We start from the raw sequence: 57,018 nt of genomic DNA on the forward strand, positions 1-57,018 counted from the left end.
CTGAAGCCATTGTTAGCGGGCCCGGTGGCGGGCTCCAAGGGGTCGGAAGCGGCCGGCCTACGACGCGGTGTCGTAGGAGCGTCGCCCGTCGGGGTTGCTGGGGCGCGTCTTCTTACCCGCCGCGGTGGAGCTGAAACCTGGCCTTCGGGCCCTCTTCCGCAGTTCGTGATCACGGCTCTGAGCTGGACTGATGCGGTACCGGCCGGTCGGTGGTGGCCCGGGAGGTCCGGGGGCGGCCGTGGTGGCGGGCAGATGGCCGCGGGCCCGGTGGGGGTGGGGCACTATGCGGGGTAGTGGACCGTCGGCCGCATGTGGCCACCGTCACGGGCAACTTAAACCTATTTGCCCGATTTCCCCCTTTTGGGGTGGCTTTAAGGCCCCGAAAGCCTCCGCCGGAATGTGGCCCGGACCACAGGAAAAGGAGCGACCCGGGCCACGGAACGCGCCCGGATCACCGAAAGCAATGCGGCCCAGACCACAGGCCGAAGTGCACCGAGGACCGCGAATACCTGCCTGTCGCAGGCCGCGAGCGGAACCGGGTGGAGCGGCGCGCCAGCGCGGCCCGGGGTTCGCGCTCAACAGCACCGCCGGCGAGATCGGCAGCACCATCCGCATCGCCGTCGTCTCCAGCGTTGCAACGACCCGGTTCCTCGCCCATCTGCCACGGCTGTCGCAGGCAGCATCGTGATCGCCACAGAACAGTCCGTGGTCGAGGTGAACGCCCACCCACCTAACTAGCTAGGACCCGTCCGTCGGATCTTGGCCGACTGTCGCCAGCAGGTTCGTCACCAAGGGGTTCTGGTCGTTCTTGCGCCAGGCGACGGCGACTCGCGTGCGGGCGGTGCCGGGCTCGATCCTGCGGAAGGCGACGCCTTTGAGGCGGATGCGCCGGATGCTCGCCGGGGCCAGGGATACGCCCAGGCCGGTCTCCACGAGCGCGCACACGGTCTGCCACTCCACCGCGTGCTGGGCTATCTGTGGCGTGAAGCCTGCTGTGGTGCACAGGCCGGTGATCTGGTCGTGCAGCTGCGGGCCGACCGAACGGGGCAGCAGCACGAAGGGTGAGTCCGCCAACTGCGCGAGCTGGACGGTCCGTTGGCCAGCCAGAGGGTGGGTGGTCGGCAGTACGGCCACAAAGGGTTCACTGAGCAGCGTCCTGAAGCCGAGCTCCGTCTCGGCGACGGGAGGTTCGCGCAGCAGGCCGATGTCGATGGTCCTGTCGTGCAGGGCGGAGATCTGCGGCGCGGTGGTCATCTCGCGGATGTCCAGGTGCACGCCGGGGAACCGCTGCCGGAAGGTGCGCAGCAGACCGGGCAGGACGGTCAGGGCGAGGGAGGCGGCGAACCCGATCCGTAGCCGGCCGGCCTGGCCGCTGCCGACGGCCCGGGCTGCGGCCAGGCCGTCCGCAAGGTCGGTGAGGGCTCGCCGCGCGGCGGGCAGCAGTTCGCGGCCGGCCGGGGTGAGCGCGACGCGTCCTGGTTCGCGGCTGAACAGCACGTGGCCGACGTTGTCTTCCAAGCGCCGGATCTGCTGGCTCAGCGGCGGCTGGGCGATGCCCAGACGGACGGCCGCGTGGCCGAAGTGGAGTTCCTCGGCGAGCACGACGAAGGCGTGCAGCTGTGGAAGGGGGATTCCGGGGCGCTCCATACGCCTAGAGATATCAGGTCATGCTTGTGGCTGTATTAGACGTATCCGTGCTGGCCACTTAGCGTTTGGCGCATGACAGAGCGACGTGCGATCCTCAGCGGCTCGACCTTCGAGGAGCAGATCGGCTATGCCCGTGCCGTGGTGGACGGCGACTGGGTGCATGTGTCCGGGACGACCGGGTTCGACTACACCACCATGACGATCTCCGACGACGTGGTGGAGCAGGCCGAGCAGTGCCTGCGCAACATCGAGGCCGCGCTGGCCGAGGCGGAGTGCACCTTCGCCGACGTGGTGCGGGTGCGCTACTTGCTGCCCGAGCGCGAGGACTTCGAGCCCTGCTGGCCGGTCCTGCGCCGCTACTTCGGCGACGTCCGGCCGGCCGCCACGATGCTCATGTGCGGTCTCGCCGACCCCCGAATGAAGATCGAGATAGAGGTGTGCGCACGGCGGGCCACCGCGTAACAGCCCGATCTGTTCCGGGGAACGGGGCTGTGTGCCCAACACGTGCCCGACGGCGGGCGGGGCGATCCGACACACCACGAGTGGACTCGGCTGGAGCCGCTGCTGCCCGGCGGCCGGGCGGGCGGACGGCGGAGCGACCACCGTGTCGGGGTTCCCGATCGGCTGGCCGCATCGTCCTGGACGGGCTCGGCGCCCAGCGGCAGCTGGACTGGTCGCGGTGCGCGATCGACTCGGCTTCCTATCGCAGTTCCAGGCCGAGTTCCCGCTCCAGCTGGGCACTCTGCTCCGGCGTGGCGAGAACGAAGTAGCTGTCGTAGGTGCTGTCCCTCAGACGCACGAACCGGACAAGGTAGAAGCGGCGGGTGTCGTCACCGGGGTCGGGGTCGACATGCCCGATGAACTCCGTGATCGCCAAGTGGTCGAGGTACCTGTCCGACTGATGCTCGACCCACTGCGTCACCAACGCGCCGTTGCGGACGAACTCCAGGACCTCGTCACCCTCCTCGTCCTGTACCAGCCGGGCGCCGGTGATGGTGACCGCGCCGCCGGTAAGTGCCGCCGCCCGCTCCAGGATGCCCGCGTAGCTCTCCTCCAAGTCGTCGACATCATCCCCGTGGGCCGAGATCGCCACGCCGAATTCTTCGAGAGCGCTGGGCACTTCATGGGGCGGCAGTTCATTGTGCGCGAGGTCGGCGTAATCGGCGAGGACACTGTCGACCTTCTCCTGGGACACCATGCCCATGCGCTGGAGCAGCGCCCCCACGTGTGCGTACGACGAGCCCCTGAACCACGGCAACACGTCCACGAGCCTGTCCGCCGGCCGCCCCGCCTCCGCGACGAGCAAGTCGCGCAGGCACACCAGTGGAACAGCCGCAGCCCCGACCCGCTTGTCCGGCTGATCGACGAACGGGACATCGGTCCACCCGTTCTCCCGTGATCCGACCTCCCCGGGCTCGGCCTCGGGATCGAACGGGATGTACTGCCACACCGCCCCCTTGACCTGCCGGATCACCTCGCCCAGGTACCAGCAGGCGCCCTGCACGAACGGCTCGTCCCGCGCGGCGTCGAACTCCTCCACGGTGGTGAACCGCCGCCTCAGGACTGCTTCCAGCCAGTTCAGCGTGTCCGGGTGGAAGTTCCACCGCCACGCTCCCTCGAACGCGTCCTCGGCCCAGGCGGAGAGCGCCTCTCTCCGGTCCTCCAGCCATTCCGTCAGAGCCGGATCCTCCGCCAGTGGCGCGCTGGGGTCCACGTACGGCGTGTGCTCCTTGACCGGCTCCCACCCCGGAACGTCCTGTCGCCGCGCCGTCACGGCATGCCGGAGCCGCTCGACCTCTTCGGCGAACGCGGTCCCCGTACGCGCTCGCAGAGCGTGGGAGATCAGCAGCATCGGTGCGACTGGAGACAGTTCCAGCGCCAGGTCCGGCCAGACGACAGGCTGTCCCGGAAGACCGTCGACCTGCCGGGTGTTCCAGGCCCAGGCACCGCCGGCGACGCCGAGCAGGACTTCGCCGAGATAGGCCATCGCACTCTCCGTGAACTCCCGCCGCTTCCCGGTGTCCTGGACACGGTCGTGGTGCTCCAGCAGGACCGTCTCCAGAGCGTCCAGCGACGCCGGGGAGTAGTCGAAGCGGAAATCCGCGGGGAGGAGCACCTTCTCCAGGAGCCGCAGCTGGTAAGGCAGGTCGCCGATCCACTTCCGAAGCAGATGCTGTGGGGAGAATTCTGACTGTGCCTCAAGAACCACCATGCGGCCACTGTAGAGGCGGGCAACGACAACGCCGGTGCGTCGACTACTGAGAGCACTCGTCGTCCAGCACGAGGAAGACCCGGGCGGCCCGGGCCATCTCGCCGCCCCGGGAGCTCTCGGCGTACGTCAACTGGGCGCTGAACATGACGAGCTTTTCACCCTGCACCGGGGGCGAGCCACCGTCTTCGTACCCTGCAACGACCCCATCCGGCGGTTCTGCCGACGGCGCAGCGGTTGGCGCGGTGCCCGTTCTTCGGACCCGGTCGCCGCCCTGGCCCCGGCCCGGAGGGTTCGGGTAAACCGGCTGGGCAGGCCGGGCGGGCGCAGATGTTCCGGTACCCGCGTCGGACGCGGTCGGGGTCGGTGTCCCGGACCGGTCCGGTTCCCCCGGGGCCTGCGCTGTGAGCGGCGAGTGGCTCGGAGGGCGGAGCCGGGTGTGTCGTGTGTCCCGGAGCCGTGGGAGCCCGGTAGTATCCGATGCCAGGGAGCCGGAGTCGGCCCCGGAGAACGCAGCCACGGACGCCCCGCCCGGCGAGAGCCAGGCGGGGGCGTCCGTGAGGCGGAGGAGCGCCGACCGCGGCGTGGTCCGGTTCTCGGCGATGTTCCGGTGCCGGTCAGGCCACCGTATCGCGATCCCGGACCACGCTATCGCCGGTCACGGAGAAGGTCTTGACCGAGCACGTTCCCGATCCGTCGAGGCGTCCACGGCCCCTCGACCGCCCTTTTCGCGATCGTCAAGACCATCATCGCTCAGACCTTACAGGGAAGGCCTGATCAGTCCCGGTCGCCCCCGCCTTCGCCACCCTCGCCACCGTGGCCGCCACCGTGGTGGTGGTGGTGGATGACCCGGAAGCTGGCCAGCACACCGTCCTTGACGAAGACGCCGTGGACGCGGTGCACGTTCACACCATCGGCCTGGCTGTGAGGCCCGACCGTGGCGATCGGAGCGCCGTTGTCGCACACCGCCCCGCGGAAGACCTCGACAGTCTTGTGGCTGTCGTTGCGAATGTTCAGGGTCTTCGCGCCCAGGCCACTGATCACGGTGATGCAGCCGTCCGTGTGGGCGGAGTAGGTCCGCTCATTGATCTGGATCCGGCCCTCATGGTGACGCTTGTGGTGCCGGTGCTCGCGGTGCTCGTGGCCCTCGTTGCCCTTGCGTCCGTTGTTGTTCTCCTTCCCGTCGTTACCGGTGGGCACCTGCTCGGGAACGGCCACCTGCTGAACGGCCGGGGCAGCCTGGCTCGCCGGCTGCGAGGCGGCCGAGGCGTAGGTGAGGCCGGTCGCGGCCAGAGCCGCGGCGGCGCCGACGGCCGCGGTGATAGCAGTGGCACGGGTGATCTGCATGGAACTTCTCCTGTTTCCTGAGCGGTCGGCTAGGCCGCCGACCCGTGATCTGAACGTAACGACGGCACTCGGATCGGGCATCTCGAAAGCCACCGCCAGGGAGCCGAATGAGGTACCAGGACAAGGCGTCGCTCTCTCCAAGAAACGTCAAATCGGCTGGAAGACAGGAGAATTGAAATGCGCTTAGCCCTTCGGGTTGAACCTGACACCAGCTCACACCATCGGCGGCCGGAGCGTCAGGAACCGCCGGTGCGATGAGATAAGCCGCCGTCAGAGAAACAGGCGGCACAGGAACAGCACCCCGCCCGCCGACGCCCGCGCCCACACGTCCCGCCCCTCCGGCCCGTACACCGGCCCGCCCGGCCCGTACGACCCAGGACGCGATCCACACGAACGCCCAGAGGCCGGCCGGCCACGCAGGCGGCGGTCCCCTTTTCCCCGACGATCTGGACCCAGCAGCCGCAGGCGGCATCCCGGGCGACACCGATGACCCAGCCGCAGGCGGCCACCACAGCGACCACCTCAGCCCCCGATAGGCACCGCAGCCGCCACGAGCGCCCCCGGACGACAGGCCCGGTCCTCGTCTGAGACGGGTCAGCTCTGGCTGCCAGACAGAGCGGCGCGGCCGATGGCACACCAGGTCGAGCGGGACCGGCACGGGCCGCCCCGACCAGGCGGCCTGGTCCGCCTCGTCCTTCCCGAGGGCGTCCCCAGCCTGACGCCCGAGTGACTACCCACCACGCCCCTGGCTGTCCGACGGCCTCCGCGCGGCCCACCGGGGAGACGGCCGGTGTCCGGGATCGCCCCGATGCCCCGGATGACGTCGGTGGCTCTACGGTCGCCGCTCGCCCGGGCAGACCGCGGCGGCGAAGTCGTCCGCGAGCATCGCGATCTGGGCCCGGCCCTCGATCTGTTCCAGCCACTGCTGCGGCAGCAGCCCGTCGCCGTGGCGGGCGCCGAGGAGATTGCCGCAGATCGCGCCGGTGGAGTCGCTGTCACCGGAATGGTTGACCGACAGCAGCAGCGCGGACTCGACCGGGGTGTGATCCTTCCAGAACGTGGTGCGGGCAAGCGCCGCGTACACGGCGATGGCCAGCGCCTCCTCCGCGATCCAGCCGCCCCCGAGGCTCTCCACCATCACCGGGGTCGCCGGGCCGGCTGCGGCAAGCTCAACAGCCCTGCGCAGCGCGGAGGTTGTCTCCTCGTGTCCCGGGTAGCGGGCCAGCAGACCCATGCTGAGCCGGACCGCGTCCTCCAGGGACGCGCCGGTCACCAGGTGGCTGATCATGACGGCGAAGGCCCCGGAGGCGTAGTAGCCGGTCGGGTGGCCGTGTGTCATCTGCGCGCAGGGGCGGCGAGTTCGAACGCGTACTGGGCGCTGGCGTCGGTGAGGCCGAACGGTGCGGAGCGCATCACCGAGCCGCATCCCTTCGCGTCGGGGTTGACCGCGCCCGGGGTGCCGTCGATGGCGCCGCGGGCGTCGGGGATGTGGTTCTTCGGGATGCCGTGACCTGCGGCGCCGAAGGCCTGCGCCCGGGCCGGCCGAGCGGCGCGCGGTGCGGGGACGTACCGAGTCCGGGTCCTGCGTGCCACCTGAAGCCGGCTCTGCCCGTCGAGAGAAATTCCAAGACCTTTGGATCAAGTGTTCTAGACTCTCGAGATGGTCGACGAGTTTCTTCGCCTCACGGTTCTGGGGTGCGCGACACCGTTTCCGAGCGTGGACAATCCGTGTTCCGGCTACTTGGTCTCCAGTGGGAACACGCGTGTATGGGTGGACGCGGGCAGCGGAACGCTGGGCCCGCTGCAACGTCACGCCCGGCTGGATGAGCTGGACGCGGTCTGGATCTCGCACCTGCACGCCGATCACAGCGCGGACCTGCTCACTGCTTACTACGGCGCTCTGTACGCAGATGTCCGCCTCGCCGCGCCGATCCCCCTCTACGGCCCGCCCGGTATCGCCGACCGACTGGCGGACTTCCTCACCAACACGTCGGTCCGCAGCCCGATCGAATCCGCCTTCGCCGTCACCGAGTTGCACGATGGGCACCAGGTGAACGTTGGTCCGCTGAGCCTGACCAGCCGGGCTGTGGCGCATGGCATCCCGGCCTTCGCGCTGCGCGTCGAGGTCGCGGGCCGGTCGCTGGTCTACTCGGGGGACACGGCACCGTGCGCCAGCCTGACGAGTCTGGCCGACGGATGCGACGTGCTGCTGTGTGAGGCCGAGAGCGCGGAGGTGCCCACCGAGGGCGACCAGGTGCATCACACCCCTGAGGACGCTGGCGAGACCGCCGGCGCTGCTCGGGCAGGCCGGTTGATCGTCACGCACGTCGGTCGGTTCCTCACGCCCCAGCAGGCGGTGGCGCGCGCCTCGGCGCGCTTCAACGGCCCCACCGACTACGCCGCGCCCGGTGCCACCTTCGAAATCGCTCCCGAGCGGCGTCCACCGTTTCGATGAACCGCCGTGTGAAGCCGGCGACGTACTCCGACTCTTCCGGTCAGCTCAGCCCGCTCCTCGCGGTCGATCGCGTCGAGGACCCGACGGCGGCCACCCGCGGACGGCTCGCCCGATAAGGTGAACTGATCATTCCGGAAGAAAGGCCACGGCGCTCACGGTGACCGAGTCCCGCCCTCACACCCTGTTTTCCTTCGGCACACTGATGGACGAACGAGTCCAGACCACACTCTTCGGCCGAGCCGTGCCGAGTTCCGCGGCATCGCTGGCCGGCTACACCACCAGGCCCCTGCCGATCACCGACCAGTCCGTGATCGCCACCAGCGGCCTTGACGTCCACCTGGCGCTGAAGTCCAGGCTCGGCGCCGTGGTCGATGGCGCCGTCCTGCGCCTCACCGACCAGGAGCTCGCCGCAGCCGACGCCTACGAGGTGGACGACTACGTCCGCCGACGGGTACTCCTCTCCTCCGGGGAGGGCGCCTGGGCCTACCTGGATGCCAAACCACTGCGCCCAGCAGCACGCATAGTGATCGTGGGCGACAGCATCGCCTACGGACGCTGCGATCCGCACGGAGGGTGGGCAGCCCGCCTGACGGCCACCCACATCGCCGGGAACGAGGCCGACCACCGGGTCTTCAACCTGGCCATCCCCGGAAGCACCCTGCTCGATGTGGCCGAGCAGACCCCCGCCCTCCTGCCTCCCCGCCGACCCGACACCATCCTTGTCGCCGCCGGCATCAACGACTCCGCCATGTCGACCGCCACTGCGCAGGCTCACCACAACGTGCCGGCGCACACCGCGGACAGCCTCGCCTCACTGGCTGACACCGCCCTGAGCCACAACGCGCGACTCGTCGTCGCGGGACCGACGTGGATCGACGAATCACGCACCGGCGACTACGAGGGCCTGCGATTCACCCAGGCCCGGGCGCTGGCCCTGCGCGAGTTCCTGAAGACCTGGTGCGCCGAGAACCACATCGACTACCTCGACATGTGGGAACCGCTGCGCCACAGGCCCGAAATGCTCACGGACGGCCTGCACCCCACCCCCGAAGGGCACCAGGTGCTCTACCAGCACATCCACATCTCCGGCTGCTGATCCACCCGGCAGCCGCCAGGTCGGAACGGACAGCCGACCCCGGCCCCTGCCGCCCGCCTCGCACCAAACCGTGCGGACCACCGCAACCACCGGACGGTCGCGCGTCAGGAGCCGCTCGGATTCGGTGCGGTCCCCGGGGCTCGACCACCGTCTTCCGCCGGTGGTCCTTCGCCTGGTGAGGCAGGGCCGCCGGTGCACCGCTCTCCGGTACACACCGAGCTCCCCGGTTGCCATGTGGCCCGTCAGGTGACCAGCGGCCGATGGCCTGGACAGGAGCAGCGCGCCGGGAGCGAGCGACTGGTGAAGCCCTGGGCGACCAACGCCCGCCCAGGGCACGCGAACAGGACCAAGCATCGATCCGAGCAGACAGCACGCCCCCCGCGACGGTGGGGGCTCCGCGGTCTCGCACGCGAGAAACGACAGAGGTGGACCAGCTCGTCGAGCAGCACCCGCCACCTCGTCAGCAGGGCGTCGAGCGCGAATCCGTACACGGAAACCAGGCCGTGGCCGGCCTCCTGGAGCAGCCACATCCGCAGGCCGAGCACCGGGACGCCGATCGCGAGGAGCCGCTCCTTGGTGATCCGAGTGCGCGTCAGAAGGACGATGGCCAGCCGTCGACGGTGTCCGGATCACCCGGGAGCTGCTGGACGGCGCCGCCTTCCTCTGCGGCGCCGCGCCCGAACCACGTACCTGACCGAACGCCAACGGCGCCCGCGGGCGCCCCGCCCCGGGTCCCGCCGGACGGCCGTCCGGCGTGACCCGGGCGAAGGAGGGCGGTCAGCTCCAGCGGTAGCGGCGACGCAGGCTGTCCACCACCAGGCTGAAACGGGCCCGGTCCAGCGCGCAGGCCTCACGGCGCATCCCGCCGTCCCACACCCGCATCACCCGGTCCAGCGCCACCCAGGAGTCCCGGCCGGACTTGTCCCACGGACCGGAGCCGATCGGCACCCAGTCCCGGTCCTCGTCGTGCCCCTTGCTCGAGAGCATCACGGCCAGCAGACTGCCGGCCTCCTCGCGCGCCACCACCAGCACCGGCCGGTCCTTGCCACGGCCGTCCCGCTCCTCGTACGGCACCCACGTCCACACGATCTCGCCCGGGTCCGGGTCGCCGTCGTGCCGCGGTGAATACTCGGTACGAACCGCACCCACCTCGTACGGTTCCACCTCGACCGTGGCCTCCGGACCGAAACGACCGGGTATGTCCTCGTTGATCAGCTCTGCCATGCGCGAAGACTAGCGCCCGGACCGCCCATTGGGTGATCCCGAGTGCCAACCGCCCGCAGCGCCACAGGTAGCCATCTCCCCGAGGTGCCGTCGTCGGCCCCCGTGACGAAGAGGCGGGCCGGGGCCTCGTCGGTGTAACTGTCCGCGCCGAGGGTACGGACGGCGGCGGACTCACTGCGGATATCGCTCGCGGTCCGAGCCGCGACGTACCGCGTTCCGGACCGGACTGGAGGACGCCACCTGCCGCGCATGTTCGGCGGCCGGGATGCCTCGCCGGGAAGCGGTGCTCACACCTGGTGCACCTCGGCGCCGTCAACCGGCGCCCGAGGTCCTGGCAGGCTACGAGCTTGCCCCTTCGGGACTGGGATTCAGCGGAGTGGGGCACAACGCGGCCGGGTGGTGGTGCTACCGGCTTGGCAGCACCACCACCGGGAGTCAGGTCCGGGTGGTCGTACCGCATTTGCCGGTGCCGTCCGGCAGCGGCTTACTCCGGTCGTACGGGTCCGTCGTGCTTCCGTCACGCGGCTCGGTGCTGTCCGATGAGACGACGGGGAAATCCGGCTCGAGCCAGCCGTCGTGAACTTCGCAGAGATTGTTGCCGAAGTAGCTGTTCGTGTGGCTGAAGTTGAGTTTTCCCGTTTCGACGTCGTACTTGGCGGGATCGTAGAAGCGGAAGTCGATCACGCGGCGTACGATCTCGCGGGTCACCTCCGTGCTGCCGCTGACCGCTCCCGTCCAGGCGGCCGGCTCTGCGCCCGGGGTGGCACCGGCTGCGAGGCCACTGGGCGCGGGGTCCTGTGAGGGAGACGGCGCCAGCTTTCCGGCGTCGGGCCCGGGGAGCACGGCGTAGACGAAGGTGTAGTCCGTGTGGACCACCATCCCTTCCTCACCGTCCGCCTCGAAACTCATCCGCCCCTGCAACTTGACCACATCACCCGCGGGGATCGCGGTGCGCGGGTTGAAGCGGCTGGCCCAGTAACTGGGGTCGCTCGTACCGCCCGGGTGGGCGAGCCCGTCCTCCGCCTTCTCCCGGCTCTTCCCGCCCAAGAGGTCCAGAGCGGCCTGCGGGGTTCCGCCGGCGACCGTCCTGGGGTCGAGGTTCGCCGCGACCAGGAAGTCCTTGACGGTCTTCAACTGCGCTGCGACCTCGTCCTGGTCGAAGACCCCGACTGCCTGTGCCTGGGGCAGCACGATCGCGTCGGCTCCGGACGGCCACACCGCGGCCGGTGAACCGGCCCACGGGTGATCCACCGTCGGGGTGTCCGGAGGCAGGGTCGGCGGGGCCGCGGTCGGCGCCGCGGTCTCCGGAGCCTGGGTCGGGCCGTCGGCGGCGTGGCCCGCGTACCAGCCGTGCAGCCGGTCGACGTTCAGCCCGGCCACCACCAGCGCGCCCGCCAGCACGACGAACAGCGGGGTCTGCCAGTCGCGGCCGCGACGTCGCTCGACGCCCCGGGGCGAGGTGGTGTTCCTCTTCCAGCCGAACCGGCGTCGCCACCGGTGTCGCCGGAGCGAGGTCGGCGGCCGCCACGGCTGCGACTCCGGGGGCGGCTGGCGCTTCCAGCGCGCGGCCAGCACGCGGGAGCGCCCGGACCGCTCCTTGATGGTGGCGGCCTTGACGAACTCCTCGTCGAGGACGAGTCGGGCGAACGGGTCGTCTGTTCCCGAGCCACGCGGCGAATCAGACGTCGGGCGAGGTTCGGGGTCTTCAGCTATCGGCACCGCGACAGTATGCAGACGCCCGTCACCGACCATTTCACCGGGGTGCCGATTCGTGCGAAGGGCCGGTGACCTGCGGCGGAGGTGTTCCAACCGTCCAATCACAGCTGCTTGGACGGGCGGGAGGTGGTGCTGGTACACACATGGTGTTGACCGCGCCGACCTCGCTGCGGTCGACAACGGCCTCGATGCTGTAGTGGTGGCCGGCCACAGCCGCCTCGAACAACCAGGAGTCCCTGGTGCCGCAGTCTGGTGAGCGGCCTCAGTCTGCGAAGTACCCGGTGAGGTAAGGGAATCGACCTTGGGTCGTGAGGCTGGGTGTGAATGCTCGAGCTCTGCGTCTCGTGTGGATGCGGAACCCCGGCCACTCAGCTGAAGGGTCCGTCGTCCGCGAAGGCGTGGGCGGCGAAGCGCTTGCCCATCCGGCGGTACGCGGCGGCGGTGGGGTGAAGGCCGTCGGCCAGGTCGTCCGCCTCGTCCGGTCCGAGCAGCTCGCGTCCGTCGAGGTAGTGCAGGTGGGGGTCGCGCGCCTGCCGCGCCGCCACGATCCGGGCCAGCTCGGCACGGACCACCTTCAGCGACAGCGCCCCACCGGCCAGGTCGGCCGGGTCGCCGAGGGCTGCGATCCTCCCGTCCAGGCCGAGCACGGTCGGCCCGGGAGTCTCCTCGAGTGCCGGACAGCCCACCGGGGACACCAGCAGCAGCGGGGTGTCCGGGTGACCGTCGCGGATCGTGTCCAGGAATCCGTGGACCGCCGGGCCGAACGTCCGCTTGCGGAAGGCGGCCATGCCCACGATGTTGATGCCGACCTTGAGGCTGATCAGGTCGGCGGGCATGTCGCGGATCGTCCGGGCGACATAAGGATCCAGCAGTGCGTTGCCCGCCTGGCTGAGGTTGATCACCTCCACTCCCCCGAGCGCGGCCGCCACCACCGGCCAGGTGCCGGTCGGGCCGTCGGCATCGATGCAGTGGCTGATGGAACTGCCGTGGTGCACCCAGCGGCGCCGTCCGTCCGGCAGCGGTGCCAGCACATCGCCGTCGGCGCGCAGTGCCACCAGTTCCGTGGGGGTCTGCTGGGGCAGCCACAGCTCGACGTTCTTCATGCCGCCCGGCAGCCCGGCGAACCGTACCGTCCCCGGCTCGCCCGGGGTCAGTCGCTGCACGGCCCCGTGGGCCGACATCCGCAGGACGTTGCCCACCGGCGCTTGTCGACGCCCGGCCGGCACACCGTCCACCAGCAGTTCCAGCATCCCGGTCGGCCGGGGTTCGGGGTCGGTGTCGAGCTGTCCTGTGGAGGTGAGAACCTCGAACTCCAGCTCGCGCGCATCGGTGCGGAACACCAGCCGCACCCCCGAGGGCATCACGGTCACCCCGTACACCGACGGGTCCTGATACTGCTCCTTGGTCCATGCGGGCAACCGGCGCGGCATCACCCCCGCCTGCGTGATCTCCAGATCCAGTGCGCCCCGTAACTCCACCGGCCCGCCCACCAGCGGAACCGCCCGCATCGCCACCGTCACCGCCCCTGTCGTCTCACGGGCCTGACAGGCCGTAATGCCTGACAGCACCCTGCACCGAGCACGCAAGCGGGAGCTCGAGCACTCTCACCCACCGCCCCGGAGCAGCCTAGCCGGTCCGTACGCACTGCGAAGCGGTTCGTGCAGGAAATGGAATCCGCATCCGGGTGGACGATCACCGGTGTCTCACCCGCGCGCCGACTCCCGGGGTCCGGGGGCACCCGCCGGACGGTTGATCCGCCTCGTCGAGATCATCGACAGCCTCCACCGACCCCGGCCCATGTGCCATTGCCTGCGGCCCTGCCGGACCACTCCATCGCCTGACCTGCGCCGGAACGCTCCCCAGCCCGCCCCGGGGCGCCGCGGGACGACATGCGGCTCGCCGCCGATCCTCTTAGTCTCGCGGCATGGAGATCGACCGCCGCCAGTTATTACGTCGCGTTGCGCAGGGAGCCGCGGCGGGCGCGGCGGTCACCTTGACCGCCGCGAGGAGTCCGCGGCGTCGACCGGGACCGGCTGCCCCTACGCCCCCCGCGCCGGCGCACGCCGACCCTGCGGCGGCCTCGATCCAGCTGGTGTTGTCACGGGGTCCGGTGTCCGCCGCCGTCCCGGACTTCTGGAAGCCGCCGCCACCCTCGATCGTGCCGCGGTCGCTGTGGCAGCCCGGCCAGGCGCCGAGCCCGCCCGAGCCGCAGCACAACCACACGGTCCGGGCATTGTTCATCCATCACACCGCCAGCGGTGACTCGTACGATCCCGAGGACGTACCCGAGATCGTCCGGTCGATCTACCAGGACCACCGCACGCGCCGGGGCTGGGACGACATCGGCTACCACTTCCTGGTCGACCGCTACGGCGTGATCTACGAGGGACGTCCGAGCGGCGTCGACCAGGCGGTAACCGGAGCTCATACGCAGGGCTTCAACCATGAGACGGTCGGCGTCGCGGCGATCGGCACCTTCCCGGCCGGCGTCCACGTGCCCCCGGCGGCGCTGGAGGCCATCGCCCATCTGGCCGCGTGGCAGCTGGGTGCGTACGGCGTCGATCCGCGCACCCGCGTCGAACTGACGTCCACGAACAGCGAGAGCCGCTTCTCCGCGGGCACGCGCCATCCGTTCAACGCCATCTCCGGCCACCGCGACGCCTGCTTCACCCAGTGCCCGGGCGCCACCCTCTACGCCCTGCTACCCCAGATCATCGAACACACCGCCGATCTCCTCCGCGGCGGGACCCCGCCTCGTACCGGCCTGACGATGGGCTCCCTGAGCACCCCCGGCCCTGCCGCTCGCGGGTGACCGCTGCGCCCGCCCCCGCCGCTCGAGGTACGGCGGGCGATCCCGGCGGCCTCGGATCCGTCCGAACCGCGGTGGCCGACTCCAGGCGCCCGCCAGACCCGGATCCCGCCCGACTCCGCGCCTCGGAAAATACTTCCGTCCGGCTGTCACATCCGTCCACCCCGCCGGGTCAGAGCAGTGAAAGCAACGCAAGAGACCCGGAAGGAACACCCACCATGGATGCCCAGCACACCAGCACCCCGACCACGGCCCGCAACGCGACCGGTTCGAGGATGCCCAACCCGCTGGGGCTCGTCCCCGAGATGGGAGCCGTGGCCGGCGCCCTCTTCAAGGCCGTCGGCAACGGCTCCGTACCCCGGACCACCATCGACCTCGTCCAGCTGCGCGCCGGCCAGATCGTCGGCAACACCTACCTGACCGTCATGCACACCAACAGCCTGCGCAACGCCGGACAGTCCGAGGAACGCATCACCGCGGTCGCCTCCTGGCAGGACGCCCCCTACTTCACCGCTGCCGAGACCGCCGCCCTGGCTCTCGCCGAGGCCGTACTCCAGCCCGCCGCCCATGGCGAAAGGGTCCCCGACGAGCTCTACGCCCGCGCCGCCGAGCACTACGACGACAAGGCCCTCGCAACCCTCGCCATCGCCATCGGCCAGGTCAACTTCTTCATCCCCCTCGCCCTCATCGGCAAGCCGCTGCCCGGCGTCAAGCCCTCCGAGCAGTGGACCTGACACCGGAGCGGGACACCGGGCCTTACGGCGAGGCCGTGCCGCAGCGCAGCGGGGCCACGACCGACGGCTGACCCGTACGGGGCCGGCCAGCGCTTCCAACGGCGCCCCGCGCGTCCCGGTCAAGCCGTCCCCGCTCGCTGTCGTGCAAACTCCTCCCCTTCTGACTGACAGTCAATTCACCGAATCCTGAGCGGGATTGAAGGGTGATCACCCTCGGCCATCCGCTCGCGACCGAGTCCCCCGGCCCGGTCGCGGGCGGGTCCGTCGGGGGACTTCCCGCGGCTGCCGGTGACTTGGACGAGGAGTGACAGGCACCGAACAGCGGTAGCTCGCGGCCCGGCGCACGGCGGAGGCCGGCCGGGCGGCCCGGCGACGCGCGACCGGCATCGGGGCGGACTCCTCAGCGCGGCACGACGGTAAGGTGCGCACGGTGGTCACCGACCCGGTGCACGAGTTCCGGCCCCCGGTTGCGCTCGTGACCGCGGCGTTTCTCTTCCTCCGCCCCGCGATCTGACGGTGGTGCGTCCGCCCTCGACCACACCGAGGCGTGTGTCGTGGACGTACTCGTCCTCACCGTTCCACTACCGGGCCTCCGATTCGGGCTCCGTCACCAGGCCACCGCACTGCGCACCGGAGGCATTGGCGACATGCCGTCACTGATACGCAGACGGTTCCGGAGTTGCCCACTGCGCCCTATCGGTCATCGCGCACCGCCGCTATGCTCTGCCCCTGCCAAGCCGGACGGACAACGTGTGCATCCGGGGGCACGTGGGGACACCGATGGGTACACACGGATACAAACGGCGCACTTGTGTACTCGCGAACAATTCCATCGCAGGGGGTTACATGACAATCAGCCATGCCCAGCGGCGTGTTGGAGTGAGCGTGGCGGCAACCTTGTCGCTGCTCGCCGGCGCACTCGTCATCGGCATGCCGTCCGCTCAGGCCGAGTCCGTTCCGAGCGGGCGGGCCGCGTTGGAAGGCACCAAACCCGCCTGGGCCACCGGTGCCGCCGACCAGGGCGCCGCCCCGGACTCCGCTCAGATCAACGCCCGCGTCTACCTGGCCGGGCGGGACCCGAAGGGCCTGGACGCGTACGCCACGGCCGTGTCCGACCCGCAGTCTTCCTCGTACGGCAAGTACCTGACGCCGCAGCAGGCGCAGGAGCGCTTCGGCGCGACCCAGGCACAGATCGAGGCGGTCACCAAGTGGCTGCGGTCGTCGGGTCTGACCGTCACCGGCACCAACCGGCACTTCATATCCGTCTCCGGTGACGCCGCCGCCGCGCGGACGGCCTTCGCCACCTCGCTGCACGACTACCGGAAGGAGGGCCGGACTTACCGGGCGCCCCAGCAGGCCGCCTCCGCTCCCGGCGCGCTGGCCGACGCGGTTCTCACGGTGACCGGCCTGGACAACGCGCCGCACCGGGCGACACCACGGGACACCCTGCCCGGCCCCGGCGCCGGCTTCCGCAACTCGGGCCCTTACTCGACCTACTACGGCTCGAACGTCGCCGGCACGCTGCCGGACGCGTACGACACGAAGCTCCCGTACGCGATTCACGGATACACCGGCAAGCAGTTGCGGGCGGCCTACGGCGCGGGCAACTACACCGGCAAGGGCGTGACCGTCGCGATCACCGATGCGTACGCCTCGCCGACCATGGCGAACGACGCGGCCGAGTACGCCAAGCGCAACGGCGACCGGGCCTACCGCAAGGGCCAGTACACCGAGGTGCTTCCGGCCTCCTACACCAGCGTGAACGACTGCGGCGCGTCCGGCTGGTACGGCGAGGAGTCCCTGGACGTCGAGGCCGTGCACGCCCTCGCACCGGACGCGAACATCGTGTACGTCGGCGGCGCCTCGTGCAACGACCCCGACCTGCTCGACGCCCTCAACAAGGTCGTCGACAACCGTCTCGCCGACATCGTCTCCAACTCCTGGGCCGACCTCGAGGGCAGTGAGACACCGGACGGCGCGGCCGCCTACGACCAGACGTTCAAGCTCGGCGCCATCGAGGGCATCGGCTTCTACTTCTCCTCCGGCGACGACGGCGACGAGGTCGCCAGCTCCGGCAAGAAGCAGATCGAGAGCCCGGCCAACTCGGCCTGGGTGACCGCGGTCGGCGGCACCTCGCTGGCCGTCGGCAAGGGCGACAAGTACCAGTTCGAAACCGGTTGGGGCACCCAGAAGGCACTCCTTGCGGCGGACGGCAAGAGCTGGGCGAACCTCCCCGGTGCGTTCAACGGCGGTGCGGGCGGCGGCACCAGCTCCACCGTGAAGCAGCCGTTCTACCAGCGCGGCATCGTGCCCGACGCACTGGCGAAGGCCAACGGTCCCACCCGGATGCGCACCGTACCGGACATCGCGGCCGTCGCGGACCCCAACACCGGCTTCCTGGTCGGTCAGACCCAGTCCTGGCCCGACGGCTCGGTCAAGTACGACGAGTACCGCATCGGCGGCACCTCGCTGGCCGCACCGGTGATCGCGGGCGTCCAGGCACTGGCGCAGCAGGCCCGCCACTTCCCGATCGGCTTCGCCAACCCGTCGATCTACGCCCGCTACAACTCGCCGCTCTACCACGACGTGACGGACCAACCGCTGGGGGCGGGCCGTGACCTCGCGGTGGCGCGAGTCGACTTCGCCAACGGCGTCGACGCCTCCGGCGGCCTGACGACCTCCGTACGCAGCCTCGGCAAGGACAGCTCTCTGCACGCGGTCCGCGGTTACGACGACGTGACCGGCGTGGGCACGCCCGCCCCGGGCTACGTCGCCTCCTACGGCTTCCCGTTCCGCCGCTAGCCAGCCCCTGCCGGAACGCCGGCCCCCGGACCCTCGCGGCCCGGGGGCCTCTGCTGTCGCCGGCGCAACACCAACGCCTGCCACCACGAGGTCCGCGCAGGCCGGCGCAAGAGGCGACCCGTACACGCATCGAAAGGCGCAATGTTCCCGTGCTGTGACCGAGGGCGTTCACCGGGCGGGCCATCGTCGCAGTGCGCGTGCCGCCCGGCGCGGCGTCCTGGGCGGATCCCGCGCGTCCGGTGATGATCGTTCAGCAGGAGTACGGAGAACGGGACGACGGGAGGCGGGACGGGCATGCCCACCGCGCGGACCATTTCGGCGCTCGCCCTCATGCTGCTGCTCGCCGCCGGCCCGGCCTGCACGACCCACCGGCCGGCCGCGCCGCGGCTCGCCACCGGTGTGCCCGGCAGCGCTCGGCTCCCGACCGGCACCAGGACTCCCGTCACGCTCCGGGCCGGGGACTGGCCGACGTACCAGCACGACGCCGCGCGCAGCGGTGTGGCGCCCGAGGCTGCGGCGCTGGGCCAGCCGGTGCACGCCTGGACGGCCGCACTGGACGGCGCGGTGTACGGACAACCGCTCGTCGTCGGCGACCGGGTGCTCGCGGCGACCGAACACAACACCGTGTACGCGCTGGACGCCGCCACCGGCGCCGTGCTGTGGAGCCGCAAGGTCGGCACCCCGGCGCAGAGTTCGGAGCTGCCCTGCGGGAACATCGCGCCGTTGGGCATCACCGGGACACCGGTCTACGATCCGGCGACCGGGCTCGTCTTCGCCGTCGCCGAGCTGTCCGGCGGCCGGCACCAGCTGGTCGGGCTCGATGCCGCGACCGGCGCGCCGCTGGTCAGCCGAGAGGTCGAGCCGCCGCGCGGGCAGCGCATTGCGCACCAGCAGCGCGGCGCGCTCGCACTCTGGCAGGGCCGGGTGCTGATCGCGTACGGCGGGCTGTACGGCGACTGCTCGGACTACGTCGGCACGGTGCTGTCGGTACCGGCCACCGGCGACGGGCCCACGCTCGCGTACACCGTGCCCACCTCGCGCGGCGGCGGCGTCTGGTCACCGGGCGGGGCGGTGATCGGCGGTGACCGGGCCTTCGTCTCGGTCGGCAACGGCGCCGCCACCGAGGGTGCGCCGGGCAGCTACGACGGTTCGGACTCGGTGCTCGCGCTCACCGCCGACCTGCGTCGGGCCGACTTCTTCGCCCCGGCGGACTGGGCGCAGGACAACACTCAGGACCTCGATCTCGGCTCGCTCGCCCCGGCGCTGGTCGGACGGCATGTCTTCATCGCCGGCAAGAGCGGCATCGCCTACACCCTGGTCGCGGACCACCTGGGCGGGGTCGGCGGCCAGGTGGCGCAGGCGCAGGCCTGCCGGGGCTTCGGCGCGGCGGCGGTCGACGGCGATACCGTCTACCTGCCGTGCGCGGACGCTCTGGCCCGGTTCTCGGTGGCCGGCGACGGCTCGATCCAGGCCGGCTGGCGGGTGCCGCTGCACGGGGCCGGTTCGCCGGTGGTCGGCGGCGGCGCGGTCTGGGTCGTCGACCACGGGCACGGGCAGCTGAATGCGCTCGACCCGGCAGGCGGCCAGGTCCGCCGACAACTCACCGTCGGCTCCGTGCCGGACTTCGCGGCGCCGGTGCTCTCGGGGCCGCGCATCCTGCTCGGCACGATGACCGGGGTGACGGCCTTCGTCGAATCCTGACTGCTGACGTTCGACTGACTCGACATCACCGAGCTGGTGGCCGACTCGGTGTCGATGGCGGCGCTGTTGCTGCTGGAGCGGCTCAGCCCGCTCGAGCGTGCGGTCTTCGTGCTGCGGGAGGTGTTCGGGTTCGGCTTCCCGGAGATCGCGTCGGCGGTGGGGAGGTCGGAGGCGGCGTGCCGCCAGCTCGCGGTGCGGGCGCGGCGTCACATGGACTCGGGCCGGTCCCGGTTCGAGGCCGACCGGCGCGAACGCGAGGAACTCGCGCAGCGGTTCTTCGACGCCTTCTGGGAGGGCGACGTCGACGGGCTGCGGGAACTGCTTTCCGCCGACAACCAGTTGGTCGGTGACGGAGGTGGCAAGGCTCCGCTCTTCGCCACTCATGTCGTCGGTCGCGAGCCCGTGGTTCAGCTGCTCTCGGCACTCGTCGCGCAGTTCGGCCGTCTGGGAGTGGAGTTGGAGCCGCACGAGGTCAACGGCCAGCCGGGCGCGGTCTTCCGCGACCGGGACGGCCGGGTCCTCAGCACCCTGGCGCTTGACGTCCTCGACGGGGAGATCCAGATCGCCGCGGTACGACCTGCCGTGAGCCGTGAGGGCCCGCCGTCAAGCTGCTGCCGCAAGACCACAGGTGTTTGAATGCCTTGGTGAACGCTGACATTGACGTACTCGTACTCCGCGTCTTCACCGGCCCCGACGGTCGGTACGGCAACGCCCTGGGGGTGGTCCGCGACGGCCGCTCGGTCCCCGACCAGGCATCCAGGCAGGCGCTCGCCAGGCAACTCGGCTTCAGCGAGACCGTGTTCGTCGACAACCCGGAGCACGGGACGGTCGACATCTACACCCCCGGAGCACGGCTCCCCTTCGCCGGCCACCCCTTGGTCGGCACGGCCTGGCTGCTCGGCCTGGAGGCCTTCGACCTCCCCGTCGGCAGGATCACCGCCCGCCACGAGCCCGAGTTCACCTGGATCACCGCGCGGCCGGATTGGGCCCCGCCCCGTACTCTGCGCCGGTACTCCGCCCCCGACGAGATCGACGCCCTGACGGTTCCCGAGCCAGGGGAATGGATCTACGCCTGGGCCTGGCAGGACGAGGCCGCAGGCCGGATCAGGGCCCGGGCCTTCCCCGGACGCGGAGACGGCATCGACGAGGACGAAGCGACCGGAGCGGCCGCGCTGCTGCTCACCCACCGGCTCGGCCGGGCCCTGGAGATCACCCAGGGCGGTGGATCGCAGATCCTGACGAGGCCGGGCTCCGACGGGTTGATCGAGATCGGCGGGCGGGTCCGCAAGGAGGTGCCGTCCGCACGGTGAGCCGTCTCCCGCCACGACCGACCCCCGGGAACGTCCCCGGCCGAACGGAGAGCAGACCCGATGCGGTCCGGCTGGTCAGCCGGTCCTGGAGTCCCTGAGGTCGTGGGACCTTGATGGGCTGGTGCCCTGTCAGCCTGCCGTGGACCAGGGATCGTCCTTGGACGCACGGCTGGGCCTTGGACGGTGCAGGACGGCGACCGCGTCTTTGACGCGCCGCCCATCCGCTGCCGGTGCCCCCCGATCCGCGGTACGCACGCTCTTCGCGTCCTGGTTGTCCTATGTGTTCTGAATCGCCTTCACCAGTCCGGCGACCAGGTTCGCCCGCTCGGCCATGGCCTCGACCACCAGGTACTCGTGGTCGGCGTGGGCACCTCCCCCGACCGCGCCGAGGCCGTCGAGGGTCGGCACGCCCAGTGCGGCCGTGAAGTTGCCGTCGCTGCCGCCGCCGACCGTCCTGCCTTCGACACCGGGAAGCAACTGCTGTGCCACCGCGAAGAGTTCGGCCGACGCCGACTCGGGCATCGGGGGCCGGCCGACGGATCCCTGAACCGTGATCCGCGCCTCGTCGAGATGCGGAGCCAGTGCCGCGAACGCCGCTTCGATCCGTGCCTTCTCGTCGGCCGACTCGACCCGGACGTCGACGATGACGGTCGCCTCTGCGGGAACGACGTTGTCCAGGGTCCCTGCGGAGGCGACGGTCGGGGTGACCGTCGTGCCGATCTCGGGTCGGCCGAGCGCGGCGATGTCCAGTACCTGGTGGGCTGCCTCGATCAGGGCGTTGACCCCGGCCGCGGGCTCGAGGCCGGCGTGCGAGGCCCGGCCCGCGATGGAGACCTGGAAGGTGCCGGTGCCCTTGCGGCCGGTCTTGAGGGCGCCGCCGACGGCGGCGCCCTCAAGCACGAGTACCGCGCCGCAGGCAAGGGCTCGTTCTTCGATGAGAGCCAGGGAGGAGTGGGAGCCGACCTCTTCGTCGGCGGTCATCAGGATCTCGACGCCTGACCGGTCATCGAGCGTCGCCAGGCCGTGAACGGCCTGTACCAGACCTCCGAGCATGTCGAAGACGCCGGGGCCGGTCGCATGCCCGTCCTCGACCGAGAACGGGCGGCGTGCGAGGGTGCCGAGCGGGAACACCGTGTCATGGTGGCCGAGGATCAGTACCTTGGGGTCGCCACCGGCTGACCAGTGGACATGCGGCCCGGCTTCGGTCTCGACGAGGACGGCCTGCCCCCCGAGGCGGCTCTCGATGACGGCGGCGACGGTCTTGGCCGATGCCGCCAGGGCGTCGAGATCGCGCGACGGGGATTCTATTTCGACGAGTGTCCTGAGATCCTCGATCATCGCGTCGACACTCACTTGGGCGGTCCTGTTCATCGTCATGCTGCGAGGGTAGCTGGCGCGCCGGACCGCGTCGGAGGAGATCGTGCACGACCTCCCGCTCGCCGGCGGGCCTGCCCCGGTGCAGGTCTCCGCCGGTCGGAGCCCCCAGGCCGCTCGGCCTCACGGCCGGGGCCGACCACTCGGAGAGCAAGAGCGACGTGGCCCTCGCGCTGAACCTGCTGACCGCGCTCCTCACCCCGATGCTGGTCACCGTCGCCGGTCTGGGCGTGCTCAACACCGTGGTCCTGCAGACCCGCGAACGGGCGCGCGACATCGGTGTGGCCAAGGCGCTCGGCATGACACCCCGGCAGACGGTCGGCATGGGCCTCGCCTCGGTCGCGGTCATCGGCCTGATCGGCGGCGGCATCGGACTTCCGCTCGGCCTCGCCCTGCATGCCGTGACCGTACCCGCCATGGGCCGCAATGCCGGCCTCGACTTCCCGAGCGCGGCTGGCCCTCGACGCCTACCCCGCTCCGGAGCTAGTCCTGCTGGGCCTCGGCGGTCTGGTCATAGCCGTCCTCGGCTCCCTCGCGCCGGCGGCCTGGGCGGCTCGCACTCGGACCGTCACGGCGCTGCGCACCGGGTGAGGGCCGGGCCGGACGACCGACCTGTGGTCCGGGCACCTCCGATCGGGGCGGGTCGGTCTACGCTGGCAGGCATGGGTGTGCCTGCAACGCTCGACGGCCCGGCGACCGACGCGGCCGGCCTGGAGACGCTCGTACGGCTGGTGGCCGGGCGGGGCGTGGTGGTGCTGAGCGGCGCGGGGCTGTCCACGGAGTCGGGCATTCCCGACTACCGGGGTGCCACCGGCAGCCGGCGCCGGCGCCCGCCGATGACGTACCAGGAATTCACGGGAAGCGAGGCGGCCCGCCGCCGGTACTGGGCGCGCAGCCACGCCGGCTGGCACACGATCGCCCGGGCCGAGCCCAACGCCGGGCACCGCGTGGTCGAACGGCTTCGCCGCTCGGGCCACGTATCGGCGGTGATCACCCAGAACGTGGACGGCCTGCACCGCGCGGCCGGCACGCGCGAGGCGGTGGAACTGCACGGCGGGCTCGACCGGGTGGTCTGCCTCGACTGCCGGCGCACCAGTGCGCGCGAGGAACTCGACCGGCGCCTCGAGGAGTTGAACGGCGGCTTCCGGGACGCGGAGGTCGCGTTCCGCCCGGACGGCGACGCGGAGCTGCCGCAGGAGCTGGTGGACGCCTTCCAGGTCGCGCCGTGTAGGGCGTGCAACGGCGTCCTCAAGCCCGACGTGGTCTTCTTCGGCGAGAGCGTGCCCAGGGACCGGGTCCAGCACTGCTACGCGCTGGTCGACGCCGGGCGGGCGCTGGTGGTCCTCGGCTCGTCCCTGACGGTCATGTCGGGCCTGCGTTTCGTCCGCCACGCCGCCCGCGCGGGCATGCCGGTGGCGATCGTGAACCAGGGCGCCACCCGCGGGGACGACCTGGCCGCAGCCAAGCTCTGCCTGCCCCTGGGGCCCGCACTGACGGAGGTGGCCCGGCAGGTCGGGGCAGCGGACGGGCCACCCGGGCCCTGACCGGCCGGACTCACGCGGCCGGGGGCGCGGGTGCCGGCGCACGGCTCGCGGGCCGGCCCCACGAGGTCGAGGAGGCCTCCCGGGTGGCCACGGATCTGGGCACCGCCGCTGCGGGGCTGACCCCGGCACTGCGCAGCGCCCTCAGCGATCGGGACGAGGCCCGTTCCTCCCCGGCTCTCTACTCCGAAACGCTTCTGGCCACAGTCCTGTGGCGAACCGGCGCCGACCGGACGAGGTCGTCGGCCTTCTCGACGGCGTTCTCGCCCGGGGCGGGACGAACTCCTCCACCGGCAGCTCCGCGTGACACTCGCTGCCACCGCGACCACGCCCTCCGACTCGCCCTTCACGGCCCAGCCGTCACTCCCCCGCGTCGGCCCGGCGACCAGGCTCCAGTCGCCCCCGTCACGCTCCGTCGGACCTCATCGCGGGACCGCATCCACTTGAACCATATGGCGCAACGTCAGAAAGATGACATGCTGATCCGGATCGCTCAGCACACGAAGTCCTACCCCCGGGGTCGAGCACGGCCGGAAGACAGAGGAGCAACACCCACTCATGACGCCAGTACGCACGACTTCCCTGGACGTACCGACCAAGGACGGCCTGGCCGACGCCTACCTGGTCCACCCGGACGACAACGCCCCGCATCCCGGAGTCCTGCTCTACATGGACGCCTTCGGCCTGCGCCCATGGCTGAGGCAGATGGCGGAGCGCATCGCCGCCGCCGGCTACACCGTCCTGGTCCCGAACGTCCTCTACCGGCACGGCCGCGCACCGGTGGTCGACCTGCCGGACTTCATCGACACCTCCCAGCGGCCCGACCTCTTCGAACGCATCGGTCCGATGATCGACTCGCTCACCCCGGACCTGGTGACGGCCGATGCCGGGTCCTACCTCGATTGGCTGGCCACCTCCCCGCTGGTCGCGCCGGGGCCGGTGGGAATCACCGGCTACTGCATGGGCGCCCGGCTGGCGTTGCGGACCGCCGGCGCGTATCCGGAGCGGGTCGCGGCCGCGGCCGGCTTCCACGGCGGCCGCCTGGCCACCGAAGCCCCGGACAGCCCGCACCTGATGGCTGACCGGATCACCGCCGAGCTGTACTTCGGGCACGCCGACCAGGACTCCTCCATGCCGCCCGAGCAGATCGCACGCCTCGAGAAGGCCCTGGAGGCCGCCGGTGTCCGCTACCGCAGCGAGGTGTACGAGGGCGCTCACCACGGCTTCGCCCAGGCGGACACCACCGCGCACGACCCTGACGCGGAGCAGCGCCACTGGCGCGAGCTGCTCGCCCTGTTCGACCGCACGCTCTGAACCGGACCGCCGCGGAAGTCCCGGGGCACCCCGAGGGAGCTGACCGACCGCGCCGGGCGGGCAACAGGGCTCGCCCGGCCGCGGTCACGGTGGCGGGCAGCGGACCGCACGGCGGACGCCTGGCCGATTGGGACCGGCAGTCCCTCAACCGGGACCGGTCAGGATGTTTCGGGCCACTCATCGACTCACCCAACAGGTCACCCAACCGGCCACGCCACGGCTAGCGTCGCCGGAGTGGACTCCCGTCTGCCGACGTCAATTCAACGACCCTTCATCGTGCCCGTGTTACCGGCTTTGACGGCCCGGCTACTGTGTGGGGGTGAGCTTTCATGTGGTTGTCGGATACGGGCCCGCTGGGGCGGCCACCGCTCGGCTGCTGGCCGAGCTGGGGCATTCGGTACGCGTGGTCACCAGGTCGGGCCGTCCGCCGGAGCCCGGCATCGAGCATGTGGCGCTGGACGCGACGGCCTCCGCGCGGCTGACCGAGGTCGTCGACGGCGCCGCCGCGATCCACAGCTGCGGCGCGCCGCCCCTCCACCGCTGGGCGACCGAGTGGCCGCCGCTGGCCTCGTCGATCTGCGCGGCGGCCGAGGCGACCGGAGCCGTCCTGGTCATGCTCGGCAACCTCTACGGCTACGGCCCGGTGGACCGTCCCGTCACCGAGGACCTGCCCCTCGCGGCGACCGGCCCGAAGGGACGGGTACGGGCGGCGCTCTGGGAGCAGGCGCGGACCTTGCACGAGGCGGGCCGTATCAGGGCGGTCGAGGTACGTGCGTCGGACTTCTTCGGCCCCGGCGTGACCGACGGAGGCCACCTGGCCGCACGCGTCATGCCGCGTCTGCTGAACGGCAAGCCCGTCACGGTGCTCGGCGACCCGGACGCGCCGCACAGCTGGACCTATCTCCCCGATGTGGCGAGGGCGTTGGTCGAGGTCGCGGGCGAGGAACGGGCCTGGGGACGGGCTTGGCACGTGCCTACGGCCCCCGCCGCGTCGATCCGGGAGATGGTCAACCGGGTTGCCGCCGATGCGAAGACGGGCCCGGTAGCGGTGCGGCGGCTGTCGCCGGCGGTACTGGGCCTGGCGTCGCTCTTCTCACCCCTGATCCGCGAACTGCGGGAAGTCCGCCATCAGTTCGACCGGCCGTTCGTGCTGGATTCGTCCGCTTACGAGTCCGCGTTCACGGTGTGCGCCACCCCGGTCGAGGAGCAGCTCAAGGCCACCGTGGAGTGGTGGCGCGAGCGGCTCGCCACCCCGGCGACGGGTGCATGAGCCCGCTCGCCACCTGTACGCGGTGCCGGCCCACAACGGCCTGAACGGCTGGGCCATTGGCCCAGCCGAGCTCCGTCATCGGCCGGCCGGGACAACGCCCGGTCTGACGGCGAATCCCCGGGCCCGTGTGCGTGACGTCGGCCTTCAGCACCTGGTCGTGGTCTTGAGGGCCGACGTTGTCGTGTTTGCGATGTCGATGCGGGCGACAAGCCCGCGGGTCGGCCCGGGCCGACCCGAATTACACGCTCAAACTGGAGTCGGCCGATCCGGGCCCCGGCTTCTCCGTGTCCTCGGAGCTCCAAAACTATCGGAAGCAGCTGCACTTCCGGACGTCCGCCAGTGACTTCGTAGTCATCCTGCTTGCCCCCTTCTCTCCGAGGGCTGCCGCGGCCCCTGATCGACCGGTGCCGGCCTTCTCGCTGCCACATCAGCACCATCGCTCTCGAACACTTGCCGATGCCGATCCTCACCGGTGACATCACTGGCGGCAGCGGAGAGCCGACGAGCGCGTCGCCGCTTCGTAGCGGGCTGATGATGTGGCACGGTGAAGTCATGTGCGGTCGATTCGTGTCCACTTCCACTCCGCAGGACCTCGTCGAGCTGTTCGGTGTGACGCGGTGGACGCCGGTGGAGACGCTGGCGCCCAGCTGGAATGTGGCGCCGACTGACCGCGTGTGGGCGGTGCTGGAGCGGCCGGTTCGCGACGAGGGGCCGGAGCCGGTTCGGCAGTTGCGTGCGCTCCGGTGGGGGCTGGTGCCGTCATGGGCGAAGGATCCGTCGACCGGCAGCAAGTTGATCAACGCCAGGGTGGAGACGGTCCACGAGAAGCCGTCCTTCCGCAAGGCGTTCGCCGCCCGACGGTGCCTGCTTCCGGCGGACGGCTTCTACGAGTGGCAGACCCTTGCCGCTCCGGCCGGCGGGCGGCCTCGCAAACAGCCGTACTTCATTGCGCCGGAGGACGGCTCGCTCATGCCGATGGCGGGGCTGTTCGAGTTCTGGCGCAATCGCGACCTCCCTGACGACCACGCCGATGCCTGGCTCGCCACGACCACGATCATCACGACCGAGGCCACCGACGCCGCCGGCCGGATCCACCCCCGCATGCCACTCGCCGTCGCGCCGGACGCAATCGACGACTGGCTGAACCCCGAGCACCAGGACGCCGGGCATCTGCGGGACCTGCTCGCCCAGCCCGCCGGCGGCCATCTCATCGCCCGGCCGGTTTCGACCGCCGTCAACAGCGTGCGGAACAACGGGCCGCAGCTGCTGGAGGAGGTCCCTCCCCCTGAGGGCGTGGAGGACTGACGGTGCGGCGACTGCCCGCGGTCGAGGGGCCCCCGATGCAGTGCGACGGGAGTTCCCATCCGGGTCGCCCGTCCCTTGGAAGGCCCGCAGTTGAGGCTTGGCTGCTACATGGCTGTCACCAAGATCGGTAGTCTCGTGGCGGTCTCGGTGTCTGCCCTGGCACCGACTCGGCCCGCGCCACCTGAGTCAGGCGGTCCAGCTCGGCTCCGATCGCCTCCCGTAGCTCATCGTGCTGGCGACCGAGTGCGAACTCCTCGCCGTGCCAGCGCTGCCGCGGGTACAGCCACACCGGCCCACCCACAAGGTCCGAAGGTTCCCACTCGTATCGCGGCCACACGTGGGCGTGGAGGAAGGGGTCGGTGTTGCCGAGGATCTCCAGGTTCACCCGGCGGAACGCCGGATCCAGCCGTGTGCAGGCGCGTTCGACGGCTTCGCCGAGCCGTTCCATGTCACCCAGGAACGCCATCCGCTTCGGCCGGGGCAGGTCTGACAGCCGCTGTGCACCGGGCGTGTCGGTCAGCAGGACCGAGTAACCGGGCAGGAACTGAACGTCTCCGATCACAGCGAACCCGGCGTCGAGGCGCCGGAGCACGGTGGGGTTCACCCCTCGAAGCGCACTGCCGATCCTGTCCGCTTGCCAGTCGCCGGTCATGGATCGGACTGTGCAACGCCCCCTTGGTCGCCTCGACTCCGGTAACGGGGAACGCTCCCCAGTACGAGTGCTATCGTCGGGCGAGCAACCGGGGGCCAGTCCCCGATTTGCCGCTCCGTGGAAGTCCGCGGACGCCCACGGAAGTTCACGGAAGGGGAAGCGTGGCCGACACCGCACTCGTGCTCGGCGGCGGCGGGCCGGTAGGCGGGGCCTGGCTGACCGGGGTGCTCGCCGGACTCACCGAGGCCGGGATCGATCTCACCAGGGCCGACGTCGTGATCGGCACCTCCGCCGGGGCGATCTTCGGATCCCGGCTCCGGTCCGGCGTCCCGGCCTCGGAGTTGTACGAGCGCCAGCTCTCCGGGGCGGACGCGGTCCACCTCCCGGTGACAGTCGGCCAGACGGCGCGCTTCCTCTGGGCGGCGCTCGGCTCCCGCGATCCGCAGCGGTCCGTGGAACGCCTCGCCCGGGCGGCGCTGCGAGCCCGCACCGGCCCGGAGTCTGACGTCTTCGAGACGGTCGGTGCACTTCTGGGCGACGTACTCAATTGGCCCGAGCGGGAGTTGCGGATCACCGCCGTCGACGCGCGGAGCGGAGCGGTCGAGGTGTTCGACGCGCGCTTCGGAGTGACACTCCTCGAAGCGGTCGCGGCGAGCTGCGCCGTGCCCGTGGTCTGGCCACCGGTCACCGTAGCGGGCCGACGCTGGCTGGATGGCGGCAGCCGCTCGACCGCCAACCTCCAGCTCGCCCGCGGGTACCGCCGGGTGCTGGCGGTCGTGCCGATCCCCCACCCGGTCGGCCCGCATCCGAGCGCGCAGCAGCAGGCCGCGGAACTGTCCGGCGGCGGGGCGCAGGTCATCCTGCTCTCCCCGGACCGTGCCGCGCGTCGCGCGATGGGCCGCAACCTGGCCGACGACACACGCCGCCCGGCCGCCGCCCGCGCGGGCCACGCCCAGGCCACTGCGCTGGCCGCCTCGGTGGCCGAGTTGTGGCACGGCTGACGTCCGGAGCCGAGACCGCGGCGCCCGGGCCGCGAAGCGCGATGGGTGCCCCGGCGGATACCGGGGCACCCATCGCCCCTCTCCTGGCAGCCGGCCCTTTTCGCGAACGCTCCCGCCCCGCAAGCGGTTCCACGGTCAGCAGGCGGTGAGGACCAGCACGGCCTGGTCGTCGTGCGTGGCGTCACCGGCGAAGGCGGCGACCGCGGCCGAGACCGACTCGAGGAGCCTCCCGGCGGTGGGGGACGAGGTCCTGAGTCCGCCGAGGGCATCGGCCAGGCGCTCCTCCCCGAAGAGCTCGCCGCTGCGGGAACGGGCCTCGGTGATGCCGTCGGTGACCAGGATCAGGCTGTCGCCCGGGTACAGCTCGACGCTGCAGGGAGACGGGTCGCAGTCGGGGCCGACGCCCAGGAGCAGGCCCGGCTGGGTGAGTTCCTCGACCGTACCGTCGGCTCGGCGCACGAGTGGGGGTACGTGGCCGGCCCGGATCAGGTTCAGTGCCAGGTGGGATGAGGTGTGCCGCAGTTCGCCGTAGACGAGTGAGACGAAGCAGTCGTCTCCGACCGCGTGATCCGTCAGAGCGTCGTTGATGGCGGCGACCACCGCCGCCGGGTCGTTGAGGAGGCGGGCGGCGGTACGTGCGCTGTGGCGGACCATGCCGGTGGTGGTGGCGGCCAGGGCGCCGCGTCCGCACACGTCGCCGATCATGAGCGCCCAGCGGTCGTCGGGAAGCGGGAAGACGTCGTAGAAGTCGCCGCCGACGTCGAGTCCTTCGCCGGCGGGGTGGTAGGAGGCAGCGAGCACGGCGCCGGGGATCTCGGGCAGTTCGGGAGGCAGCAGGCCGGCCTGCAGGTCGCGGGCGAGTCGGACGCGGTCGGTGAACTGGCGGGCGTTGTCGGCGCTGGAAGCGGCCCGGCGGGCGAGCTCCTCGGCCAGGGCGACGGTGTGGTCGTCCAGCGGCTGGTCGGTGGCCACGAGGGTCAGTACACCGAAGATGCGGCCGTGGGTGGCCAGCGGCACGCACACGTAGCCGGTGGTGCCGAGCCGCGCGGGCAGGCCGCCCGGACGGGCGCCGGCCCGGCCGGTCTCGGTGGCACCACGGGCCAGCACGCGGGAGACCGCGGCGTCGATCTCGACCCGTAGCTCGGGGCGGTCGAGCAGGTCCTCCTCGGCTCGGCTGGCGGCGGCGACGGCGATCCGTCGGATCTGGCCGTGCTCGACCACGTGAACGGCGCACAGCGGCGCCAAGGCCGGCACGGTCAGCCGGGACAGTCGCTCCAGGCAGTCGGAGTAGTGCGGCTCGCACGCGATGGCTGTACTGGCCTCCAGGACGAAGGCCAGATCCTCACGGGCCGCCTTCTCCCGTGCCTGGGCGGCACGGCTCGCCTCCACCGCGTGATGGCGCTCGATCGCCAGGGCGGCGATGCGCGCGAAGGCCGCGCTGAGCGCCAGATCCTTGTCCTCGGGTGCCCTGGGGGTGCGGTGGTAGATCGCGAAGGTGCCCAGCAGCCGTCCGTCCAGGCCGTGGATCGGCGTCGACCAGCACGCTGCGACCCCCGCTCGCTCCGCCAGATCCTGGAAACCCTCCCACCGGGGATCGGTGGCGATGTCGCTGGCGATCACGGGTACCTGCAGGTAGGCGGCCGTACCGCAGGAGCCGGTGCTGTCACCGATGGCTATCCCGTCGACTGCTTCGTTGTAGAAGTCGGGCAGGCGTGGGGCGGTGCCGTGGCGCAGGTGGCGGCCGTCGGAATCGACGAGCAGCACCGAGACGATCATGTCTGGGGAGAGCTCCTCGATCGCCCTCGCCATGCCGCCCAGGATCTCGCCCAACGGGGCGTCGCGGGCTATCTGCTCCAGCAGGGCGCGCTGCTCGGCAGCCAGCAGCTGCGCGTGGTGGTACGCGGTGGTCTCCACCGCGATCACCACCAGCCCGTCGACCCGGCCGACCGCATCCCGGCGGGGCTCACAGGTGACGTCGAAGAACTCCTCCCGGCGGGCCACCGGTCCGCCGAGCACGAGTCGCCCGCCCCGGTTCCGGTACACGGTGCCGGTGCGGTACACCTCGTCGAGCCGCTCGAGGACGCCCTGCTGGGCCAGTTCCGGAACCAGCTCACCGACCGGCCGGCCGGTGGCCGGCCGGCCACCCGTGAAGGCGTCGAAGAAAGCCGGGTTCGCCGCCTGCAGCACGTGCCTGGGGCCGCTCAGCGCGGCGAAGATCACCGGAGTCTGTCCGAACAGGTCCGTGTACACCTCGCTGTACGGGTGCAGGAGTGCGGGGTGTGCGGTGGTCGGACCGAGACGATCGGACTGTGTTGACATGACAGGGCCACCTCCCTGCTTGCCCCACCTGCGCCGGTGCGCTCAACCCCACTTTGCCACACCGCCGCACGGCGGTCCCTGGCAGTGATGAGCCCGGCTCGCCCGGGCCGGCCTCACTCCATGCTCGGCAGGGGCTGGTCGGCCCAGATGGTCTTGCCGGTGGGGGTGTAGCGGGTGCCCCAGCGCCGGGTGAGCTGGGCGATGATGAACAGGCCCCGGCCGCCCTCGTCGTCCGCGGCGGCGTTGCGCAGGTGGGGCGAGGTGTGGCCGGTGTCGGAGACCTCGCAGACGAGGCTGCGGTCACGGATCAGCCGGACGTGGATCGGCCCGGCGGAGGCGTAGCGGATGGCGTTGGTGACCAGCTCGCTGACGACCAACTCGGTTGTGAACGACAGCTCCTCGAGCCCCCACTCGTACAGCTGCCCGCTCGCGGCGGCCCGGGCAGTCGCCACCGTGGCGGGGTCGGAGTCCAGCTCCCACACCGCCACCTGGTGCCGGCCGAGCATCCGGGTACGGACCAGGAGCAGGGCCGCGTCGTCGTCCACCGGGCCGGGCAGCAGCGCCGCCACGGTACTGTCGCAGAGCTCCTCCAGGGGGCGCCGGGAGCGGGTGAGGACTCCGGCGAGCAGGCGGAGCCCCGTTTCGGTGTCGTGGTCCCGGGCCTGGACGAGACCGTCGGTGAACAGGGCGAGCAGGCTCCCGGCCGGCAGTTGGAACTCCGCGCTCTGGAAAGGCACCCCGCCCAGGCCCAGGGCCGGGCCCGCCGGGAGGCTCGGATAGCTGACGGCGCCGCTGGCAGGGTCGACGACGGCGGGCGGCGAGTGGCCCGCGCGCGCCATGCTGCACCAGCCGGACACCGGGTCGTACACCGCGTACAGGCAGGTGACCCCGAGGGCCTCGTCGCCGCCGGTCCCCGGTCTGCCCCCGCCGTGGCCCTGTGCCCGCTCCTCGGCGCTCTGCTCTTCGGCGGTCTGCCCGACCACGTCGTCCAGGTGAGCGAGCAGTTCGTCCGGGGCGAGGTCGAGCCGGGCCAGGACGTGCACGCTCGTGCGCAGGCGGCCCATGGTGGCGGCGGCGCGCAGCCCGTGGCCGAGCACGTCCCCGACCACCAGGCCGACCCGGGTGCTCGACAGCGGAATGACGTCGAACCAGTCGCCGCCCACCCCGGCGCGGCTGTCGGCGGGCACGTAGCGGCTGGCCGTCTCGACCCCGGTCAGCGGCGGCAGGCGGCGGGGCAGCAGGCCGCGTTGCAGCCTGAGGGCGGCGGTGTGCTCCCGCGTGATGACCAGCATCAGGACGATACCGACCAGCAGGGCGCCGAGGCCCACGACGGTCACTCCGCCGATCCGTCCGATGAACGGCAGGTCGAAGGAGGTCGCGCCGTAGTCCGGGTCTGCGTAGACGTCGAAGGCTGCGTAGCAGAACAGGCTGAGCATCATGAGCCCGCCCAACCCCGGGAGCAGGCCTTTGAACAGCAGGTCACGGGGGCTGCGGGTGAGCAGCCTGCGGTAGTACCAGACGCAGGCGAATCCGGTGAGGCCGTAGTAGAACGCGATCGCGAGGCCGACCGAGTCGATGGAGTCGGCCAGCACGTCCCGGCTGATCACGGTCAGCATGACGAGGAAGGCGACGGAGACCAGGCCCATGCCGACGGTCGACCAGGTCGGGGTGAGGAACCTGCGGTGCACCCGGGCGAAGCTCGAGGGGACGGCCTTGTGTGCGGCCATGGAGAAGACGGTCCGGGCCAGCGGCAGGATCGTGGTCTGGGTGGAGGCGACCGCCGAGGTCAGCACCGTGAAGATGAGCAGCTCGGTGAAGAACCAGCCGGCGCCCCGGGTGCCGAAGACGGCGCCGCCCAGGCCGGAGAGCACGTCCCCGGAGTTGGCCTTGTTGCCCAGGCCGGCGCCCTCTGTGCCGATTCCGGCGAACGCCTGGGCCGAGGTGGCCACCAGGGCGTAGATGCCCAGCAGCAGCACGGTGGAGACGACGGCCGCCCGTCCGGGGGTGTGCCTGCTGTCGGCGGTCTCCTCGTTGACCGCGACGGCGGTGTCCCAGCCCCAGTAGACGAAGACGGCGGCGAGGATGCCCGTGGTCAGCGCCTTGACCGACGGCACGTGCAGCGGGTTGAACCAGGAGGCGGAGACGTGGATCGCCGTCGGCGGACCGTCGGCGTAGACCCTGACCAGGGCGGTGACGGCGAACAGGATCAGCACCGCCATCTCGATGCACACCATCCAGCGCTGGAGGGCCGCGGACACCTCGATGCCCGCGTAGCAGACCGCGGTCATCACGGCGATCCAGACGACCCCCGCGACGGTGGTCCACAGCCGGCTCTCGGCGAGCGAGGTGAATCCCAGCAGCCGGAAGCCGTAGATGCCGGCGATCTTCGAGAGGTTCGCCATGACGATGACGTCGGCGACGATGATGCCCCAGCCACCCATCCAGCCGATCCGCGGGCCGAAGGCGCGGGAGGCCCAGGTGAAGGTGGTCCCGCAGTCGGCGTCGCTCGCGTTGAGTTCCCGGTAGGCGTACGCGATCAGCAGCATCGGGACGAAGGCGAGCATCGTGATGATCGGGGCCTGGAGACCGACCCCTGCCACGATCAGGCCGAGCGTCGCCGCCAGACTGTACGCCGGAGCGGTGGAGGCCAAACCCATGGCGACCGAGGAGAACAGTCCCAGCGCGCCGGTCTTGAGCCCTTTCTCACCCGCGTGGGGGCCGGGCGCGAGCGACGCGGCGGACTCGACCGGACCACCGAAGAGCTTCACATCCGAATCCAACTCCGCATTTCGCCGGGAGAGCTCCCGCGATCGGGAGAGCTCATGATCCTCATTGTCCCCGGGGCCGCTCAGGCCCGCCACAGCAGCAGACCGCCCGGTCTCGCCGGGAGTGGCGGAGTTTCGCCGAAGTCGGCCTGCGGAGCCCCACGCTCCTCCCAGGCGCCGGCCGACGAGGGGCTGGCCTGCCCGAGTCCCTCCGCCGGAGGTGAACATCGCCACAGAAGATCACCCATGGGAAATAGGACCGTGCGCGACCCACCGGTCACGCACGGTCCGCATCCCGCGGAGGCGCCGGCCCCACTGCGGCCGGCGGCTCGACAGGTCGAGGAGCCCCGATGGTCAATCGTTCAGCGCTTATGGGCAGGGCAGGCGAAGTTCCGGAGCGGAGCTATGCCGCACGGCTCGTGGGCACCATCTGTATGGGCAGGCCGCGCACGCCGTCGTCGTCACCGCCCTCGCAGCCCATCCGGGAGTTCCAGCGGGAGCCGGCGATCGCCGAGCTGGTCGGCCCCGTGGCGGACGACCGATCAGCCGTGATCAGCGGAGGGTGCGCAGTGCTGCCTTCGTGGCCTGCGCGATCAGGGCGTCGTCGGAAGTGGCGTCGGCCCTGCCGCGATCGGACAGGACGGCGATGACGACGGGGCTGCCGCCGCCGCCCGGCCAGGCGACCGCGATGTCGTTGCGGGTGCCGTACCCGCCGTTCCCGGTCTTGTCCCCGACCTTCCAACCCGCGGGGACGCCCGCGCGGATGTAGGGGGCACCGGTCGTGTTGCCCAGCAACCAATCCGTGAGCAGCTGCCGCCGGCCGTCGGGAAGGACGTCGCCGAGGACGAAGCGGCGCAGGTCGGCGGCGAGCGCACGGGGCGTACTTGTGTCCCGGGGGTCGCCCGGGGTTGCCTCGTTGAGGGTCGGCTCGGTGCGGTTGACGTCGGTGGTCGTGTCGCCGAGGCCGCGCAGTTCCTGTTGCAGCGCGCCGGGGCCGCCGAGTCGGTCCATGACCAGGTTGGCCGCCGTGTTGTCGCTGTACTGCAGGGAGGCGGCGGCCAGTTCGCGCAGTCGCATGCCCGTGTCCACGTGCTTCGAGGTGATCGGCGCCCACTTCTGCAGGTCCCCGGAGCGGTAGGCCACCACCTGGTCCAGGTCCGCGTCGGAGCTGTGGCGCAGCAGGGCGCCGACGGCCAGGGCCTTGGAGGTGGAGGCGAAGGCGAATCGCTCGTCCGCGCGATGGGCCACCTCCCGGCCGGAGCCGGTGTCCAGCGCGTAGACCCCCAGCCGGGCACCGAAGCGCTGCTCGAGCTGCTCGAAGGAGTCGGCCGCCGGGGTAGTGGCGGCGGCGGTGCGGGATTGCGCGGGCGCGTGACTGTCGTTCCGGGCGCATCCGGTCAGGAGGGCGGCCGCGAGCAGGGCTACGGCGAGCCGGGCGCCACCGGTCTTCATGAGAGGCATGGCCGACAGCCTGCCGACCCACGTCTCATGCAATCAAAGACGGATCTGTGAACTTCTATGCGTTTTCGGCATACGATGCCGAAGTGGACTTGGTCGGAGCGTGTCGGGTGTTCGTGCGCGTCGGCGAGCGGGGGAGCTTCACTTTGGGCGCCGAGGCGGCCGGGGTGCCGCAGCCGGTCGCGAGCCGACGGATCGCCGCTCTTGAGAGGCACCTGGGTGGCCTCCTGTTCGACCGCTCCGGCCGCCGCGCCGCGCTGACCCCGTTCGGGCGGGACCTGCTGCCGTCCGCGAAGCGGCTGGTGGAGCTCGCGGACTCGCTGGAGTGCGACGCCGAGCGGGCCAGGCTCAGGCCGATGGCCTTTGCGGTCCCCGAGATCTGTCCGGTCCGGCAGTTGGCCGTGCTGGACGCGGCCGCACGCGAACTGGGCATGGTCCTCGGCCTGCGTGCCGCCGGCCCGGCCGCGCGGACGGAACTGCTCAACGCCCACGAGGTACGTCTGGCGTTGGTCGCCGTTCCTCCGCACGAGGCCACCTGGGCCGTACCACTCGGGGTGGCCGCCGCGGTCAGGACCGATCCGCGGCCGCTGCGCATCGAGACGCTCCGGCATCGGCAACCGCGGCACCCGTTCCAGCGGATCTGGATCCAGCCGGAGGACGACCTGCCCCACGTCCGGGACCGTCTGGAGCAACTCGGCCACCGCGCCGCCCTCCTGCCCGCGCAGATCTCGGTCGCGGCCTCGCTCACCGCGGCGGTGTCGGAGATCATGCGCACCGGCGCCCTGCTGCTCTGCTCGTCCGCTCAGGCGGACGAACTGGGGCTGTACTGGCGGGCGTTGGCGGGTACGCCGGTCGCTCGCGGCTACGAGCTGCGCGCCGGCAGCGGCGACGACGTACGGCGTGTGAGCAAGGAGCTGTGGGAGCCGATCGCGCACTGCCTCGGGGTACCGGTCGACGGACGGGAGCAGTCTTGAACGTACAGCGGGCCGTCCGGGAGCTGCGGTCCATGCTCGAGGACGCCGGGCTGTCCGGATCGTTCCTGGTCCGGGACCTGGCCACCGGTGACGAGCTGGGCATCGACCCGGACGTCGAGCTGCCGATCGCGTCGCTGGTCAAGGTGCCGCTCGCGACGGCCGTGTTGGAGCGCATCCAGGACGGGCGGATCGACGGGGCCGCCGTGATCGACGTGCCGCCAGGGCGCATCACCTCGGCGGGTCCGGTGGGACTCAGCAGGTTCCGCCACCCCGCCCGGATCGCAGTCGAGGACCTGCTCTACCTCAGCACCGCGCTCAGCGACAACACCGCGGCGGACGTCCTGTTCGGCCTCGTGCCACCCGCCGAGGTCAACCACACCCTGGCGAACGCCGGTGTCACCGGGATCACCGTCCGCCACCTGATGCGCGAGCTCACCCGGACCCCGGCGGAGCGGTTCGACGCGCGCGAGGTGCAGCTCGCCCAGTCCCTGGCGATCGGCTCCCGCACCGCGCGGCGCGGGCACCCGGTCTTCCAACTGGACGTCAGCCGCGCGAACTCCGGGACCGCCCGAGCCTGCGTCGACCTCCTCCAGGCCCTGTGGGTTCCCACCCGGATCCCTGCCGTCGTCGCCGCGCACGTACGTTCGCTGATGAGCGAGAACATCATCCGGCACCGGCTCGCGCCCGACTTCCGCTCGGACGCCTCACGCTGGTCGTCCAAGACCGGCACGCTGCTCAATCTGCGCCACGAGATCGGGGTGGTCGAGCACGAGGACGGCTCGCGCTACGCCGTCGCGGCCCTGACGGAGTCCACCGTGCCCGCGGCCGCCCAGCCGACAGCGGAGGCCGTGATGGCGCATGTGGCCCGGTCCCTGCACGATCAGCTGCGGGCGTGGTGAGCGACGGGGACGCGCCGGCGTCCGAGCTGCCCGGCAGCCCTGCCAACTCGGCACGGCGTTCAACCACATCGGAGTTGACGGACGCGGCGGGCGCCGTCGGGCCTTGCGGCATCTGGTGGGGCACCCTACAGCCAGGAACCGATGAACTGGTGGTAACCAGCCTGCAACTGCTCGCCGTTGCGCGCCGACCACACGCCGCCGGCGACACCGGCCGGCCGGACCTGGGCGACAGCCGGCAGAACGCTCGGGCGCTCGCCACAGGTGACGGGCCTGCTGCGGATGGGCCATCCGCCTGATCGCCCCGACAGGTCCGGACAGGTACCGGCGCCCGCCACCTCGATCGCGGCGGACACCGGCCTCTCGCCGACCACGGACCACCGCGAGACAGGAGAGCAGCCGCCGACAGAACTGCCGATCTCCTCGGTGGCCGCCCGGCGCTGCCGAGCCACCGCCGCTCCTGCGGGCGGTCGGGCGGGGCTACGCCTAACGGCGGACCTTGGTGAAGCACATCGTGTAATCGGTGCCCCGGTTGCGCGGAACCTGGATGCCGTAGTCGGGACTGCAAAACCCGGGTGGTGCGAGTCAACTGATCCAGCAGGACTCCTCCGATCAGCCATCAGCAAGCCACCCTGCCCCACGCCGACCAGAACGATCAGCAGACCAAGCAGTCAAGCGACTCGTCGGACTGGCCCTAGGATGTCGCATCATGACGGAGACACGGGGAACAGGACCGGCCTGGACCGGTGAGCCGCTGGTGACCGCGACGCCGCAGCCCGACTGGGCGGCCCTGGCGGAGCGTCACGAGCAGGAGGCCCGGCGGCGCAAGCAGATCCGTGTGGTGGCAGCCGGCGTCGCGGCCACCGCGGCCATCGGCGGCATCATCGCCACCGTGGTCCAGGTCTCCGGCTCGGGGGGCAACGCCGCGCATCCCGCCGCCAGCGGAGTCAACCGGGTTGACGGCGCCCACAGCCCCTCGGCCGACTCCAATGCCAACGCGCCGACCGCCCCGGCTGAAGGATCCTCACCCTCGGCGCAGGCGTCGCCCCCGGTCAGCGCCTCCGGCAGCCCGAGCGCCGCATCCTCCCGACCGGCCATTCCGACGGCGGCAACCCCTGCGGCAGCGACGAGCCCGAGCCCGAGCGGCACCCCTGGCTCCAAGGGTCGGCCGACACCACCGCCTGCGCCCGCCAACCCGTACAACGCCGGTCAGGTGTGCGGCAGCGGCTACAAGGTCGTCGATTCCCACAATCTTGGTGGGGCGAGCGTGTATCTGCTCTTCAACGGCGCCACCGGGAACAACTGCGTCGTCACGCTCCCGGACCACCCCGATGGCGCGGCTCCGATGAACGCGACCCTCGCCATCCAGGGCGGATCCTCGGCAAACAACCCGGGCAGCTTCACCTACTACGCGGGCCCGGTCACCGAGCACGCTCCCAAGAACTGCGTCCAATGGGGCGGTTCGTACCGGGGCAGCAGCTGGACCAGCGGCTGGAGCCACTGCGGCTGACCCGGCCGCAAGTTCCACCGATCCCAACTCCCGCCATTCCTAGTGTCGTTGACTCCATTGCCCGTCACCTGCGCGCCAGGATCGGGTTCGCACGTGCTGCGCCGCCTCGAGGCTGAAGGCGTGGTCAACAGCCGATCCCGCCGCGCTCCGACGGCGTGCACGCCGCTTCCTCACCGAGCACCGCTTCACCCACGGCGGCGAGAGCGGCGTTCGCCCCGACGGCCCGCCGCACCACGCCCGTGTCAGCCGGTCGCCGCAACCAACGTGCGTCAGGGATGCGAACCACTGCGCGGTTCACCTGGGTACCAACCCATCCGGGCATCCGGCTCACCGCTGAAATCCCTGCCGACTCTCGCGACCCCTCGTAAGATATGCTGGCGCCATTCACCTATTACAAGCTGAGGGGGCGGCGGTGTACGACGTCACGGTCGACGAGCTCGTACGGATGTGGATCGATGGCTGGATCGTCTCGCGGGGCGCGTCCGATCCGATCGACGAACCGTGGGGCTGGACCATCGACATGGGGCAGGCCGCACATGTGTCGCGGCATGTGCTGCCCGAGCCCCGCGAGGCCGACGTACGCAAGATCGTGGCCGACACGAGTGCGCCCGGGACGTGGCTGAAGCTGTTCGCGGCGGACGACACCGTACGCCCGTGGCTCGGGCCCGGCTGGCGGCTCGACCAGCCCGGGTTCCTGATGACCGTGCCGCTCGCACCCGAGCGGCCCGAGGTGCCGACCGGCTACACCCTGACCAAGTGGACTCGGGGCGGTGTCACCCGCGTGCTGGTCCGCACCACCGAGGGGCACTTCGCCGCGCGCGGCCAGGTCGCCCCGACCGGCCGCACCGCCGTCGTCGACCAGATCGAGACCTCACCGGGGCACCGGCGTCGAGGCCTCGGCAGCTTGGTCATGCGGACCTTGCAGGACACCGCCCACGCGGCCGGCGCCACCACCGGCGTGCTGGTCGGCACCCCGGACGGGCAGGCGCTCTACTCCACACTGGGCTGGACCACCCACTCCCCCATGGCCAGCCTGTGGTTCGAGCCCTCCGAAACCGACTCCTGAGGCACTGCGGCCCGACGGGGTCGACTCCCCACCGCGGCCCGGCCGACCCAACAGGCCCGGTACTGGCGGACCCGTCTTGTTGAGAGGCTGCCCGGCTGCAGGCAGGATGGCCCTTTCGGCTGTGCGGCGTCCGGGGTGAGCCGCCAGTGCCGCCGTCATCCGAACCTGACCGCGTCCCCCTGCTCGATCCGGCCCGGCCGCACCACCTGCGCGTACACCCCGGCGCACGGCAGCGCGGCCGTCCCCGGCATCGGCTCGGCCCGGTTCTCCCGGGCAACCACTCGCAACGCCTCGGGATCCGGCGGCAGTTCGCCGTGGGCCAGGGTCGGGACGGCGCAGCGCGGGGTCAACGCGGTCACCCGCAGCCGCAGGTCCGGTCCGACCAGCAACTCCCGGTCCAGCCAGTCGTTCTCGGTATAGCCCTCGGCCTGGTCCGTCCGGATCACCAGGTTGGGCCGGTACCTCCGCCACACCGCTCCGGTACGGTCCAGCGTGGCCGTGGTGATCAGGTGTACGGGCGCGAAGTCGAAGAACGTCCCGGAGGGCGCGCCCCTGCCGAACCGGCTCACGGTGTAGGGCACTTCGGCCGTTGCCCCGGCGGCGAGCACCTCCTCCGGTACGGCCCGGTCGAGCTCGCCGTCGGCAGGCGGCTCGGCGATCAGCGCGACCTCCCGCCCGAGCAGCCGGGACAGCGCCCCCGAGGCGCCCGAAGCCTCGGCGGCACGAAGCCTCAGCCCGTCCGGCCCGGTGATCTCAACACCGTCCGGTCCGGTGACCGTCGACAGCTGCAGCAACTCCCGCCAGCGGCTGGGGTACTTGGCACTGGCCACCTTTCCGGTCGCCAGGTCCAGCAGGGCCAGCGCTCGGTCCCCGACCAGCCCTCGCTCGGTCACCTCCGCGTGTGGCAACTCCTCCCCCAGCAGGGACTTCACCGGGTAACGGCACAGCAGTTCGATCTCCATCCCGCCATCCTGCCGGATCCCGGTGGACGGCGGCTCGGTCGACCGCCAGGTCGTCGCCGTACCGGCGGGCCAGTGCCACGAGAAGTGCCACGCCCACGAGCACTCGCCACGCCACCGAGCGTGTCTCCGCGAGCGGCGCGAAGCCGTCAGGCCGACCGGGCGCCGGTCCCGCCGGCCCGGTCCTTCTCCTGGGGCCGATCAGGCGGGGGGCGGACCGACCGTCTCCGACCACCGTGCGGTCCGTGATCGTGGGCGGTCGGACGGCCCGGCCGCCCACACTCTGCCCGCGCCGTCGGCGTCGGCCTGTTCACGCCAGGAGGAGCGATGCGGCGACGGGGGCGAGGTAGACGAGGGGGAAGGGGATGTGGGCGTAGGAGCGGGCGCGGATGATGGTGATGACGGCGCCCAGGAAGTAGAGGATCAGACCGACGGCGGCAAGGGTGCCGATGACGGGGACGGCCAGTCCGATCAGCACGCCCACGGCTCCGGCAGCCTTGGCGGTACCGAGCCAGGGCCACCAGGAGCGGGGGACACCGTAGTCGGCGAGGGGCTTGACGACGAACCCGGCGCGGGTGAAGACGGCTCCGGCGGAGAAGCCGGCCATGACGGCGCCCAGAACGGTGACGACGACGTATGTGGTGGACATGATGGAAGGCGCTCCTCATCGGGCTCAGTTCGCCGCAACCGGTTCGGTGCGGCCTCACTGGACTGACCCCGCTGCCCGCGCGAATGTGACAGGTCGGAGAGACGAATTTCCCACTCGCCCGGAGCGCGGCGGAAGTTCGAGTCCCCGGCGGAGTGCCGTCGCCGGATGACGGCCTCCCCGTCGACATCCACGACAAGGCGCAGCAGTGGCTCACCTCCCGTACCGAGGCCCTGATTCCCCGGAGACGGCAGACCTTGAACGCAGCAAGGGGTCCCGTGTCGCACCCACCCGCCACCACGTTCGCAGAGCCTCCCGCCGGTCACCACACCCCTCTGGCCAATAAGATGATCAACAGTCAGATTTAAGCTGTACTCGAGCACTTGGGAGACAGGAGAGAACGATGAGAATAGCGAAACACACGACGGCCTCACGGACGCGGCCGAAAGACCCGGGGGAGAAGATCCTCGTGGGATCTATGGTCGCCTGTCTGATCGCAGCGCTCGCCGCCCCGCTGTTCGGGGACGACCCGAAAGCCGTCACAACCCCCTGCCTTATGGCCCTCCTGATCGGAGCGAGCCTCGCGCAGCACCGGAAGAAGCAGGGACGGTAGTAGGCTCCCGCAGCCAACCGCGCCTCACCACCCGACCGCCTCGCAGCAGCCGGGTGGTGAGGCCCGTCGCGGGCCGGCGCATTGCTCAATGCCCTCGCCGGCGCCTCGGAGACAGCGCGCTGAGAGTCGCCGCCACGGCAGCTCCGAAGAGCAGGCCGCCCCATGTCGGCGCGGCCACCGTCCGGTGCGAGACCGTGCCGTAAACGAAAGTCCCAAGACCTCCACCCACGAGGAAGAACACGCCGGCTCGAAGCCCGAACCACCATCTGGGGCGATCTGTACCAGAAGTCACGACGGGCATTGTTACGCACGTCCACCCGTCACCGAGGACCCAGGGGCCTCCGGATCCCGGCCGGTGCTCGTCCGCTGGAAGGAACGCGTCGGGGTGGAGCTCCTCGTCCGTGACGTCGACCGCGATGGCGGAGGCTACCGTGACTCTCGGAAGCCGTAACTCGCCTTCGGCGCAACGGGACATCAGCCCTGGTCCGGACGTCGGGACCAGAGCGCCAGTCCCACCGCGACGGCCGAACAGGCCACCGCCAGCGCCGCGACGATCCGCCCCCACCCGCTGGGGGCCACGGATGCGTAGGAGGCGAGCAGTACGAGGGCGCTTGCGGCATACGCCGCGGCGGGAACCCAGCGGCTGCGCAACTGTCGCAGCCCCGCCGGACCGGCGGCCGCGTCCACGCACAGCAGGTAGCCGAGCAGCAGCGCGGTCACGCAGGCCGCTGCCCAGATCGGCGGTGTGGACACGGCGGACAGCAGGACGCAGCCGACCGCGAGCGCCGTGTTCCGGTGCCGGACGAGCTGCGCGCGTCGGCTGAAGGTGACCGCGACGGGCCGCCGTACGGTCGCCGGGCTCGCCCACCAGGCCGCCAGCGCGGCACCGGCCGGCACCAGTACTGCGGCGAGCGGGCCTCCGGGCAGAGCGACGGGTGCGCTGGCTGCCACGGCCAGTGCTGTCCCGAGGCTGCGTGCGAGCCGGACCGCGGTCGGCTGGTCGGTCATCGGTTCCTTCCACGGATACGGGCGCGCTGCAGCGGTGCGAGCGCCAGGTCCAGGCCTTCGCCGGGCCGCAGCCCGAGCACCGGGATTCCCCGGCTGCGCAGTGTGAACCGGACGGCCTCGCAGTTCGCGTGCCACAGCTGGAGGGCGAGGTCAGCGATCGTGTCGTGCGGGTCGAGCTCGGGGTCGCCGGTCGGCACCTCGATGACCACCAATGGGTTGCCACGTTCCGTCAGGTCGTGCAGCACGTCCAGGATGCGCTGGTCGCCGAGCGGCGTCAGCACGTACACCAGGGCGTCGGCCGGGATCACCGGCCGGGGCAGGCGGGGGATGTCGGGGACGTGGTAACCGAGGTCCCTGCGCACCTCCAGGACGGACTCCACGAGACGGTAGAACTGGGCTGCCCCGCTTCCCGGCTTCAGCCAGTGGGTACTGCCGCCGACCGAGACCACGCCGACCCGGTCGTGGCTGCGCAGGTACGCGCGGGTGATCCCGGCGGCGGCGCGCAGCGTCTCGTCGAGGCTGGAGGTGCCGTGGGCCGGGTCGAGGAAGTCGCCGAACGCGTCGATCAGGACGACGATGTCGGCGGTGCGCTCGGCCACGAACTGGTTGACCTGGACGGTGCCGCGCCTGCTGGTGGAGGGCCAGTGTATGCGCCGCTGACGTTCCCCCCGGACGTATGGACGCACCCCGGCCACCTCCACGCCCTCGCCGCTCTGCCCGGCGGTGTGCTCGCCGATCCGCTCGGGCAGCCGGACCTGAACGGGGGTGAGCGAGGACTGCGAGGGTGTCGGGAAGACCTGGACCTCGCCGAGGTCGACCCGGACGGTGCGTCGGGTCAGCCCGCCGCGGTCGTGGACGTCCAGGTCCACCGCACCGAGTGACCAGCGGCCCCATCGACGGGCGGTGAGCTGGAGTTCGACCGTCGTACCGGTCGTCTCCAAGCTGCCGAGCTCGATGCCGGGCCCGGCGTAGACGCCCGGATCGACCCAGCCGACGACCCCGTCGGAGGAGAGCTCGATCCGGACGTCGATGGTGTCGTTCTCGAAGACGCGGCGCCGTCCGACCTGGGCCCGGGCGTCGAGCCGGGCCGGGCGGCTTCGGCCTGCCGCGGCCAGGACCAGGAGTACGGCCGGACCTGCGGCTAGGGCCAGCAGCCAGGACCTCCCGGTGAGCAGTGCGAGGGCTCCGGCGACCGCCGACACCGTGGCCAGCCGCAGCGCCCGCTCGCTCGCTCGCCAGTGGGGCGGGGGTTCGGCGGGCAGAGCGGCGGGAGTGGAGACCGGTGCAGGGCCCAGGGCCCGGACCACGCTGCGCCGGTCCGCCTGGTCTCTCGGCGTGCCGTGCACGGACCGGTCGATCTGTCCGGTCCGCCGGGTGGCCCGCACGGGAGTCCGTTGTACCGAACCGCCTGGCCGACCGAGCCTCATCGGTGAACAGCCGGGCCGGGCACCGTGTTCGGGGCTGCGACCCTCTCGGTCAGTTCGGCGATCACGTCGTCGGCGGCGATCTGGCGCACCCACAGTTCGGGGCGCAGCGTGACGCGGTGGGCGAGCGCGGGGACCGCCAGGCCCTTGATGTCCTCCGGGATCAGGTAGTCACGGCCGTCCAGCACGGCGCGGGCACGGGCGAGCTGGATCAGTGCCAGGCCGCCGCGTGGAGAGGCTCCGACCTGGATCTGCGGGTGCGAGCGGGTGGCGTCGATCAACGCCACCACGTAGGAGACCAGGTCGTCGTCCACCTCGACCTGCTCCAGCGCGGCCCGCATGGCCATCACCTCGTCGGGATCGGCGAGCGTCCTCAGCACCGTCTCGGGAGTGGCGCGGTCCAGCCTTCCGCGCAGCATCGCGGCCTCCGCGGCCACCGACAGGTAGCCCATCCGCACCCGCAGCAGGAACCGGTCCAGCTGGGCCTCGGGGAGGGAGTAGGTGCCCTCGTACTCGATGGGGTTCGCGGTGGCGATCACCACGAACGGGTCCGGCAGCGGCCGGGTGACGCCGTCGACCGACACCTGGGACTCGGCCATCGCCTCCAGCAGGGCGGCCTGGGTCTTGGGTGGGGTGCGGTTGATCTCGTCGGCCAGCAGGAGGTGGGTGAAGAGCGGGCCGGGCCGGAAGACCATCTCGCCGCTGCGCTGGTCGTAGAAGGGGGCGCCGGACACGTCGGAGGGGAGGAGGTCCGGCGTGAACTGGATCCGCCGGAAGTCCAGGCCCAGCGCCGTGGCGAAGGAGCGGGCCAACAGGGTCTTGCCGAGACCGGGCAGGTCCTCGATGAGGACATGGCCGCCTGCCAGCACGCCGGACATCACCAGTTCGAGCGTCTCGGCCTTGCCGACCACGGCGCGGCCGACCTCGTCGAGGATCCGTCGGGCACGCTCCCCCGCCTGGCGGGGAGTCAGGGCCGGGGTCGACGGCCCTGCGTCGGTCGGATGGGTGCTGCTCACTGCGCTCCTACGGTGCTGTTGTCGGTCAGAGGCTGGAGAGGCGGTCCACGGCGGCGCGGAGCACCGGCGCGGGGACGGGTTCGGATATGACGGGGCGCGTGGGGTCGATCAGCGGCCAGACCTCGGGACCGACCAGGGCGGCAGCGGCCTGGGGCCGGTCGTGGAGGGAGACGGCGTGCCGCTCGGCCAGCCGGGCCGCGTACAGCCACTGCAACCGCTGTCGGAGCACCTCAGCGCCGTCGCCCCGGCCCGTCAGTCCGTTCTCCACCACCCGGCGCCAGTCACCGAGGCCGGCCCGCTGCTCCTCGATCAGCCGCAGGGGGCCACGCAGCGCGCTGTCCTGGGAGTGGAAGCCCGTCGTGTAGCGGGCGGTGACCAGGGCGACGGCAGTGATCACCGCGGCTCCGGCGGCGGCCGCGCGGAGCCCGCCGACCAGCGCGAGAGCCGTCTCGGCACCTCCGGCCACCGTGCAGAGCGCCGCGAGGATCCGTGGGGTTCCCGGAGGAAGGATCGGCCTCACCGGGCTCCCGCCCCCGACCGGCGCGCGGTCCGACGCTCCGTCCGGCTTCTCGCCGTGCCCTGGCCCGTCCGGGAGTCGTGCTCCGCGAGTTGGGCCGCGATGGCGTCGAGCGCCGCTCGGGCCGATTCCAATTTGCCCGGGTCCAGCGGATGGCTGGAGTAGCGCGCCTCACGGAACAGCGCGGTGAGCGCCAACGCCTGCGGACCGGCGAGGAGGCCTGTCGCTCTCGCTCGCTGCAGCAGATCGGCCGGGCTGTCCGAAGCCCGGCGGACGACTCCGGAGTCGGTCAGCGACGTCTCCATGGCGGCGTAGCAGGCGATCACCGCAGCGCGGACGTCGGCGCCGTGCAGGGCCCGGCGGCCCTCGTCGACGGCATCGGCGAGGGCGCGGCCGGTGAGCGGCTCGGTGCTGCCGAGGTTCAGCGACTCCGGCTCGCGGCGGCGGCAGCCGAACCGCCGCCACAGCACCACGGCGCCGACCACGGCCGCGAGCACCACGAGCAACAGGCCGACCACGTCCAGTAGTTGGCTCAGGTCGAGCCGGGTGGCGGACCGCCCGTCGGGCACCGGCCCGGGCATCTGCGAGGGCCCCTGCGGCGGCAGGGTGACGGGAACCGCCTGAGCTCCGGGCCCGGTCGCTGTCGGCTTGTCGTCCTGCTCGGCGGGCGGAGCCAGGAGCCACATCAGGGTGATCGGCACGATGACCGCCGCGATCGGCAGGAGCACCGTCCCGGCCGAGGCCAGGCGCCACGCCATCGGGCTCACCGTGTCCGCCCCGCGGGCGGACCTCCGGTGGTGGACCGTCAGCACACCACCGCCGACGGCGCAACCCAGGGACAGCAGCATGACCATCACCCGGTGTCCGGCGAGCGGCCCCGACCTGGACGCGGGCCCCTGACCGGAGGCGGATTGCAGTGCCAGTGCTGCCAGCACCAGCGCACCCGCGACCAGCGCCGCCACCACGAGCCGTGGCCGTGCCGGCCGATCCGGTATTCGGCTCGTACCTGTGCTCATGCCGCTCTGTTCCCCCGCTGTGCCGGCACGGCACTAACCGCCGAACCGGTCGTCAGAGGGAGTCTCGCACAACGATCGAACATCTGTCAGCGCCCGACCGATTCCGTCTGACTGGATATCACATGACTACGGGCGACCGGGCATACGGACCGAGAGGACGGGGCCGCGGGTTCGGATCCCGCCACCCCGAACCCGTGGGTACAGACGGCTCGCAAGGGTGGGCGCAGTGCTCCGGTCGGTGAGTCAGGGCGGCCCTGGCGCTGGGCGACATCGAGCGATGGACTGTCACCCCGGTGTGCGATGATCCTGAGCCGTGATCTCCGCCGAACAAGTGATCAACCGTGCTGGTGACGAGGGCGTGATGCCGTTGCTCACGCTGGACGAGGCCCTCCAGTTGGGTCCGGGGATGGAGGCCGCCGCCCCGGACACCCCGCACATGTGACGCGCGGGGGCCCGGACGCACTCGAGGCGCAGGCGGCGCACCCCAGCAGTGCCCCCGCGACCACGGCACACGCCCGGATTCGGCTCCCTCGCAATCGCACGGACCACGCTGGGCGCCCGCTCCCAAACGATCGTCCTCGACGCCCCTGTGCGCTCACGACAGCCGCCACCGAGCCGTCGCAGGATGCCGCTCGTCATTTCGACCGCCGACCGTCACGGGCTTGAGCGCCTTCATCGATCGGCACGACCCACGCCGATCGTCAGCCACCTCGCCAGATGTTGTCGAAGGCCGCTTTCTCAATGGATCGCCGCTGCCGTACGGCCTCCAGCTCCACCAACGCTCCATTGACCTCGGCGAGCACGTTCTCCACCGCGTCGTCCTCCACCGCGCCGCCGACCACGCTCGGCGTGTCTCCGATCCCCTTGCCACGGATCCCGACGGCCGCCCCGAGGGCGGCGAGCACGGGCTCGCTCGCGGCCCAGCGATCCCCCGCCAGACGGCGGTCAAGCGAATCGACCAGCACCGGCTGACCGATCCGCAGAGGCATCCAGTGCCGACGTCGCCGCGTGAGTTGCCCCTCCGCCTCGAAGGCGTCCAGGTACGCCGCGGCCAGGCCGCGGCCTCTGCGCCACAGCCAGTCGCCGACCGACTCGTACGGTGATTCCCGGACGAGCGACGCCGCGGCCTGATCCAGCAGGCGATCGGTGATGGCCGTCCGGTGGCCGGGCACGATCCGGTCGCCGTCCAGCGTGGCGGCCCCGACAGCCAGGAGGTCGATCAACTCGGCTCCCGCCAGCGCAAGCGACAGCTCGCCTCGCTCCACAGGGCGACTGGACTCCATCTCCATGGCAGTGATCATCAAGTCCCGGGATGTGGTCATGGCAGGCTCCACGCGTCAGGGCGTCGGCAAGCGGTGCGGCACGTCGGCTCGTCGGGCACCCCGCATGATGCCCGGCTGCAAGGTCACCTGCCGTGATCGCTGAATGCAGGGCGAGCGGCTTCGCGTGCCGGGCGGCACTCGGACCGCCGACGAGTACTCCCACGTACGATCCTAAGGAGCGAGGACGGCCGAACGCTCGTCGTCCAGGAGCCGGGCCACCGGGGCGCAGGCCGATGGCGCCCGGTCGGCGGCCTGTTCACGCCGGCGCCGCGCCTCGGTTCGTCCGGCTCGGCCCGGCCCCCTCCTGCACCAGCCGAGGCACGGTCCGGGGCTGGACCACGACAGGGCTCCTTCGACGCGGCCATGGCGGTCATGACCGTCCACCACTGGCCCGACCTGCAACGCGGGCTCGGCGAGTTGCGCCGCGTCGCCCACAGGCAGGTCGTCTTCACCTGGGACCCGGTCCACCGGCCGCAGTTGTGGCTGCTCGAGGAGTACCTGCCGGAGATCCGCGAGTTGGAGCACGCCCGGTTCACCCCGCTGACCGAGCTCGCCGACGCGCTCGATGCGCACACCGTGCTTCCCTTTCCCATCCCGCACGACTTCACCGACGGCTTCCAGATCGCCTACTGGCGCCGCCCCGAGTTCTACCTCGCCCCGGTCGTCCGGCAGGCCAGCTCCACCTTCGCGCAACTGCCGCCCTCCGTTGTGGAGCCGGCCATCGCTTGGCTACGCGCCGATCTCGATTCCGGCGCCTGGCATCGCCGCCACGCCGACCCGCTTGGCCGGCAGAGCATGGACTACGGGTACCGGCTGCTCATCGCAGGTGGGTAACCGACCGTACAGGAGAGCGTCGCGCCGGCACCGAACCCGCCCGCCCGCTCACCAGGGCAGTGGCCGCCCGTGGCGGAAGAACCCTCCGGAGGGGCCGGAGTCGGGGAGGACGGCCGCCCAGACCACGCTTGCGGCACCCGGCTCGACGGCACCGCCGCCCGGTCCGCCCATGCCGGTGGCGACCCAGCCCGGGCAGACGGAGTTGACCAGGATGCCGTCCGGGCGCAGTTCGGCGGCGAGTTTGCGGGTGAGCGCGTTGAGTGCGGCCTTGGAGATCCCGTAGGCGGGAGTCCCGCCGGACATCTCGGTCAGTGAACCGGATTCGCTGGAGACGTTGACGATGCGGGGGTGGGCGGAGCGCCGCAGCAGGGGAAGGAACGCCTCGACGGTCCGCCACGCCCCGAGGAGGTTGGTCTCCAGCGTGCGGCGGACTTCGTCGAGGTCGACGTCGACGGCGCGCGCCTCGGTGTCGTAGTTGATGGCCGCGTTGTTGACCAGCACGTCGACGCGGCCGAACTCCGCTTCGACGGAACTCGCCAGCTGGCGGACGAGGTCGGGATCAGTGACGTCCAACCTGCGCGGCAGGACGGCACCCGGCAGATCCGGCAGGCGGTCGGCGGCCGCCTGCGCGTCCTCGATCCGGCGTGCGCACAGCAGCACCGTGTGGCCGAGATCGGCGAGTTGGCGCGCGGTCTCCTTTCCGATTCCGCGGTTGGCGCCGGTGACCAGCGAGATCGGTGCGAGAGGATCCATTGTCCATTCCTTCTGATCGGTGGCCCGATCGGTGGTTCAGTCGGTGGTTCAGTCGGCAGGTCAGCCCGTTGCGCTGAGGACGCTCTTGCCGTCGATGGCGCCCTCACGCAGCCGCCGGACTGCGGCCTCCAGTCTGTCAGGGCCGAACTCGGCTATGACGTCGATCCTGATCCTCCCTTGGCCGAGGAGTTCGATTGCCCGTTCGTGCGGAACCTGCCAGGCGCTCGGGATGAGTACTGCTCAGCAGGTTGCTGTTGCAGGCCAGAAGCGAACTTCCTTCCATCTGGCGCTCGTTGGTGCCCAAGCCCCTGGAACGTACGACGGCCGTCCTCGTCGAGCAGACACCCGGAACTCACACCCGCTGAACGGGCCCCGGTGCGGCGGGCGATCGAAACCCGACCGCCGATCCCGGCATGCCTCCCAATCGCTCTCCCGCCGAGCGGTCCTCCGCCGATCGCTGCTCTGCCGATCGCTGCTCTGCCGGTCGGCGGAGGACCGGTCGACAGGGTGACTCCTGAGTACAAGTACTCAGGCGCCGGAACGACTTCGTGTGGAAACTGGCGGACGGCCCGTCAGGATTCCGCAGAAGGGGAAAGCTCGTGGGAGCTCTGTGGTCACCGCCCGACCAACCACACCGGTCCACACCGCGCAGGTCCGCATCCGGGAAGCGGCCGATGTCGTGCCTGGAGATGATCGGCTGCGCGCTCGCAGTCGTCCTGGCGCTCGGCGGCCTGCTGGTCCTCGGGGTGCTGGTGCTGCTCTGGACCGGCTCGATCCGGTTGTTTCCGAACAAGTGAGGGGTGACGGATGATCTCCCGACCGACAGCCGCCCGTATCCGCGTGCTGATCGCACTCAGTCGCCCCGCCGTCGCTCTGCTCTTCGCCCTCTACGCCGCACTCGGCCTCGCCCAGGCCGGCCACGCGGAGGACCGGCTGCTGCTGGCCGAGTGCCTCGTACCGGTCATGGCCTTCCTGCTCTGCTCGGTCTGTGTCAACGACCTCTCCGACCAGGCCATCGACCGGGTCAACCTTCCCGGTGACCGGAGCCGGCCACTTGTCACCGCCGCCGCCGGAAGCCGGGATCTCGTCGTCATGGCCGTGGTGTCCGCCGCGGTCGCACTCGGGGCGGCCTTCGTGCTCGGGCCCCGGCCCGGGCTGCTGATGCTCGCGGCCCTCGCGGTGAGCGCCGGGTACTCGCTGCGCCCGGTCCGCCTCGCCGACCGGGGAGCCGTCGCGGCCCTGGTGCTTCCGGCCTGCTACGTCGCACTGCCGTACCTGTTCACTCTCACCGCCACCCGCGCTGCCCTCCAGGCGCGCGATCTGCTGATGCTCCTCGGGCTCTACACGGGCTTCATCGGCCGGATCCTGCTCAAGGACTTCCGCGACGTGCGCGGAGACGCCCTCTTCGGCAAGCGGACCTTCCTGGTCCGGCACGGACGACGCGCGACCTGCCTCTTCAGCGCCTGCTGCTGGACGGTCGGCAGCTGCGTCATCCTGGCCGCGACTCCTCGGCCCACGCTGGTCCTCGGCTGTTCCTACGCCCTGTGCCTCGCCGCGGCGTCGCTGATCCTCCGCGCGCTGGCGGGCGAGGTCGGGCACCGGCGGGAGGAGGCGCTCATCGCCGGCGCGGCGGCGATCGGCCGGGGGATGCTGATCCTGCAGCTGGCGCACCTGGCGATGGATCAGGCCGGTTGGGGTGCACTCGCGCGGTCGACGGGCGTGGGTGCGCTGCTGGTGCTCGTACTCGCTCAGACCATCAGCGTGGTGCGGCACGGCCCGGCAACCGATCTCACCATCGCCGCCCTGCAGACGGAGGCAACTCCGTCACCTGACGGGCGCGGCCGGCCGAAGGCCGACCACCCCGCGGCGAGAGCCTGACTGCCTGCGCCCGTCCGCCTGCGCCGGTACCGAGCAGTCGGGCGGCCGGAGCGTGGTCCGGCGGTCTACCGAAGTCCACCTGCCACCACTGCCGAGGACGTGTCCCCGGCAACGGCCCTCGACTTCAAGGGTCTTGCGACTGACACCGGGGGGAGCAGCGGGACGGCGGGGCGTGCCGTGCCGCTGCTCCCCCGCCAGAGCGGCGAGTACGGCCCCACCGCCGGCCCAGCTTGCGGCAGGGGCCGAATCGCAGCCTGCCAGGGCCTCAGGCGGACTCGGCCGCTTCCCTCCTCGCCCGGGACCGGCCCAACCACCATGATCCCACCCCCACCAGCACCGCCGTCCCCAACGCGTACACCGGCAGCCACCTAGTCGTCGTGAACGCCAGGCAGTCATTGACGGCTTGTCGGCTCTGGAAGTTCTGCGCGTACGCCATGTCAGCACCGTCTCGACCGGGCGGATTGCCCAGGGCGACCTGCTCCCGCATGTCCTCGTACCTGCCCAGCTCGACGCACCCGGTGCGGGTGCCCGGCATCGGGAAGAGCCACTTCCAGCGCTGCAGCGCCGGGGCCAGCGCAATCGCCACGCACAGGCCGACGACCAGCGAGTACGCCGCCACACTCCGTACGTAGGCGGACCGTAGACCAGGTGTCCAGACCGGCAGACGGCCGAAGGAGAGGATCACCGCGAGGAGCGTCAGGCCGAGGTACGCGGAGAACCATTCCCACGACCCCTCGGCGAGTGAGGCCGTCAGTACGGCAGCGAGCGCGATGCCGAGAACCCCGGCCTGACCACCGGCACTTCGACTCGCACCGGCTGCCACGGTGCCCGGGATGCCTTGATGGCTGTGGTCGTCCACGGTCTCTCCTGCCTGTCGCCGGGCCATCAGTGTCCGGCCGCAGCACCCCGCGCGCGCTCGCACCATGCCGGTCCGCCTCACGGCCTCGCCCGGTTGGCGTGACCAGGCACCCGTCTCCCTACACCACCTCAGAGCGGCAGCACCGGCAGCAACAGCCACTGACACCGCACCTGCCTGGGCGCTCGGTCATCAGCTCTCGATCAGGACGGACGCATGGCCAAAGAGGGCCGTGTCCAGATGCTCTCGTGGCAGATGCCGAAGGCCTTGGCCACCCGGGCCTCGGGTGCCGCCGCGGCGATCCGCATCGCGACGGAGTCCCGACCGCCGGTCGTGGTCAGGACCGGGCCGGCCGTTCCCGGCACCATCGGCACCATCGGCACCGTGCGGTCCAGTACGGTCCGACCGGCCAGCTCGGCGGCCAAGAGCCCGGCCACCTCCGTCGCAGCCACTGCGGGCACGGCGACCAGGACGGCCTCGCCGAACCGCGCCGCATCCGCCAGCCCGCCGCTTCCCGCAGCACCCACGCCGGCCGCGGCCCGGGACGCCGCCACGCGATCACGGCCGCCCACCAGGACCTCGTGCCCGGCTCGGACCCAGGTCCCGCCAAGAGCCGCCGCCATGGCGCCCGTTGGCCAGTGGGCCCAACTCGAGCCACGTCGCGCTGGGAGGGAGGCCGGGACGGCCGCGGATCCGTACGACTGCCGCCTGCACGCACCGCCGGTGTCATCGCCGCCAGGCACTATGTCATCCCCAGATAGGCGTCAAGCGCGGCCGCGCCCGCCAGCATCGCCAGGCCCCGCGCCGTCAGCCGGTCGCGCCACTCCCGCAGTGTCGCCTGGAGCGGCTCCGGTCCGCCGGCCGCCCGCACCCGCTCCAGCACCCGCGCGATCTGCTCCAGCCCGTGTCCGCCCCGCCGCAGCTGGTGGGCCAGCAGCACGTCGCGTACGTCGGCGGAGGTGTAGACGCGGTAGCCGGTGCGCGGGTCGCGCCGGGGCACGATCAACCCGACGCGCTCCCACTTGCGCAACGTCGCGGGCCGGATGCCGAGCCTTTCCGCCAACGGCCCGATGAACGTCACGCCCGGCTCCAGCTCACGCGGCGGCACCAAGTCGCGCAGCGCCCCTTCCACGGCCTCCAGCGTGCACCGGTCGTCGGCCAGCTGTGCGTGGCTCTCGTCGATCAGCGGCAGCGCCTCATCGACCGCGCCTCCGTTCACCGCCCGCATGATCGCCCCGGCGGTCGCGTGGCCGTGCGCAGGGACCAGAGCAAGGAACGCCCGCAACGCCGCCGCGTGGCGCGGAGCGTAGACGCGGTAACCGTGCGGCGAGCGCTCTGCCGGCGGCAGGATACCCGCCTCCTCGTAGTTGCGCACCGCCTGCGTGGACAGGCCGTGCTCGCGCGCCAGATCGATGGGCCGCAATGGCATTTTGAAGCTCTGTCTTCGTCAACGGCCGGAAATACCAGAAAAGTTTACACCGAAGGTTCAACGATACAGTTGAAGTCATGACAGCCCCGATCCGGGACGCCGCCCGTACCTTCAGCGGCGGCGCCCTTACCGCGCTCCTGTCCCCAGCCACCCGCCTGCTCGGCCTCGGCGAACCCACCCACGGCGTCGAAGCCTTCCCCGAGTTGCGCAACGAGCTCTTCCGCCACCTGGTCGAACACCGGGGCTACCGATCGATCGCCATTGAGAGCGACTGCCTGTCGGCGACAGCCGCCGACGCGTATGTCGCCGACGGCATCGGGACCCTCGACGAGGCGATGAGCCACGGGTTCAGCCACGGCTTCGGTGCCTCACCCGCCAACCGCGAACTCCTGTGCTGGATGCGCGCCTACAACGAGCGGCTCCCTCCGCACGATCGGCTCCGCTTCTACGGCTTCGACGGCCCGCTGGAACTTACCGGCGCCGCCAGCCCCCGCGCGGCCCTGGCCGCGCTGCACGACTACCTCGCCACCCACCTCGACCCGGCCTGGAGTCGCGAGACCCTCGACGAGCTGCTCGGCCCCGACGAGCGCTGGACCAACCCGGCCGCCCTCATGGACCCTGCCCAGTCCGTCGGACGCACCCCCGAGGCCGGGGAACTCCGCCTGATCGCCGACGACCTGCGCGCGCTGCTCACCTCGCACGCCCCGCACCTGACCGCCGCCACCTCCCCCGACGACTTCTGGCGCGCCGACCTGCACGCCCGCACCGCCGCCGGACTCCTGCGCTACCACGACGGCCTGGCCGACACCGCGCCCACCCGCGTCAGTACGCTCATGTCCCTGCGCGACGCGCTGATGGCCGACAACCTCGACGCCATCGTCCGCCGCGAGGCCCGTCGCGGCCCCACCCTCGCGTTCGCCCACAACCGCCACCTGCAGCGCGACCAGAGCCGGGTGCAGTTCGCCGACCTGCCGCTCCAGTGGTGGAGCGCGGGCGCCATCATCGGCACCCACCTCGGCGACCAGTACGCCTTCGCCGCCACCACCTTCGGCTCCCGCGGCTCCGACGTCCCCCACCCCGACACCCTCGAAGGGCTCCTGTTGACCCTCCCCCACGCCCGCGCCGTCATCGATCCCTGCCGCCTCGCCACGGCCCTCGACCGGAAGCCGACACCCCGTGTCCCGGCCGACCACACCTACCTCTCCCTCGACCCGGCCACCACCGATCAGATCGACGCCATCATCTTCGTCAAGGAGATCTGAGCCGCCCGTGGTGGCGACGCGCGCACCGGGCCCGGTCGGCGCTGCACGCGCTAGTACGTCGTGATGCCGGTCTTGGCGAATCGGTCCCGTTCGGGCCGGGGCTCCCGGCCGGGAAGGTGCTGCCACCGGGTCCCTGCCGTCTCGCCGAGGGCAGCGGATACCTGCTCCGGACTCATCCCGAGTTGCACGGGCCCCACTCCGACCGACGGGGTGGATGTACACCGGGCGCGGTCCTCGTCCGTCCTGACTCCCCAGCTGCCCGTCGACTGCGCCTCACCCGCACCGGATCCGGCCGTCGCCGGCCTGCTGCTTGCCGCCCCCGATGTCATCGAGCAGGCCGAGCAGGATGTCAGGGGTGTCGGGTACACCGTGCAGACCGGAGCAGACGTGGTGGACCGTGCCCCACTGGCCGCTTCCGGGCTCGCCCGGGACGACGACATGCCGTGTCCAGCGCGCGAAGGTACCATGCGCATCCGGAGTACCCGACGACCGCGAGGTCGGAGTTGCGGCATGGGTCGGGTACCCGCACGCTGTACCTGGCAAGCGACTTGATGACGCAGAGAGGCGGTCAGGTTGCAGGACCATTCGAGCCCGGTCAACCTCCCCGATCCTTGGTGTGGGTGACGCGCGCCGCCTCACCGGCCGGTATCCCGGTGAGTCCGGTCTCGACTATTCAATGACCTTTCCCAGTACCGGAATCAGGCAGGCGGGACACGGCTTCACGCGTCCCCGTCGAACTCCGGAGCAGGTGTACCGGAGCGCACTTCCTTCCAGCACGCGATGCGGACTCCCCGCTCGATCCGTGGTGTCCGCCGACCGTCTGGTCCGCAGTGGCCCAAGTGGTCGGAGTGGTCGGCGTGTACGGCCACCGGTTTGCCACCGCCAGCCATCAGCGACAAGGAGCCACAGGCCATGGGTGGAAAGCAGAAGACACTCGCCATACTGATCGGGACCGCGCTGGCAGCCGGACTCACCGGCCCGGCCTTCGGG

The 57,018-nt window shown here is 71.4% G+C and carries 49 protein-coding genes and 2 pseudogenes (1 of these 51 only partly in view); 25 read left to right on the forward strand and 26 right to left on the reverse strand.

The window, feature by feature from the left end; genetic code table 11:
* Nucleotides 1-738: 738 nt before the first annotated feature.
* Nucleotides 739-1,647, reverse strand: a complete 909-nt coding sequence (locus ACZ5ON_RS14035; RefSeq protein WP_465590709.1) for a LysR family transcriptional regulator — start codon at nt 1,645-1,647, stop codon at nt 739-741.
* A gap of 72 nt (nt 1,648-1,719) precedes the next feature.
* Between ACZ5ON_RS14035 and ACZ5ON_RS14040 the strand changes: the two genes are divergently transcribed.
* On the forward strand, nt 1,720-2,109 hold the full coding sequence (locus tag ACZ5ON_RS14040; RefSeq protein ID WP_465590711.1) for a RidA family protein: 390 nt from the start codon (nt 1,720-1,722) through the stop codon (nt 2,107-2,109).
* Between the two features lie 238 nt (nt 2,110-2,347).
* On the opposite strand, the gene ACZ5ON_RS14045 is transcribed toward ACZ5ON_RS14040, so the two are convergent.
* The 4 genes from ACZ5ON_RS14045 to ACZ5ON_RS14060 form a co-directional block, all read right to left on the reverse strand.
* Nucleotides 2,348-3,859, reverse strand: a complete 1,512-nt coding sequence (locus ACZ5ON_RS14045; RefSeq protein WP_465590712.1) for a hypothetical protein — start codon at nt 3,857-3,859, stop codon at nt 2,348-2,350.
* Between the two features lie 774 nt (nt 3,860-4,633).
* Entirely contained in the window at nt 4,634-5,203 is a 570-nt protein-coding gene (locus ACZ5ON_RS14050) for a hypothetical protein (RefSeq protein ID WP_465590714.1), read from the reverse strand.
* Between the two features lie 832 nt (nt 5,204-6,035).
* Nucleotides 6,036-6,542, reverse strand: a complete 507-nt coding sequence (locus tag ACZ5ON_RS14055) for an ADP-ribosylglycohydrolase family protein (RefSeq protein WP_465590715.1) — start codon at nt 6,540-6,542, stop codon at nt 6,036-6,038.
* Nucleotides 6,539-6,796, reverse strand: coding sequence for a hypothetical protein (locus ACZ5ON_RS14060; RefSeq protein WP_465590717.1), 258 nt, complete (start codon nt 6,794-6,796; stop codon nt 6,539-6,541). The genes ACZ5ON_RS14055 and ACZ5ON_RS14060 overlap by 4 nt, the downstream gene beginning before the upstream one ends.
* A gap of 67 nt (nt 6,797-6,863) precedes the next feature.
* On the opposite strand from ACZ5ON_RS14060, the gene ACZ5ON_RS14065 reads away from it, so the two are divergent.
* Together ACZ5ON_RS14065 and ACZ5ON_RS14070 are read left to right on the forward strand one after the other, a co-directional pair.
* The gene (locus tag ACZ5ON_RS14065) at nt 6,864-7,658 is read left to right on the forward strand and encodes an MBL fold metallo-hydrolase (RefSeq protein WP_465590720.1); all 795 of its coding nucleotides are present in this window, start codon (nt 6,864-6,866) and stop codon (nt 7,656-7,658) included.
* Nucleotides 7,659-7,815: 157 nt separating this feature from the next.
* Nucleotides 7,816-8,754, forward strand: coding sequence for a GDSL-type esterase/lipase family protein (locus tag ACZ5ON_RS14070; protein ID WP_465590724.1), 939 nt, complete (start codon nt 7,816-7,818; stop codon nt 8,752-8,754).
* A 777-nt stretch (nt 8,755-9,531) separates the two neighbouring features.
* Here ACZ5ON_RS14070 and ACZ5ON_RS14075 read toward each other — a convergent pair.
* From ACZ5ON_RS14075 to ACZ5ON_RS14085, 3 genes are all read right to left on the reverse strand, one after another.
* Nucleotides 9,532-9,978 (reverse strand): type II toxin-antitoxin system PemK/MazF family toxin, encoded by a 447-nt coding sequence (locus ACZ5ON_RS14075; RefSeq protein ID WP_465590727.1) that lies wholly within the window; start codon nt 9,976-9,978, stop codon nt 9,532-9,534.
* 435 nt (nt 9,979-10,413) lie between these two features.
* Nucleotides 10,414-11,730, reverse strand: a complete 1,317-nt coding sequence (locus tag ACZ5ON_RS14080) for an SCO2583/SCO2584 N-terminal domain-containing protein (protein WP_465590730.1) — start codon at nt 11,728-11,730, stop codon at nt 10,414-10,416.
* A gap of 332 nt (nt 11,731-12,062) precedes the next feature.
* Nucleotides 12,063-13,202: a GDSL-type esterase/lipase family protein gene (locus tag ACZ5ON_RS14085; RefSeq protein WP_465591286.1), complete on the reverse strand. Its 1,140-nt coding sequence runs from the start codon at nt 13,200-13,202 to the stop codon at nt 12,063-12,065.
* 602 nt (nt 13,203-13,804) lie between these two features.
* On the opposite strand from ACZ5ON_RS14085, the gene ACZ5ON_RS14090 reads away from it, so the two are divergent.
* The 6 genes and pseudogenes from ACZ5ON_RS14090 to ACZ5ON_RS14115 all read left to right on the forward strand — a co-directional run bounded on the left by ACZ5ON_RS14090 (nt 13,805) and on the right by ACZ5ON_RS14115 (nt 21,050).
* Nucleotides 13,805-14,506 carry a peptidoglycan recognition protein family protein gene (locus ACZ5ON_RS14090; protein WP_465590734.1) on the forward strand — a complete coding sequence of 234 codons (702 nt, stop codon included), beginning with the start codon at nt 13,805-13,807 and terminating at the stop codon, nt 14,504-14,506.
* Between the two features lie 215 nt (nt 14,507-14,721).
* On the forward strand, nt 14,722-15,237 hold the full coding sequence (locus ACZ5ON_RS14095) for a carboxymuconolactone decarboxylase family protein (protein ID WP_465590737.1): 516 nt from the start codon (nt 14,722-14,724) through the stop codon (nt 15,235-15,237).
* Nucleotides 15,238-16,083: 846 nt separating this feature from the next.
* On the forward strand, nt 16,084-18,039 hold the full coding sequence (locus tag ACZ5ON_RS14100; protein WP_465590740.1) for a S53 family peptidase: 1,956 nt from the start codon (nt 16,084-16,086) through the stop codon (nt 18,037-18,039).
* A 294-nt stretch (nt 18,040-18,333) separates the two neighbouring features.
* A complete protein-coding gene (locus ACZ5ON_RS14105; protein ID WP_465590743.1) occupies nt 18,334-19,740 on the forward strand; it encodes an outer membrane protein assembly factor BamB family protein in 1,407 nt (468 codons plus the stop codon).
* 36 nt (nt 19,741-19,776) lie between these two features.
* Nucleotides 19,777-20,376, forward strand: a pseudogene (locus ACZ5ON_RS14110) (sigma factor-like helix-turn-helix DNA-binding protein); the annotation flags it as partial.
* An 8-nt stretch (nt 20,377-20,384) separates the two neighbouring features.
* Nucleotides 20,385-21,050, forward strand: coding sequence for a PhzF family phenazine biosynthesis protein (locus ACZ5ON_RS14115; protein ID WP_465590746.1), 666 nt, complete (start codon nt 20,385-20,387; stop codon nt 21,048-21,050).
* Between the two features lie 276 nt (nt 21,051-21,326).
* Here ACZ5ON_RS14115 and ACZ5ON_RS14120 read toward each other — a convergent pair whose 3' ends face one another.
* Nucleotides 21,327-22,427, reverse strand: coding sequence for a M20 family metallopeptidase (locus ACZ5ON_RS14120; protein ID WP_465590749.1), 1,101 nt, complete (start codon nt 22,425-22,427; stop codon nt 21,327-21,329).
* A 200-nt stretch (nt 22,428-22,627) separates the two neighbouring features.
* On the opposite strand from ACZ5ON_RS14120, the pseudogene ACZ5ON_RS14125 reads away from it, so the two are divergent.
* The 5 genes and pseudogenes from ACZ5ON_RS14125 to ACZ5ON_RS14145 all read left to right on the forward strand — a co-directional run.
* A pseudogene (locus tag ACZ5ON_RS14125) lies at nt 22,628-22,771 on the forward strand (FtsX-like permease family protein); the annotation flags it as partial.
* Nucleotides 22,772-23,086: 315 nt separating this feature from the next.
* Entirely contained in the window at nt 23,087-23,968 is an 882-nt protein-coding gene (locus tag ACZ5ON_RS14130) for an NAD-dependent protein deacetylase (RefSeq protein ID WP_465591288.1), read from the forward strand.
* A gap of 555 nt (nt 23,969-24,523) precedes the next feature.
* Nucleotides 24,524-25,279, forward strand: a complete 756-nt coding sequence (locus ACZ5ON_RS14135; RefSeq protein ID WP_465590752.1) for a dienelactone hydrolase family protein — start codon at nt 24,524-24,526, stop codon at nt 25,277-25,279.
* A gap of 319 nt (nt 25,280-25,598) precedes the next feature.
* A complete protein-coding gene (locus ACZ5ON_RS14140) occupies nt 25,599-26,549 on the forward strand; it encodes an NAD-dependent epimerase/dehydratase family protein (RefSeq protein WP_465590755.1) in 951 nt (316 codons plus the stop codon).
* 552 nt (nt 26,550-27,101) lie between these two features.
* Nucleotides 27,102-27,854, forward strand: coding sequence for an SOS response-associated peptidase (locus tag ACZ5ON_RS14145; RefSeq protein WP_465591290.1), 753 nt, complete (start codon nt 27,102-27,104; stop codon nt 27,852-27,854).
* Between the two features lie 115 nt (nt 27,855-27,969).
* Here ACZ5ON_RS14145 and ACZ5ON_RS14150 read toward each other — a convergent pair whose 3' ends face one another.
* Nucleotides 27,970-28,506: a diadenosine tetraphosphate hydrolase gene (locus ACZ5ON_RS14150; RefSeq protein ID WP_465590758.1), complete on the reverse strand. Its 537-nt coding sequence runs from the start codon at nt 28,504-28,506 to the stop codon at nt 27,970-27,972.
* Nucleotides 28,507-28,667: 161 nt separating this feature from the next.
* On the opposite strand from ACZ5ON_RS14150, the gene ACZ5ON_RS14155 reads away from it, so the two are divergent.
* A complete protein-coding gene (locus ACZ5ON_RS14155; RefSeq protein WP_465590761.1) occupies nt 28,668-29,507 on the forward strand; it encodes a patatin-like phospholipase family protein in 840 nt (279 codons plus the stop codon).
* A gap of 135 nt (nt 29,508-29,642) precedes the next feature.
* Here the strand turns inward: ACZ5ON_RS14155 and ACZ5ON_RS14160 are convergent, their stop codons facing one another.
* The 3 genes from ACZ5ON_RS14160 to bla all read right to left on the reverse strand — a co-directional run bounded on the left by ACZ5ON_RS14160 (nt 29,643) and on the right by bla (nt 36,052).
* On the reverse strand, nt 29,643-31,826 hold the full coding sequence (locus ACZ5ON_RS14160) for a SpoIIE family protein phosphatase (RefSeq protein ID WP_465590764.1): 2,184 nt from the start codon (nt 31,824-31,826) through the stop codon (nt 29,643-29,645).
* Between the two features lie 113 nt (nt 31,827-31,939).
* On the reverse strand, nt 31,940-34,594 hold the full coding sequence (locus ACZ5ON_RS14165; protein WP_465590767.1) for an amino acid permease: 2,655 nt from the start codon (nt 34,592-34,594) through the stop codon (nt 31,940-31,942).
* A 549-nt stretch (nt 34,595-35,143) separates the two neighbouring features.
* Nucleotides 35,144-36,052 carry a class A beta-lactamase gene (gene bla / locus ACZ5ON_RS14170; RefSeq protein WP_465590770.1) on the reverse strand — a complete coding sequence of 303 codons (909 nt, stop codon included), beginning with the start codon at nt 36,050-36,052 and terminating at the stop codon, nt 35,144-35,146.
* 83 nt (nt 36,053-36,135) lie between these two features.
* Here bla and ACZ5ON_RS14175 point away from each other — a divergent pair, with 83 nt between their 5' ends.
* A complete protein-coding gene (locus tag ACZ5ON_RS14175) occupies nt 36,136-37,023 on the forward strand; it encodes a LysR family transcriptional regulator (protein WP_465590775.1) in 888 nt (295 codons plus the stop codon).
* The gene (locus ACZ5ON_RS14180; RefSeq protein ID WP_465590778.1) at nt 37,020-37,922 is read left to right on the forward strand and encodes a serine hydrolase; all 903 of its coding nucleotides are present in this window, start codon (nt 37,020-37,022) and stop codon (nt 37,920-37,922) included. Before ACZ5ON_RS14175 ends, ACZ5ON_RS14180 begins: the two co-directional genes overlap by 4 nt.
* Before the next feature lie 125 nt (nt 37,923-38,047).
* Here ACZ5ON_RS14180 and ACZ5ON_RS14185 read toward each other — a convergent pair whose 3' ends face one another.
* Nucleotides 38,048-38,371: a hypothetical protein gene (locus ACZ5ON_RS14185; protein WP_465590781.1), complete on the reverse strand. Its 324-nt coding sequence runs from the start codon at nt 38,369-38,371 to the stop codon at nt 38,048-38,050.
* Nucleotides 38,372-38,628: 257 nt separating this feature from the next.
* On the opposite strand from ACZ5ON_RS14185, the gene ACZ5ON_RS14190 reads away from it, so the two are divergent.
* Together ACZ5ON_RS14190 and ACZ5ON_RS14195 are read left to right on the forward strand one after the other, a co-directional pair.
* Nucleotides 38,629-39,429 (forward strand): hypothetical protein, encoded by an 801-nt coding sequence (locus tag ACZ5ON_RS14190; protein WP_465590785.1) that lies wholly within the window; start codon nt 38,629-38,631, stop codon nt 39,427-39,429.
* A gap of 412 nt (nt 39,430-39,841) precedes the next feature.
* Nucleotides 39,842-40,495: a GNAT family N-acetyltransferase gene (locus ACZ5ON_RS14195; RefSeq protein WP_465590790.1), complete on the forward strand. Its 654-nt coding sequence runs from the start codon at nt 39,842-39,844 to the stop codon at nt 40,493-40,495.
* A gap of 155 nt (nt 40,496-40,650) precedes the next feature.
* Here ACZ5ON_RS14195 and ACZ5ON_RS14200 read toward each other — a convergent pair whose 3' ends face one another.
* The 7 genes from ACZ5ON_RS14200 to ACZ5ON_RS14230 form a co-directional block, all read right to left on the reverse strand.
* On the reverse strand, nt 40,651-41,457 hold the full coding sequence (locus tag ACZ5ON_RS14200) for an MOSC domain-containing protein (RefSeq protein ID WP_465590792.1): 807 nt from the start codon (nt 41,455-41,457) through the stop codon (nt 40,651-40,653).
* A 307-nt stretch (nt 41,458-41,764) separates the two neighbouring features.
* Nucleotides 41,765-42,103, reverse strand: coding sequence for a DoxX family protein (locus tag ACZ5ON_RS14205; RefSeq protein ID WP_465590795.1), 339 nt, complete (start codon nt 42,101-42,103; stop codon nt 41,765-41,767).
* Between the two features lie 1,084 nt (nt 42,104-43,187).
* A complete protein-coding gene (locus ACZ5ON_RS14210) occupies nt 43,188-43,721 on the reverse strand; it encodes a hypothetical protein (protein WP_465590798.1) in 534 nt (177 codons plus the stop codon).
* A complete protein-coding gene (locus ACZ5ON_RS14215) occupies nt 43,718-45,106 on the reverse strand; it encodes a DUF58 domain-containing protein (protein WP_465590801.1) in 1,389 nt (462 codons plus the stop codon). Before ACZ5ON_RS14215 ends, ACZ5ON_RS14210 begins: the two co-directional genes overlap by 4 nt.
* A gap of 38 nt (nt 45,107-45,144) precedes the next feature.
* Entirely contained in the window at nt 45,145-46,161 is a 1,017-nt protein-coding gene (locus tag ACZ5ON_RS14220) for an AAA family ATPase (RefSeq protein ID WP_465590804.1), read from the reverse strand.
* 25 nt (nt 46,162-46,186) lie between these two features.
* On the reverse strand, nt 46,187-46,681 hold the full coding sequence (locus tag ACZ5ON_RS14225; RefSeq protein WP_465590807.1) for a hypothetical protein: 495 nt from the start codon (nt 46,679-46,681) through the stop codon (nt 46,187-46,189).
* Nucleotides 46,678-47,694, reverse strand: a complete 1,017-nt coding sequence (locus ACZ5ON_RS14230) for a DUF4129 domain-containing protein (protein WP_465590810.1) — start codon at nt 47,692-47,694, stop codon at nt 46,678-46,680. The genes ACZ5ON_RS14225 and ACZ5ON_RS14230 overlap by 4 nt, the downstream gene beginning before the upstream one ends.
* A 313-nt stretch (nt 47,695-48,007) precedes the next feature.
* Here ACZ5ON_RS14230 and ACZ5ON_RS14235 point away from each other — a divergent pair, with 313 nt between their 5' ends.
* Entirely contained in the window at nt 48,008-48,136 is a 129-nt protein-coding gene (locus ACZ5ON_RS14235) for a hypothetical protein (protein WP_465590814.1), read from the forward strand.
* 259 nt (nt 48,137-48,395) lie between these two features.
* Here ACZ5ON_RS14235 and ACZ5ON_RS14240 read toward each other — a convergent pair whose 3' ends face one another.
* Nucleotides 48,396-49,016, reverse strand: a complete 621-nt coding sequence (locus tag ACZ5ON_RS14240; protein ID WP_465590817.1) for a GOLPH3/VPS74 family protein — start codon at nt 49,014-49,016, stop codon at nt 48,396-48,398.
* A gap of 363 nt (nt 49,017-49,379) precedes the next feature.
* Here ACZ5ON_RS14240 and ACZ5ON_RS14245 point away from each other — a divergent pair, with 363 nt between their 5' ends.
* Complete coding sequence (locus ACZ5ON_RS14245; RefSeq protein WP_465590820.1) at nt 49,380-49,850, forward strand: SAM-dependent methyltransferase; 471 nt, start codon at nt 49,380-49,382, stop codon at nt 49,848-49,850.
* A 48-nt stretch (nt 49,851-49,898) separates the two neighbouring features.
* Here the strand turns inward: ACZ5ON_RS14245 and ACZ5ON_RS14250 are convergent, their stop codons facing one another.
* On the reverse strand, nt 49,899-50,603 hold the full coding sequence (locus ACZ5ON_RS14250; protein WP_465590823.1) for an SDR family NAD(P)-dependent oxidoreductase: 705 nt from the start codon (nt 50,601-50,603) through the stop codon (nt 49,899-49,901).
* A gap of 674 nt (nt 50,604-51,277) precedes the next feature.
* Here ACZ5ON_RS14250 and ACZ5ON_RS14255 point away from each other — a divergent pair.
* Nucleotides 51,278-51,400, forward strand: a complete 123-nt coding sequence (locus ACZ5ON_RS14255) for a hypothetical protein (protein ID WP_344638913.1) — start codon at nt 51,278-51,280, stop codon at nt 51,398-51,400.
* 10 nt (nt 51,401-51,410) lie between these two features.
* Entirely contained in the window at nt 51,411-52,481 is a 1,071-nt protein-coding gene (locus tag ACZ5ON_RS14260) for a UbiA family prenyltransferase (protein WP_465590828.1), read from the forward strand.
* 265 nt (nt 52,482-52,746) lie between these two features.
* Here ACZ5ON_RS14260 and ACZ5ON_RS14265 read toward each other — a convergent pair whose 3' ends face one another.
* The 3 genes from ACZ5ON_RS14265 to ACZ5ON_RS14275 form a co-directional block, all read right to left on the reverse strand.
* Nucleotides 52,747-53,340, reverse strand: coding sequence for a hypothetical protein (locus ACZ5ON_RS14265; protein WP_465590831.1), 594 nt, complete (start codon nt 53,338-53,340; stop codon nt 52,747-52,749).
* A gap of 200 nt (nt 53,341-53,540) precedes the next feature.
* Nucleotides 53,541-53,960 carry an NAD(P)-binding domain-containing protein gene (locus tag ACZ5ON_RS14270; RefSeq protein WP_465590834.1) on the reverse strand — a complete coding sequence of 140 codons (420 nt, stop codon included), beginning with the start codon at nt 53,958-53,960 and terminating at the stop codon, nt 53,541-53,543.
* A gap of 119 nt (nt 53,961-54,079) precedes the next feature.
* On the reverse strand, nt 54,080-54,766 hold the full coding sequence (locus ACZ5ON_RS14275; RefSeq protein ID WP_465590837.1) for a MerR family transcriptional regulator: 687 nt from the start codon (nt 54,764-54,766) through the stop codon (nt 54,080-54,082).
* Between the two features lie 77 nt (nt 54,767-54,843).
* On the opposite strand from ACZ5ON_RS14275, the gene ACZ5ON_RS14280 reads away from it, so the two are divergent.
* Complete coding sequence (locus ACZ5ON_RS14280) at nt 54,844-56,028, forward strand: erythromycin esterase family protein (protein WP_465590840.1); 1,185 nt, start codon at nt 54,844-54,846, stop codon at nt 56,026-56,028.
* Nucleotides 56,029-56,940: 912 nt separating this feature from the next.
* Nucleotides 56,941-57,018: the start of a vanadium-dependent haloperoxidase gene (locus tag ACZ5ON_RS14285; protein WP_465590843.1), read on the forward strand. Its footprint extends 1,200 nt past the window's final position; only the first 78 of its 1,278 coding nucleotides appear in the window; its start codon is at nt 56,941-56,943; the stop codon falls past the right edge of the window.

It is taken from the genome of Kitasatospora sp. NPDC032150 (assembly GCF_055579945.1).

Excerpts from the sequence above, each read along its gene's own strand:
- ACZ5ON_RS14035 (WP_465590709.1), bottom strand. The coding sequence starts at position 1,647 with ATGGAGCGCCCCGGAATCCCCCTTCCACAGCTGCACGCCTTCGTCGTG.
- ACZ5ON_RS14040 (WP_465590711.1), top strand. The coding sequence starts at position 1,720 with ATGACAGAGCGACGTGCGATCCTCAGCGGCTCGACCTTCGAGGAGCAG.
- ACZ5ON_RS14045 (WP_465590712.1), bottom strand. The coding sequence starts at position 3,859 with ATGGTGGTTCTTGAGGCACAGTCAGAATTCTCCCCACAGCATCTGCTT.
- ACZ5ON_RS14050 (WP_465590714.1), bottom strand. The coding sequence starts at position 5,203 with ATGCAGATCACCCGTGCCACTGCTATCACCGCGGCCGTCGGCGCCGCC.
- ACZ5ON_RS14055 (WP_465590715.1), bottom strand. The coding sequence starts at position 6,542 with ATGACACACGGCCACCCGACCGGCTACTACGCCTCCGGGGCCTTCGCC.
- ACZ5ON_RS14065 (WP_465590720.1), top strand. The coding sequence starts at position 6,864 with ATGGTCGACGAGTTTCTTCGCCTCACGGTTCTGGGGTGCGCGACACCG.
- ACZ5ON_RS14075 (WP_465590727.1), bottom strand. The coding sequence starts at position 9,978 with ATGGCAGAGCTGATCAACGAGGACATACCCGGTCGTTTCGGTCCGGAG.
- ACZ5ON_RS14080 (WP_465590730.1), bottom strand. The coding sequence starts at position 11,730 with ATGGTCGGTGACGGGCGTCTGCATACTGTCGCGGTGCCGATAGCTGAA.
- ACZ5ON_RS14085 (WP_465591286.1), bottom strand. The coding sequence starts at position 13,202 with ATGCGGGCGGTTCCGCTGGTGGGCGGGCCGGTGGAGTTACGGGGCGCA.
- ACZ5ON_RS14095 (WP_465590737.1), top strand. The coding sequence starts at position 14,722 with ATGGATGCCCAGCACACCAGCACCCCGACCACGGCCCGCAACGCGACC.
- ACZ5ON_RS14100 (WP_465590740.1), top strand. The coding sequence starts at position 16,084 with ATGACAATCAGCCATGCCCAGCGGCGTGTTGGAGTGAGCGTGGCGGCA.
- ACZ5ON_RS14105 (WP_465590743.1), top strand. The coding sequence starts at position 18,334 with ATGCCCACCGCGCGGACCATTTCGGCGCTCGCCCTCATGCTGCTGCTC.
- ACZ5ON_RS14120 (WP_465590749.1), bottom strand. The coding sequence starts at position 22,427 with ATGACGATGAACAGGACCGCCCAAGTGAGTGTCGACGCGATGATCGAG.
- ACZ5ON_RS14130 (WP_465591288.1), top strand. The coding sequence starts at position 23,087 with ATGGGTGTGCCTGCAACGCTCGACGGCCCGGCGACCGACGCGGCCGGC.
- ACZ5ON_RS14135 (WP_465590752.1), top strand. The coding sequence starts at position 24,524 with ATGACGCCAGTACGCACGACTTCCCTGGACGTACCGACCAAGGACGGC.
- ACZ5ON_RS14145 (WP_465591290.1), top strand. The coding sequence starts at position 27,102 with ATGTGCGGTCGATTCGTGTCCACTTCCACTCCGCAGGACCTCGTCGAG.
- ACZ5ON_RS14150 (WP_465590758.1), bottom strand. The coding sequence starts at position 28,506 with ATGACCGGCGACTGGCAAGCGGACAGGATCGGCAGTGCGCTTCGAGGG.
- ACZ5ON_RS14160 (WP_465590764.1), bottom strand. The coding sequence starts at position 31,826 with ATGTCAACACAGTCCGATCGTCTCGGTCCGACCACCGCACACCCCGCA.
- bla (WP_465590770.1), bottom strand. The coding sequence starts at position 36,052 with ATGCCTCTCATGAAGACCGGTGGCGCCCGGCTCGCCGTAGCCCTGCTC.
- ACZ5ON_RS14190 (WP_465590785.1), top strand. The coding sequence starts at position 38,629 with ATGACGGAGACACGGGGAACAGGACCGGCCTGGACCGGTGAGCCGCTG.
- ACZ5ON_RS14200 (WP_465590792.1), bottom strand. The coding sequence starts at position 41,457 with ATGGAGATCGAACTGCTGTGCCGTTACCCGGTGAAGTCCCTGCTGGGG.
- ACZ5ON_RS14205 (WP_465590795.1), bottom strand. The coding sequence starts at position 42,103 with ATGTCCACCACATACGTCGTCGTCACCGTTCTGGGCGCCGTCATGGCC.
- ACZ5ON_RS14210 (WP_465590798.1), bottom strand. The coding sequence starts at position 43,721 with ATGACCGACCAGCCGACCGCGGTCCGGCTCGCACGCAGCCTCGGGACA.
- ACZ5ON_RS14230 (WP_465590810.1), bottom strand. The coding sequence starts at position 47,694 with ATGAGCACAGGTACGAGCCGAATACCGGATCGGCCGGCACGGCCACGG.
- ACZ5ON_RS14240 (WP_465590817.1), bottom strand. The coding sequence starts at position 49,016 with ATGACCACATCCCGGGACTTGATGATCACTGCCATGGAGATGGAGTCC.
- ACZ5ON_RS14245 (WP_465590820.1), top strand. The coding sequence starts at position 49,380 with ATGGCGGTCATGACCGTCCACCACTGGCCCGACCTGCAACGCGGGCTC.
- ACZ5ON_RS14250 (WP_465590823.1), bottom strand. The coding sequence starts at position 50,603 with ATGGATCCTCTCGCACCGATCTCGCTGGTCACCGGCGCCAACCGCGGA.
- ACZ5ON_RS14255 (WP_344638913.1), top strand. The coding sequence starts at position 51,278 with ATGTCGTGCCTGGAGATGATCGGCTGCGCGCTCGCAGTCGTCCTGGCG.
- ACZ5ON_RS14260 (WP_465590828.1), top strand. The coding sequence starts at position 51,411 with ATGATCTCCCGACCGACAGCCGCCCGTATCCGCGTGCTGATCGCACTC.
- ACZ5ON_RS14270 (WP_465590834.1), bottom strand. The coding sequence starts at position 53,960 with ATGGCGGCGGCTCTTGGCGGGACCTGGGTCCGAGCCGGGCACGAGGTC.
- ACZ5ON_RS14275 (WP_465590837.1), bottom strand. The coding sequence starts at position 54,766 with ATGCCATTGCGGCCCATCGATCTGGCGCGCGAGCACGGCCTGTCCACG.
- ACZ5ON_RS14280 (WP_465590840.1), top strand. The coding sequence starts at position 54,844 with ATGACAGCCCCGATCCGGGACGCCGCCCGTACCTTCAGCGGCGGCGCC.